At 70.8% G+C, this 56,981-nt stretch carries 48 protein-coding genes and 3 pseudogenes (2 of these 51 only partly in view); 24 read left to right on the top strand and 27 right to left on the bottom strand.

What is annotated here, in order from left to right; translation table 11 throughout:
* On the bottom strand, positions 1 to 92 hold the 5' portion of the coding sequence (locus ACFKCF_RS32250; protein WP_394499027.1) for a LysR family transcriptional regulator. 802 nt of this gene lie to the left of the window's left edge; only the first 92 of its 894 coding nucleotides appear in the window; the start codon lies at positions 90 to 92; the stop codon falls past the left edge of the window.
* A gap of 84 nt (positions 93 to 176) precedes the next feature.
* On the opposite strand from ACFKCF_RS32250, the gene ACFKCF_RS32245 reads away from it, so the two are divergent.
* The 8 genes and pseudogenes from ACFKCF_RS32245 to ACFKCF_RS32210 all read left to right on the top strand — a co-directional run bounded on the left by ACFKCF_RS32245 (position 177) and on the right by ACFKCF_RS32210 (position 8,541).
* Positions 177 to 1,400 (top strand): MFS transporter, encoded by a 1,224-nt coding sequence (locus tag ACFKCF_RS32245; RefSeq protein WP_394499026.1) that lies wholly within the window; start codon positions 177 to 179, stop codon positions 1,398 to 1,400.
* Between the two features lie 335 nt (positions 1,401 to 1,735).
* Positions 1,736 to 2,482 (top strand): class I SAM-dependent methyltransferase, encoded by a 747-nt coding sequence (locus ACFKCF_RS32240; RefSeq protein ID WP_394499101.1) that lies wholly within the window; start codon positions 1,736 to 1,738, stop codon positions 2,480 to 2,482.
* Between the two features lie 337 nt (positions 2,483 to 2,819).
* Positions 2,820 to 3,059, top strand: coding sequence for a hypothetical protein (locus ACFKCF_RS32235; RefSeq protein WP_394499025.1), 240 nt, complete (start codon positions 2,820 to 2,822; stop codon positions 3,057 to 3,059).
* Between the two features lie 487 nt (positions 3,060 to 3,546).
* On the top strand, positions 3,547 to 4,053 hold the full coding sequence (locus ACFKCF_RS32230) for a pyridoxamine 5'-phosphate oxidase family protein (RefSeq protein WP_394499024.1): 507 nt from the start codon (positions 3,547 to 3,549) through the stop codon (positions 4,051 to 4,053).
* A 195-nt stretch (positions 4,054 to 4,248) separates the two neighbouring features.
* Entirely contained in the window at positions 4,249 to 4,833 is a 585-nt protein-coding gene (locus tag ACFKCF_RS32225) for a dihydrofolate reductase family protein (RefSeq protein ID WP_394499023.1), read from the top strand.
* 173 nt (positions 4,834 to 5,006) lie between these two features.
* Positions 5,007 to 5,873, top strand: coding sequence for an SDR family NAD(P)-dependent oxidoreductase (locus ACFKCF_RS32220; protein ID WP_394499022.1), 867 nt, complete (start codon positions 5,007 to 5,009; stop codon positions 5,871 to 5,873).
* Positions 5,874 to 5,995: 122 nt separating this feature from the next.
* Positions 5,996 to 7,054: pseudogene (locus ACFKCF_RS32215) on the top strand (MFS transporter); the annotation flags it as partial.
* 11 nt (positions 7,055 to 7,065) lie between these two features.
* Positions 7,066 to 8,541, top strand: a complete 1,476-nt coding sequence (locus ACFKCF_RS32210) for a PLP-dependent aminotransferase family protein (RefSeq protein ID WP_394499021.1) — start codon at positions 7,066 to 7,068, stop codon at positions 8,539 to 8,541.
* A gap of 33 nt (positions 8,542 to 8,574) precedes the next feature.
* Here ACFKCF_RS32210 and ACFKCF_RS32205 read toward each other — a convergent pair whose 3' ends face one another.
* Positions 8,575 to 9,930 carry an FAD-binding oxidoreductase gene (locus tag ACFKCF_RS32205; protein WP_394499020.1) on the bottom strand — a complete coding sequence of 452 codons (1,356 nt, stop codon included), beginning with the start codon at positions 9,928 to 9,930 and terminating at the stop codon, positions 8,575 to 8,577.
* A gap of 526 nt (positions 9,931 to 10,456) precedes the next feature.
* Between ACFKCF_RS32205 and ACFKCF_RS32200 the strand changes: the two are divergent.
* A pseudogene (locus ACFKCF_RS32200) lies at positions 10,457 to 10,685 on the top strand (recombinase family protein); the annotation flags it as partial.
* A 160-nt stretch (positions 10,686 to 10,845) separates the two neighbouring features.
* Here the strand turns inward: ACFKCF_RS32200 and ACFKCF_RS32195 are convergent.
* Both ACFKCF_RS32195 and ACFKCF_RS32190 read right to left on the bottom strand, forming a co-directional pair.
* Positions 10,846 to 11,541, bottom strand: a complete 696-nt coding sequence (locus ACFKCF_RS32195; RefSeq protein ID WP_394499100.1) for an NAD(P)-dependent oxidoreductase — start codon at positions 11,539 to 11,541, stop codon at positions 10,846 to 10,848.
* Positions 11,542 to 11,835: 294 nt separating this feature from the next.
* Positions 11,836 to 12,381, bottom strand: a complete 546-nt coding sequence (locus ACFKCF_RS32190) for a YceI family protein (RefSeq protein ID WP_394499019.1) — start codon at positions 12,379 to 12,381, stop codon at positions 11,836 to 11,838.
* A gap of 245 nt (positions 12,382 to 12,626) precedes the next feature.
* On the opposite strand from ACFKCF_RS32190, the gene sigJ reads away from it, so the two are divergent.
* From sigJ to ACFKCF_RS32150, 8 genes are all read left to right on the top strand, one after another.
* Positions 12,627 to 13,547, top strand: a complete 921-nt coding sequence (sigJ, locus tag ACFKCF_RS32185; RefSeq protein WP_394499018.1) for an RNA polymerase sigma factor SigJ — start codon at positions 12,627 to 12,629, stop codon at positions 13,545 to 13,547.
* A gap of 105 nt (positions 13,548 to 13,652) precedes the next feature.
* Positions 13,653 to 14,261 (top strand): NAD(P)H:quinone oxidoreductase, encoded by a 609-nt coding sequence (gene wrbA / locus ACFKCF_RS32180; RefSeq protein WP_394499017.1) that lies wholly within the window; start codon positions 13,653 to 13,655, stop codon positions 14,259 to 14,261.
* 29 nt (positions 14,262 to 14,290) lie between these two features.
* Positions 14,291 to 14,719, top strand: coding sequence for a YybH family protein (locus tag ACFKCF_RS32175; RefSeq protein WP_394499016.1), 429 nt, complete (start codon positions 14,291 to 14,293; stop codon positions 14,717 to 14,719).
* A gap of 131 nt (positions 14,720 to 14,850) precedes the next feature.
* Positions 14,851 to 15,630: an SGNH hydrolase domain-containing protein gene (locus tag ACFKCF_RS32170; protein WP_394499015.1), complete on the top strand. Its 780-nt coding sequence runs from the start codon at positions 14,851 to 14,853 to the stop codon at positions 15,628 to 15,630.
* On the top strand, positions 15,630 to 16,829 hold the full coding sequence (locus tag ACFKCF_RS32165; protein WP_394499014.1) for an acyltransferase family protein: 1,200 nt from the start codon (positions 15,630 to 15,632) through the stop codon (positions 16,827 to 16,829). Before ACFKCF_RS32170 ends, ACFKCF_RS32165 begins: the two co-directional genes overlap by 1 nt.
* A gap of 38 nt (positions 16,830 to 16,867) precedes the next feature.
* Positions 16,868 to 17,398, top strand: a complete 531-nt coding sequence (locus tag ACFKCF_RS32160) for a hypothetical protein (RefSeq protein WP_394499013.1) — start codon at positions 16,868 to 16,870, stop codon at positions 17,396 to 17,398.
* Positions 17,395 to 18,078: a response regulator transcription factor gene (locus ACFKCF_RS32155; RefSeq protein ID WP_394499012.1), complete on the top strand. Its 684-nt coding sequence runs from the start codon at positions 17,395 to 17,397 to the stop codon at positions 18,076 to 18,078. Before ACFKCF_RS32160 ends, ACFKCF_RS32155 begins: the two co-directional genes overlap by 4 nt.
* Before the next feature lie 14 nt (positions 18,079 to 18,092).
* Positions 18,093 to 19,511, top strand: coding sequence for an ATP-binding protein (locus ACFKCF_RS32150; RefSeq protein WP_394499011.1), 1,419 nt, complete (start codon positions 18,093 to 18,095; stop codon positions 19,509 to 19,511).
* A gap of 161 nt (positions 19,512 to 19,672) precedes the next feature.
* On the opposite strand, the gene ACFKCF_RS32145 is transcribed toward ACFKCF_RS32150, so the two are convergent.
* Both ACFKCF_RS32145 and ACFKCF_RS32140 read right to left on the bottom strand, forming a co-directional pair.
* Positions 19,673 to 21,223 (bottom strand): hypothetical protein, encoded by a 1,551-nt coding sequence (locus ACFKCF_RS32145; RefSeq protein WP_394499010.1) that lies wholly within the window; start codon positions 21,221 to 21,223, stop codon positions 19,673 to 19,675.
* A gap of 18 nt (positions 21,224 to 21,241) precedes the next feature.
* The gene (locus ACFKCF_RS32140) at positions 21,242 to 32,686 is read right to left on the bottom strand and encodes a hemopexin repeat-containing protein (RefSeq protein WP_394499009.1); all 11,445 of its coding nucleotides are present in this window, start codon (positions 32,684 to 32,686) and stop codon (positions 21,242 to 21,244) included.
* Positions 32,687 to 33,150: 464 nt separating this feature from the next.
* Here ACFKCF_RS32140 and ACFKCF_RS32135 point away from each other — a divergent pair, with 464 nt between their 5' ends.
* Positions 33,151 to 33,693: a helix-turn-helix domain-containing protein gene (locus ACFKCF_RS32135; protein WP_394499008.1), complete on the top strand. Its 543-nt coding sequence runs from the start codon at positions 33,151 to 33,153 to the stop codon at positions 33,691 to 33,693.
* Positions 33,694 to 33,770: 77 nt separating this feature from the next.
* On the opposite strand, the gene ACFKCF_RS32130 is transcribed toward ACFKCF_RS32135, so the two are convergent.
* The 5 genes from ACFKCF_RS32130 to ACFKCF_RS32110 all read right to left on the bottom strand — a co-directional run bounded on the left by ACFKCF_RS32130 (position 33,771) and on the right by ACFKCF_RS32110 (position 38,312).
* Complete coding sequence (locus tag ACFKCF_RS32130; RefSeq protein ID WP_394499007.1) at positions 33,771 to 34,376, bottom strand: DNA-binding response regulator; 606 nt, start codon at positions 34,374 to 34,376, stop codon at positions 33,771 to 33,773.
* Complete coding sequence (locus tag ACFKCF_RS32125; RefSeq protein ID WP_394499006.1) at positions 34,373 to 35,524, bottom strand: sensor histidine kinase; 1,152 nt, start codon at positions 35,522 to 35,524, stop codon at positions 34,373 to 34,375. Before ACFKCF_RS32125 ends, ACFKCF_RS32130 begins: the two co-directional genes overlap by 4 nt.
* Entirely contained in the window at positions 35,521 to 36,534 is a 1,014-nt protein-coding gene (locus tag ACFKCF_RS32120; protein WP_394499005.1) for a hypothetical protein, read from the bottom strand. The genes ACFKCF_RS32125 and ACFKCF_RS32120 overlap by 4 nt, the downstream gene beginning before the upstream one ends.
* Before the next feature lie 187 nt (positions 36,535 to 36,721).
* The gene (locus ACFKCF_RS32115) at positions 36,722 to 37,216 is read right to left on the bottom strand and encodes an SRPBCC domain-containing protein (protein WP_394499004.1); all 495 of its coding nucleotides are present in this window, start codon (positions 37,214 to 37,216) and stop codon (positions 36,722 to 36,724) included.
* 133 nt (positions 37,217 to 37,349) lie between these two features.
* Positions 37,350 to 38,312: a C39 family peptidase gene (locus ACFKCF_RS32110; RefSeq protein WP_394499003.1), complete on the bottom strand. Its 963-nt coding sequence runs from the start codon at positions 38,310 to 38,312 to the stop codon at positions 37,350 to 37,352.
* Positions 38,313 to 38,472: 160 nt separating this feature from the next.
* On the opposite strand from ACFKCF_RS32110, the gene ACFKCF_RS32105 reads away from it, so the two are divergent.
* Positions 38,473 to 38,847 (top strand): hypothetical protein, encoded by a 375-nt coding sequence (locus ACFKCF_RS32105; protein WP_394499002.1) that lies wholly within the window; start codon positions 38,473 to 38,475, stop codon positions 38,845 to 38,847.
* A 33-nt stretch (positions 38,848 to 38,880) separates the two neighbouring features.
* On the opposite strand, the gene ACFKCF_RS32100 is transcribed toward ACFKCF_RS32105, so the two are convergent.
* Positions 38,881 to 39,753 carry an NmrA/HSCARG family protein gene (locus tag ACFKCF_RS32100; RefSeq protein ID WP_394499001.1) on the bottom strand — a complete coding sequence of 291 codons (873 nt, stop codon included), beginning with the start codon at positions 39,751 to 39,753 and terminating at the stop codon, positions 38,881 to 38,883.
* 119 nt (positions 39,754 to 39,872) lie between these two features.
* The gene (locus ACFKCF_RS32095) at positions 39,873 to 40,643 is read right to left on the bottom strand and encodes a helix-turn-helix domain-containing protein (protein ID WP_394499000.1); all 771 of its coding nucleotides are present in this window, start codon (positions 40,641 to 40,643) and stop codon (positions 39,873 to 39,875) included.
* A gap of 20 nt (positions 40,644 to 40,663) precedes the next feature.
* Between ACFKCF_RS32095 and ACFKCF_RS32090 the strand changes: the two genes are divergently transcribed.
* Positions 40,664 to 41,128 (top strand): nuclear transport factor 2 family protein, encoded by a 465-nt coding sequence (locus tag ACFKCF_RS32090; RefSeq protein WP_394498999.1) that lies wholly within the window; start codon positions 40,664 to 40,666, stop codon positions 41,126 to 41,128.
* A gap of 4 nt (positions 41,129 to 41,132) precedes the next feature.
* Here the strand turns inward: ACFKCF_RS32090 and ACFKCF_RS32085 are convergent, their stop codons facing one another.
* Positions 41,133 to 42,155: an aldo/keto reductase gene (locus ACFKCF_RS32085; RefSeq protein ID WP_394498998.1), complete on the bottom strand. Its 1,023-nt coding sequence runs from the start codon at positions 42,153 to 42,155 to the stop codon at positions 41,133 to 41,135.
* A gap of 192 nt (positions 42,156 to 42,347) precedes the next feature.
* Here ACFKCF_RS32085 and ACFKCF_RS32080 point away from each other — a divergent pair, with 192 nt between their 5' ends.
* The gene (locus ACFKCF_RS32080; RefSeq protein ID WP_394498997.1) at positions 42,348 to 43,454 is read left to right on the top strand and encodes a MerR family transcriptional regulator; all 1,107 of its coding nucleotides are present in this window, start codon (positions 42,348 to 42,350) and stop codon (positions 43,452 to 43,454) included.
* Entirely contained in the window at positions 43,451 to 44,695 is a 1,245-nt protein-coding gene (locus ACFKCF_RS32075) for an MFS transporter (RefSeq protein ID WP_394498995.1), read from the top strand. Before ACFKCF_RS32080 ends, ACFKCF_RS32075 begins: the two co-directional genes overlap by 4 nt.
* Here ACFKCF_RS32075 and ACFKCF_RS32070 read toward each other — a convergent pair.
* Both ACFKCF_RS32070 and ACFKCF_RS32065 read right to left on the bottom strand, forming a co-directional pair.
* Entirely contained in the window at positions 44,692 to 45,330 is a 639-nt protein-coding gene (locus tag ACFKCF_RS32070) for an NAD(P)-dependent oxidoreductase (RefSeq protein ID WP_394498994.1), read from the bottom strand. The genes ACFKCF_RS32075 and ACFKCF_RS32070 overlap by 4 nt on opposite strands.
* Positions 45,331 to 45,406: 76 nt before the next feature.
* Positions 45,407 to 46,090: a carboxymuconolactone decarboxylase family protein gene (locus tag ACFKCF_RS32065; protein WP_394498993.1), complete on the bottom strand. Its 684-nt coding sequence runs from the start codon at positions 46,088 to 46,090 to the stop codon at positions 45,407 to 45,409.
* 74 nt (positions 46,091 to 46,164) lie between these two features.
* Between ACFKCF_RS32065 and ACFKCF_RS32060 the strand changes: the two genes are divergently transcribed.
* Complete coding sequence (locus ACFKCF_RS32060) at positions 46,165 to 46,794, top strand: TetR/AcrR family transcriptional regulator (protein WP_394498992.1); 630 nt, start codon at positions 46,165 to 46,167, stop codon at positions 46,792 to 46,794.
* 182 nt (positions 46,795 to 46,976) lie between these two features.
* Positions 46,977 to 48,197, top strand: a complete 1,221-nt coding sequence (locus ACFKCF_RS32055; RefSeq protein ID WP_394498991.1) for a riboflavin synthase — start codon at positions 46,977 to 46,979, stop codon at positions 48,195 to 48,197.
* A gap of 65 nt (positions 48,198 to 48,262) precedes the next feature.
* Here ACFKCF_RS32055 and ACFKCF_RS32050 read toward each other — a convergent pair whose 3' ends face one another.
* From ACFKCF_RS32050 to ACFKCF_RS32000, 11 genes and pseudogenes are all read right to left on the bottom strand, one after another.
* Positions 48,263 to 49,501 (bottom strand): ATP-binding protein, encoded by a 1,239-nt coding sequence (locus tag ACFKCF_RS32050; protein ID WP_394498990.1) that lies wholly within the window; start codon positions 49,499 to 49,501, stop codon positions 48,263 to 48,265.
* A complete protein-coding gene (cseB, locus tag ACFKCF_RS32045) occupies positions 49,498 to 50,163 on the bottom strand; it encodes a two-component system response regulator CseB (protein WP_394498989.1) in 666 nt (221 codons plus the stop codon). Before cseB ends, ACFKCF_RS32050 begins: the two co-directional genes overlap by 4 nt.
* A 15-nt stretch (positions 50,164 to 50,178) precedes the next feature.
* Positions 50,179 to 51,354, bottom strand: a complete 1,176-nt coding sequence (locus ACFKCF_RS32040; RefSeq protein WP_394498988.1) for an ABC transporter permease — start codon at positions 51,352 to 51,354, stop codon at positions 50,179 to 50,181.
* 2 nt (positions 51,355 to 51,356) lie between these two features.
* A complete protein-coding gene (locus ACFKCF_RS32035; RefSeq protein WP_394498987.1) occupies positions 51,357 to 52,031 on the bottom strand; it encodes an ABC transporter ATP-binding protein in 675 nt (224 codons plus the stop codon).
* 1,207 nt (positions 52,032 to 53,238) lie between these two features.
* A pseudogene (locus ACFKCF_RS32030) lies at positions 53,239 to 53,361 on the bottom strand (peptidoglycan-binding protein); the annotation flags it as partial.
* A 359-nt stretch (positions 53,362 to 53,720) separates the two neighbouring features.
* Positions 53,721 to 54,509: a hypothetical protein gene (locus ACFKCF_RS32025; protein WP_394498986.1), complete on the bottom strand. Its 789-nt coding sequence runs from the start codon at positions 54,507 to 54,509 to the stop codon at positions 53,721 to 53,723.
* Between the two features lie 123 nt (positions 54,510 to 54,632).
* Positions 54,633 to 55,253 (bottom strand): SRPBCC family protein, encoded by a 621-nt coding sequence (locus ACFKCF_RS32020; RefSeq protein ID WP_394498985.1) that lies wholly within the window; start codon positions 55,251 to 55,253, stop codon positions 54,633 to 54,635.
* The gene (locus ACFKCF_RS32015; RefSeq protein WP_394498984.1) at positions 55,253 to 55,597 is read right to left on the bottom strand and encodes an ArsR/SmtB family transcription factor; all 345 of its coding nucleotides are present in this window, start codon (positions 55,595 to 55,597) and stop codon (positions 55,253 to 55,255) included. Before ACFKCF_RS32015 ends, ACFKCF_RS32020 begins: the two co-directional genes overlap by 1 nt.
* Before the next feature lie 55 nt (positions 55,598 to 55,652).
* Positions 55,653 to 56,258, bottom strand: coding sequence for an energy-coupling factor transporter transmembrane component T family protein (locus ACFKCF_RS32010; RefSeq protein ID WP_394498983.1), 606 nt, complete (start codon positions 56,256 to 56,258; stop codon positions 55,653 to 55,655).
* Positions 56,255 to 56,929, bottom strand: a complete 675-nt coding sequence (locus ACFKCF_RS32005; protein ID WP_394498982.1) for an energy-coupling factor ABC transporter ATP-binding protein — start codon at positions 56,927 to 56,929, stop codon at positions 56,255 to 56,257. Before ACFKCF_RS32005 ends, ACFKCF_RS32010 begins: the two co-directional genes overlap by 4 nt.
* Positions 56,926 to 56,981, bottom strand: the 3' portion of a protein-coding gene (locus tag ACFKCF_RS32000; RefSeq protein WP_394498981.1) for a thiolase family protein. It continues 1,111 nt past the right edge of the window; the window shows 56 of its 1,167 coding nt (coding positions 1,112-1,167); its start codon lies off the right edge, out of view; the stop codon is at positions 56,926 to 56,928. The genes ACFKCF_RS32005 and ACFKCF_RS32000 overlap by 4 nt, the downstream gene beginning before the upstream one ends.

The following is a 56,981-nucleotide window of genomic DNA, read 5'->3' as shown; positions in this document are numbered from 1 at the left end:
GTGTAGCCGAGGCGAACCGCCGCTCGGCCGAACGTTCCCTCCTCGGCGATGGCGGCCATCGTCCTCAGGTGGCGCAGCTCAACGTCAGCCATGACGTCAGAGTATCGCCAATCGCGATTGATTTGATCGTAAATGATCGCTTTTCTTGATGTCTTGGTGATCCTAGTGTCATCGGCATGACCACCTACGACGCACCCGCTCCCACCGCGATGCCGCTCGGCCGCCGGCTGTCCCGCCTGCGCTTGGACCTGCCCAGTCTGGTCTGGTCCCTGGCGGCGACTCATTTCGTGAGCCGCGCCGGCGGAGTCGCGCAGTCGTTCCTCGTGCTCTACCTGACGCAGGAGCAGGGGCTGACGCCGACGACCGCGGGCGCGGTGGTGGCGGCGACGGGAGCCGGAGGCATCGGATCCCAGGTGCTCGGCGGCTGGCTGGGCGACCGGATCGGACGACGCCACACCATGCTGGTGGGGTTCCTGGGAACCGCCGTGACACTTGTCGCGCTCGGCTCGGCCGACACGGTGCCGGTGATCTGGGCGGCGGCACTCGGTGTCGGGCTGATGGCGGACCTGTTCCGCCCGGTCGGGTCGGCTGTGGTGGCCGACCTCCATCCGAGCCAGCGGGTCCGGGCCTTCGGGGTGCTGTTCTGGGCGGCCAACCTCGGCTTCTCCATCGCCACGATCGCCGCGGGGGTCCTGGCCCAGTACGGGTATGGACTCTTGTTCTGGATCAATGCCACGGCCTCGATCATCGCGGCGCTGATCGTCTGGCGCCGGATTCCCGAGACCCGGCCGGCGACACCGAACCAGACCCGCCGAGCGCTGCTGCCGGTGCTCCTGCGCGACCGGCTGATGATCGTCATGGTGTTGATCTACGTCGCCTATTTCACCCTGTTCCTGCAGACGTTCGCGACGCTACCGCTCCTCATGACAGCAGATGGTCACGGCCCCGCGACCTACGGCGCGGTGCTGGCTCTGAACGGGATCGTCATCGTGGTGGGCCAACCACTGGCGGTACGGCTGCTTGCCGGTCGCGACCCCGGCTCGGTGCTGGCCGTGTCCATGCTCCTGGCCGGTGCCGGCGTCGGTTTGGGCACCCTCGTAGAGAGCGGTGTCGGCTACGCGGGATCGGTCCTGGTCTGGACCCTCGGCCAGGTCGGCATCGCCGTGATGTTCGGCGCCACCTTCGCCGGCCTCGCACCGGCGGACCTGCGCGGCAGGTACATGGGCATCGCCTCCGCCACCTGGAGTGTCGGCGCCGTGTTCGGCCCGCTGGCAGGCACCGTACTGCTCGATCATGCCGGACGAACGGCTCTGGCGGCGGCATGCGCGATCACCGGGCTCGCCCTCTTCGCCGCCCAGCAGTCGCTCGGCCCGGCGCTCCGCCGCCGAAGCGGAAGCTGACCCACGCCCGTCTGGCCGGTCACATCACATCCAGTGACGGTCGGACGCAGCGTCCAGCCTGAGCATGGGACGGCGCAGGCGGGGGCCGCGGCGAATCCCGGGTTCACTGCGGAGCGGGTCCATCAGCTCGGCGCGGGCGGGGAACAGCACGTGGGTCATCTGGCGGATATGCACTTGAGCTGGCGAGCTCCGTGCGCGGTTGAGAAGCGGGCGAGTCTGATCCGAGGGGCTTGATCTACTGCGTCTGCACTGGTGAGGGCGACATTGGGCTGTCTGCATGCGTGATCCATACCCGTGTCGCCTCACACTGGGCCACAATGGCCCGCATGCCTACCATGCCCGGAAATCACGTTGAGACCGCACCTCCCTCCCAGTCCAACGCCTACGACAGGATCGCCGAGGGGTACGCGGCCGAGAACGAGACCAGCCTCGTGAACGCGTACTACGAGCGGCCCGCGATGCTGGAGCTCGCCGGGGACGTGACCGGCCGGCGGATCCTCGACGCCGGCTGCGGCTCGGGTCCCCTGTTCTCCGCGCTGCGCGATCGAGGCGCCAACGTGACCGGCATCGACGCGAGTGCCGGGATGCTGGAGCTGGCCCGACGGCGGCTGGGCGACGACGCGGATCTGCGGGTCGCCGACCTGGCCGGCGCGCTGCCCTTTCCGGACGGCGCGTTCGACGACGTCATCGCGTCCCTGGTGCTGCACTACCTGGAAGACTGGGGACCGACACTGGCCGAGCTGCGACGCGTGCTGAAGCCTGGCGGCCGGCTCCTCGTCTCGGTCGACCATCCTTTCGTGATCCCCCTCATGCGCCACAGGGCCGGGGAAAAGCTCAGCTATTTCGGAACCCGTAACCGGATCGAAGAATGGACCATGGGTGGGCAGACCTCCCAGATGAGCTTCTGGGACCGGCCGCTGCACGCGATGACCGAGGCCTTCACCGCGGCCGGCTTTCGCATCAGCGTCATCAGCGAACCGCCGTTTGTGCCGGAAGCCCGCGAACTGTTCCCCGAGGAGTTCCGCGAGATCACTGGCACGAGGTTCCTGGGCTTCCTGTTCTTCGTTCTAGAAGCCGGCTGACGGCGCTGGTGGCTGAGCGTTTCAGGGGGCGATTCCCGCCGGCTGAAGCGCTCAGCCACAGATGTTGACGACTCACTGGACGGCCCATGTAGGTGATGGATTCAGCTGGTGTGAGGTCGAAGCGAGACGAATGGCGCGGTCGCGGGCGAGCCGGCGGACCTCCACGGCGCGCAGGAAGCGCCGCTGCTCGCGGGCGTCGACAGCCTTGGGGGGCGAGTTTGGGCGTGGTGTCGCGGCGGGCCTGGGCCGGGGCCAGGCCGCGGTGGGTGAAGAAGTGGTCCAGGGCGGCCAGGTGGGCGTTGACGGTGTTGGCCTTCCGCTTGGCCACCGTTTTCAGGTGCGTCTTGTAGTCGCGCACGGCGAAGTCGCGGCCGTGCGCGTCGGTCAGCGGATCGGCACCGTCGACGCCCAGTGGATCCCGTACGCGCCGGTCACCAGACTGGACGACGCAGTACGACGCGAGACGGAGCTCGGTGCCACCGTCGTACGACCGCGCGTGGACTTCGCCGCCGGATCCGTGATCGTCATCCAGGATCCGAACGGCGCCACCCTCGCCCTGTGGGAATCCCACGCCTGATGACCACTCCTCCCCACTACTCCTGCGCGCTCGCGCCGACCGCCGACGTCGTCGACACGGCCAGGCTCGCCGAACAGCCCGGTTCGACGAAGCAGGTGCCGCCGGGGTCACCGAGGTCGTGTACGTCCCGGCCGGACCCGACATCACCGGCGAACTGCGAGCGTTCGCCCAGGCTGCCCGGTCGTGATCCCCTCGGTGGCCCTTTCTGCCGATTCACCCGGACTATCGGGGCGTGAGGTGGCGATCTGCGCGTTCGACAGGTACCCGCCCACGGCGGCGAGCATCGGCCTCCCGTGTCGAGTTCTTCGTCGGATCCACTCCTCCCAGGATGGCGTACGTCAGTGACCGTTCCGTAGTGGCTCAGTAGTGGCGTAGTGCTCGGCGCGGATGTCCAGATGCGTGCCGCCCGCCAGACTGGCCGTACACCGTCGAACAAGGAGGTCCCGATGCCCAACCCGACCGTGTTCCCGGATCCGGAGGCGGCGTCATGACCGACGTCGATCTGGACGCTCACGCCCGTGGTCTGATGGACGCCAACCTGTACGTGGTCCTCGGCACCGTCGACGCCGACGGCATCCCGTGGACGTCGCCGGTCTACTTCGCGACCGCCGACTACGCCGAGATCTTCTGGGTGTCCAGCCCCGACACACAGCACTCCCGTAACCTCGCCGCGCGCCCCCGGCTGAGCATGGTGATCTTCGACTCGACGGTGCCGGCCTACCACGGCCGGGCCGTGTACCTGTCCGGCACCGCCGCCGAGCTGACCGGCCGCGACCTGGACCGCGGTATCGAAATCTTCCCCGGAGACCCCAGCCGGGGTGGGTCCACGGTGTCGATCGAGGACGTCACCGCACCGGCGGCGTGGCGCCTGTATCGCGCGACGGTCAGCGAGGCGTTCGTACTGTGCCCCCGCGAGCCGCGCCAACCGTGCCCGCTGCACGGCCTCGCCGGTGACCACCGCGCGCCCGTGATGCCCTGGCGCCATCCGGCCTAGTGCTCGACGGCGACAGGCGTACCGGCGCGCGCGTGGACGACAGCCTCGGCGCGCCCCAGACCCACCTGTCGCGGGAGTGACGGCCCCGGCAGGCCTCGAACAAGCAGATTTCTCACCCGCGCCGTTACCTCACGTCCCCGTGATGGTACGGGCAGGCCAGGTGCGCTCGCCCTGCGCTGGTAAGGAAGGAAACCAATGGCGAAGTCCGTGCTGTACATGTCGATGTCGCTCGATGGATTCATCACCGGTCCGGGCGACGGCCCGGGCAACGGGCTCGGGATCGGCGGCCTTCGGCTGCACGAGTGGCTCGGCGAGCCCGTCTCCGAGCCGCCGTACTTCGACCCGCCGGGGCTGAGCGGGCAGGTGTTCGGCGAGTCGATGGCCACGGGTGCGGTCGTGGTGGGCCGCAAGACGTTCGACTACGCCGGCCACTGGCACGGTGACCACCACGGTGTGCCGATCTTCGTACCCACGCGTGGCGTCCCGCCGGCGCCGCAGAGCGGCTGGGTTCATTACGTGCCCGACGTCGCAACGGCGATGCGCGAGGCCAAGGCGGCCGCCGGCGAGAAGGATGTGATGGTGCACGGTGCCGGACTCGCCCAGTCGTTGCTGCGCGAGGGCCTGCTCGACGAGCTGGAGATCCACCTGATCCCTGTCGTACTCGGTGACGGGCGGCGGCTGTTCGGCGCCGACCGCATCGAGCTCGAGTTGACCCGGGTGCTCGACGCGCCCGGTGTCACGCACCTGCGCTACCGGGTGAACTCAGGTGCCAGCCGGTGACCAGCGCCGTCACCTCACACCGGATCCATATCAGCCCTGTCCACCACGCTGCCCGTCCTTGGACCATGAACGCGATCAGGAGCATCACCGGTATCGATGCCGAGCACAAGTGTGGGCCTGTCCACCGGAGTACCGGGCTTGTCATGCGAGTCGATCAATAGCTAGGAGTATCCATGTCCAAGGTGTGGTTCGTGACAGGAAGCTCGCGCGGTCTGGGTCGCGCGTTCGTCGAGGTCGCACTCGAAGCGGGTGATCGCGTGGCGGCGACGGCGCGTGACCCGGAGCGGTTGCATGATCTTCTTGAGACCTACGGCGATAGGGTCCTTGCGCTGCGGCTGGACGTGAGCGATCATGCCGCGGCCGTGCGCGCGGTCGCTCAGGCTGTGGAGAGGTTCGGTCGCATCGATGTCGCCGTCAACAGCGCCGGCTACAGCGACCTGGGCTCGTTCGAGGACACGACGATCGACTCGTTCCGGGCGCAGGTCGAGACCACCTTCTACGGCGTCGTCAACGTTTCCAAGGCGGTCGTGCCGATCCTGCGCGAGCAGGGCCATGGTCATCTCATCCAGGTCTCGTCGCTCAGTGCCCGCTTCTCCGCCCCCGGTCTGACCGCCTACCAGGCGGCGAAGTGGGCCGTAACGGGATTCTCCAGCAGCCTTGCCCATGAGCTTGCCCCGTTCGGAGTGAAGGTCACTGTTCTGGAGCCGGGCGGCATGCGTACCGACTGGGCGGGCTCGTCGATGACGATTCCGCAGCCCAGCGCGCCGTACCGGCCGACCATCGGGGTGTTCGCCGAGCAGGTGCGCGCCGCGTCCGGTCACGAGGCGACCAGCGCGCGCCGTGTCGCCCAGGTGGTCCGGGACATCGCCGGCCGCGATGATGCCCCGCTGCGCCTGCTGCTCGGGACCGATGCGGTGCCGTTGGCGCGGCAGGCGGCACAGGAACTCGCCGCCGGCGACGAGGCCTGGCGAGAAGTCAGTCTCAGCGTCTCCGACGAGACGCCCCTTACCGCCGATACGCCCCAAGAGACTCGGTTCTAGCAGGAATACACACCAACCTTCCACCGGACCTCACACGTCTGCCTGGATCAGTGGTGGCGCCGCGAGTCGCGGACGCGCTCAAACGTATGTGCCCGCATCCGGCCGGGTGAGGACGCCGCAAGAAACTCCAGCTCATCGGCGGCGCCGTGTTCGGCATCGCCTCGGTGGCCGCCGCGTTCCCCACCAGTGCGCAGATGCTCATCGCCAGCCGTGCACTGCTCGGCGTGGCCGGTGCCGCGGTGATGCCGTCGGTGCTGGCCCTGGTCACCGGCATGTTCAGCGACCAGAGGCAACGCAGCCGCGCCCTGGCCATCTACCTGACCTGCTTCATGGGCGGGCTGACGCTCGGCCCGCTGGTGGGTGGCCTGCTGCTGGAGTACTTCTGGTGGGGTTCGGTGTTCCTGGTGGCCGTGCCGGGGATGGTGCTGCTGCTGGTGTCCGGCCCGTTCCTGCTTCCCGGTCGGCGCGCGGCGCGGGCCGGCAAGCTCGACCCGGTCAGTGTCGTGCTGTGCCTCGCGGCGATCCTGCCGTTCGTCTACAGGCTCAAGGAATTGGTTCGCAGCGGCTGGCAGTGGCTGCCGGCCGTGGCGCTGGCGTTCGGCATCGCCGTACACGAGGCGCTCGCAGCCGTGGTGGACGGGGACCGGAGGGCCTGGCATCTCGCCGCAGCCGCCGCGGCGCCCGACGAGAGCATCGCGATCGAGTTGGAGCGCGCCGCCGAGAACGCGCGAGAGCGCGGGGCGCCCGCAGTGGCCATCCCCGCCTATGAGCAGGCCGCCCGACTCAGCCCCGGCCGTACCGAGCGGGCCCGGCGGATGACGCTCGCCGCGCAATCGGCGATCACGGCAGGCCAGATCGAGCAGGCGGCCGCACTGGTAAGTACTCGGCTCGCCGCATCGCCCTCGAGGCGTCCAACTGGGCGAGCCGTTTTGATGACCGCCTTGCCGCACTGCCACGAAGCCGTCCAGGGACATCGTGAGGTACCAAAGCACCTTCCCGCCTGCGGTCTGCGGCTCAACGTCGTTCATTCGTCGCCTCCTACGATCTGCTCGCGGTTGGTGACTCGTCGAAGAGAGATGGCCCCAGTCCCCGTGCCCCCGGCCAGGAGCTCATCTGGATGGTTCGCCACCGAGAGACTCGGCAGGTCGCTCAGCTTGGCAGGAATTGGTACACGTCGGTAAGGTCCGCTCCTGTGGGGCGATTGAGGACCAATTCCGGGCTGGCCGAGGACTTGCTCATCGAACTGGACCGCGACGCCGGGGTGTCACTGCACCGGCAGATCGAGGCGTCCATCCGCGCGAGCATCCGGGCCGGTCGGTTGCGAGCGGGTGCGTCGCTGCCGCCCACCCGTACCCTCGCGGCCGGGCTCGGGGTTTCCCGCGGGGTGGTCGTGGAGGCCTACCAGCAGCTCGTGGCCGAGGGCTACCTTGCCAGCCGATCGGGCGGTTACACCCAGGTCGCCGCGTCGATGCCGCCGGCCGCCGCCGGCGCGGGCTCCGCGGCTTCGATGGCGGCTTCGATGGCGGCTTCGACGGCGCAGTCGGCCGCCCGCAGCGTCGGCTCCAGCGTCGGTTTCGGGGTCGACTTCGGATACGGGCGCACCGACGTGTCGCAGTTCCCGCGGGCCGCCTGGCTGCGCTCGGTTCGTACCGTGCTCACTACCACACCCAACGACCGGTTCGCCTACCTCGACGGGCGCGGCGTGCCGGAACTGCGCCAGGCCCTGTGCGACTACCTCAACCGGGTACGCGGCACGCTGGCCGTCCCCGGCAACGTGGTCATCTGCAACGGCTACGGGCAGGGCATCTCGCTGCTGATCCAGGTGCTCGCGCGGCGCGGCGCCAGGCGGATTGCCCTGGAGGACCCGTCGTCCGACGACGATGCCCGGGTGCTGGCCGGGGCCGCGGGACTGGACGTGGTCGGCATCCCGGTGGGTCCGGACGGCGTTCAGGTCGACGCCCTCGACCTGGCCGACGCCGACGCGCTGGTCCTCACGCCGTCGCACCAGTGGCCGACCGGCGGGGTGCTGTCGGCGGCGGCCAGGGCCGAGGTGATCCGCTGGGCGAGGCGCCGCGGCGCGATCGTGGTCGAGGACGACTACGACGCGGAGTACCGCTACGACCGGTCTCCGGTGGGCGCCATGCAGGGCCTGGCGCCCGATCACGTCGTCTACTGCGGTACGGCCAGCAAGACGCTCGCGCCGGGGTTGCGGCTCGGCTGGATGGTCGTGCCTGCCCAGTTGGTCGACGGCGTCGCCGCGGCAAAGCTGCTCGCCGACCGCGGTTCGTCGGTCATCGACCAGCTGACGTTCGCCGACTTTCTCGGCCGCGGCGAGTTCGACCGTCACCTGCGCCGGATGCGTCCGGTGTACCGGCGCCGCCGCGACGCGCTGCTGGACGCGCTGCGCACCCATCTGCCGGATCTGCGACCGGCCGGGATCGCCGCCGGGCAGCACGTGGTCGCCTGGCTCCCGCCCGACCTTGAGGAGGCGGCGGTGGTGGCGGCAGCCGCCCGGCACGGGCTCGGCATCCAGGGCGTCGGGCCGTTCCGGATCGCCGGCGCCGGGCCCGGTGGCCTGATCTTCGGCTACGCCATCCTCAGCGAGAGCGCCATCGCCGAGGGGGTCGCGCTGCTGGCGACGGCCATCCAGGAGGTACGGGGATCCTGACGTGGCCCGTCACCGTACCTGTCGCCGTGCCTGTCACTGGGCCGGACGGATGTTCTGGTTCAGGTGGAACACGTTCGCCGGGTCGTAGGCGGTCTTCACCGCGGTCAGCCGGGCCAGCTTCGCGGCCGAGTACGCCCGCCGCACGCCGCGCTGCCCATCCGCCAGTTCGTCGGCCGTCAACGAGTTGACGTAGATCCCGCTGGCGTACGGCTCAAGCGAGGCACCGGCCGCGCGGGCGGCACCCATCCTGGCATCGTCCTCGGCCGGGTCGCTCCAGCGGGCACCGGCACCGAACTCGAACATCGTGCCGCGATGGCTGAACGCCGCGTCCGCCTCCGGGACATCGGCGATCGCGCCGCCGTGCGCCTGCAGGCCGACGCCCGGCAGGTCCGGGCTCGCGCTCAGGTCGGAGCCGCCGCGCAGCAATAACGCCTCGATCGCCGCGGTGGGAAAGCTCCGCAGGTAGTGCCCCTTGGCGTAGCGGCGGTATGCGTGGCCGCCGGTGGAGTCCTCGCGTTGCTGAAGTTCGAGGTACGACGGTGTGGTGACGCGGGAGGCAACAGGACGCCCGAGCGCCCGCAGCGCGGGCAGCAGCCGGCGGCCCTCGGCCGGGTCGCCGACCCACACGAACCCCAGCGTGGCGATCGGGCCGGAGGGAGCGCTGGCGACACTGGCGGTGAACGTCGCCTGCCGGGGCGCGACGGCGTTCAGGTCGCGCCAGCCCTCGATGACCGGGACGGCGTCCTCGGCGCGGAAGTCGAACTCGGCGACCAGCGTCCGCGTGCCGGTGTGATGCAACCGGAACTCGAACTCGGTGACGATGCCGAAGTTGCCACCACCGCCGCGCAGGCCCCAGAACAGGTCGGGGTTTTCGGTACGGCTCGCGGTCACCACGTCCCCCTCGGCGGTGACCACCGTGTAGGAGACGACGTTGTCGCAGGCCAGGCCGTGCTGGCGGGCCAGCCAGCCCATGCCGCCGCCGAGCGTGAGCCCGCCGACCCCGGTGTGTGAGACGTTGCCGGCGGTGGTGGCCAGGCCGTACACCTGGGACGCCCGGTCCAGCGCGCCGAGCAGCGCCCCGCCCTGCACCCGGGCCCGGCGACGGACCGGGTCGACCCGCACGCCGCCCATGGGCGTCAGATCGATCATGAGACCATCGTCAGGCACGGCGAACCCGGCGGCGTTGTGGCCACCGCAGCGCACGCCGATCTCGAGGTCCAGTTCGCGGGCCATCCGCACGGCGGCGACCACGTCGGCAACGCCCGCCGCGCGGACGATCATGCGTGGACGCCGGTCGATCATGGCGTTCCAGACGGTACGGGCGGTGTCGTAGCCGGCGTCGCCAGGCGTGAGTACCTGGCCGTCGAAGCGGGCTGCTGTCGTTGTCATGCCACTCAGCCTGGCAGGAATCGGTACACTCGATAAGGTCCGATCCTGCAAGCCAATTGAGGACCAATTCAGGGCCCGATCGAGGATCTGCTCATCGACTTCGCACCCGGCGTCTGCAGGGTCTCCGTGCTTAGCGCGCTGGGCACGGAGGTGACCGTGGCCGCGCGAACTCCAGGCCCTGGTGTCCAAGCGCCGCGGCCAACGCCGCCGCTCGCAAGGGCAACCACGGCGGTCGCTCCGCCGTCATCACCGACGACATGCTCCACGCCCTCCTACGCCGCCGCGCAGCCGGAGAACGCGTCGAAGACATCCGCAAGGATCTGATCATCCCCACCGGCAAACGCCACGGCCGCACCCCTCGCTCGCCAGCGCCTACCGGGCCCTGGCCGAGCACGACAAGACCCAGGCCCACCCAGACGCAGTGGAACAGGCTCACGCCGAGTACGCAGAACCGCACTCGCCGACACACGACCAAGACCGTTCTCAGCGATAACCACTGTTCCGGATTCCAGTCAGTATCAACCCGGACACCGTGATCGTGCACTCCAGGGACCGGCTCGCCAGAAACCTCGATGACCTGTTACGCCCAGTGCGGATACTGACCGGCAAAGGGCGTTCGGGTGAGGTGTGCGAAGGGGAACCCCGCGTTCACCGGCGAAGACTCCCCGACGGCCACCTTGCTGCTGTCGGTGATGGGCGCATCCGCCGAGCTCGAGCGGGCCCTGATCCTGGAGCGCCAGCGTGAGGGCATCGCCTGCCGGGCAGCGAGTCCAAGATCGGGTTGTTGCCCTTTCTGACGTATCAGCTTTCCCCCGCATGGCAATACGCCCCGGCCGTGGGCCAGGTGGCACATTTCGCTCGTATTCCGGTGCCACCCCTCGTAGACGACCGACGCGTCCTCCCCGTGGGTCACGATCAAGCGCTGCCGTTGCCGATGCGGAGTGCTTCCTTCAGGAAGACGCGGTAGACGCTCGGCGTGCCCTCGGTGGTGATGACCTCGACGATGGAGCGGACGTTGCGGTCCTCGACGGCCTCGCGGATGAGCGCGTCGGCCAGGTCGCGGCGTGAGGTGAACCGGCCGACCATCTGCGGCGGGCCGACGGTGTAGCCGGTGACCGCGTCGCCGTCGAACAGGCCGGAGGGGCGGACGACGGTCCAGTCGAGGTCGGTTCGGGCCACGAGCTCTTCCATACGGGCGGCGTCCTCGTACAGGGGGCGCCCCATTCTGAGGAGCATGGGCACGATCACCTTGCGGTAGACGAGGGTCTCGCCGGGCGGGGGTTTCATCGGCACGCCGGTCGAGGTCACGCAGACCAGGCGCCGGACGCCGTGCGCGGCCATGGCCGCGACGATGTTCCTGGCGGACCGGGAGAACGGGGTGGGGACCTCGGAGCCGTACGGGACGCCGAGCGTCGAGATCACCGCCTCCTGCCCGGCCACCACCAGGTCCACCGCCTCTGGGTCCAAGGCGTCCGCCTTGGCGACGTCCAGCGCGGGATCACTGAGCGGGAACGCCTCCGGATGCCGGGTGACCGCGGTGACGATGTGGCCCTCGGCGAGCGCCTGGGCGGTGGCGAGCCGCCCTGTCGGGCCATTGGCCCCGAAGATCACAAGCCTCAAGGCGTTCCTCCTATAGTCGTTTTACGCATAATATATTCATTATATGTAGCGTAAAGCATGGTGGTGCGCCGGGCTGCCGTCCGGGGTGGCGCCATCACGCCGGCGTTGTTGCCAAGCACGTCCAGCCGCGCGCAGTCGGAGAGCAACCCGTCGGCGAAGGCGCGGACGGAGTCCAAGGCACTGAGTGTCGGGCGCGACTCACGCCCGCCACATCTCCGCTGTCCTCGATCTGCTGAAGCAGGAGCCGCTGGAGACGTGCCTCGGTCTCGGCTCGCACGACAGGCACTACCTGACGCTGTGCGCCCAGCGGATCGCGGTGACGTCGAGCTCCAGCGTCACCGTCGGGCTGACCATGATCGTGGTCGCGGCGTTCCAGTTGACGCCCCAGTCGTTGCGGTTGACCGTGAGGCCGCCCTTGAAGCGAACCCCATGGTCGTCCTCGACGCCGGCCAGCTCCACGTCCACGGTCACGAGCTTGCTCACGCCTCGGATGGTCAGGGCACCGGTGACCTCGAAGCTGGTGCCACCGGTCTGCTTCACCCCGGTCGAGGTGAAGGTCAGGGCCGGGTGGTCGTCCACGTGCAAGAACGTGCGGCGCAGGTAGTCGTCACGCTGCGCATTGCGGGTCCGGATGCTCCCGGCCTGGATGGTGAGCCGGACGCGGGACTTCGACGGGTCGTCGCCGTCGAGGTACGCGCCGCCCTCGAACTCGCCGAACTCCCCGCGCACTCTGGTGGCCATCGTGTGCCGGGCGACGAACCCGATTCGCGTGCGGTCGGTGTCGAGGACGTAATCGCCGGTCAGCTCGCTGAGCCTGGTGGTGGTTGACATGCTTCGGTTACTCCTGGAGGGAAAGGGGTGGCCGGCCCTTCGGTGGCTCCGGGCGCCCGGTGAGGAGCAGAGCCGGATGCCGGTCGTGGGGGCGCTGGAGCGTTCCTGTTGGCTGGTTGGTGTTCGCCTTCAGCACTACGACGACAACGCGCCGTGGAATGTCAGGCGAGGCGCCGGCCTGACATTCCACGGCGGTGTCTCGTCGTAGTGGTGAGAGCGGTTGAGACAAGGAAAGACGGCACATCATGACCACCCGATCCGAGCCAGGAGACGACCGGCTCGATCCGAGCCTGAACGCGATCATGAGCGAGCGGCGTCAGCTGATCAATCTCGCCTACCGGCTGCTCGGCTCCCTGGCCGACGCCGAGGACGTCGTGCAGGAGACCTACACCCGCTGGTACGCCATGACCCGGCAACAGCAGCAGGACATCGAGAGCCCCGGCGCCTGGCTGACCAAGGTCGCCGGCCGCATCTGCCTGGACCTGCTCGGCTCGGCCCGGGTCCGCCGGGAAAGCTATGTGGGCGAATGGGTTCCGGAGCCGCTGCCCGACCGTACGGAGTGGATCAGCGCGCGCCCGGGCGACCCAGCGGACCGGATCACCCTCGACGAGTCCGTCACCATGGCGTTCCTCGTCGTGCTCGAAGCGATGACCCCGGCCGAGCGCGTCGCGTTCGTCCTGCACGACGTCTTCCGCTACTCCTTCGCGGAAGTGGCCGAGGTCGTCGGCCGTACCCCGGCGGCCTGCCGCCAGCTCGCCTCCTCGGCCCGCCGCCGCATCCGCGAGTCGCATACGTCCGTGACGCCGGAGGCCCGGCAGGCCGACATCGTCAGGGATTTCAAGCGGGCCTGGGAAACCAAGGACATCGACGCCCTCGTGGGCCTGCTCGCCCCCGACGCCAGGGGGATCGCCGACGGCGGCGGCCTGGCCAGCGCCATGCTCCGCCCGATGGAGGGCGGCGAGCCGATCGCGCGCTACCTGGTCGAGATCGCCAACCTGGCACCCGGCCTCGTGATCCTGGAGCGTACGGTCAACGGCCAGCCCGGCCTGGTGGCCCAGCAGGACGGCGAGACGGTGGCGGTCATGGCGTTCGACGTCACAGGCGATCGGATCAAGCACCTGTGGGCCGTGCGCAATCCCAACAAACTCCGGCCGTGGACGGCCTGACGCGCGGTTCCCCGAGACTCGGCACCGGCCCATTTCGGCCGCCTGACATTTCGTACGGCTCTGTCGTCGTACTGCTGAGACAGCATGTGTGAAAGGAAACCGACCATGGAACCCGTCAATGTCGCGATCATTTACTACAGCGCCACAGGCACCGTGCACGCCCTGGCGCGAGCCGCCGCCGAGGGTGCGGAAAAGGCCGGCGCTCACGTGCGGCTGCGAAAAGTCGCCGAAACGGCTCCGCCGGCGGCGATCAGCGCCAATCCGGCCTGGGGCCGGCACCTTCAGGACACCGCCGACGTGGCCGAGGCCGGCCTCGACGACCTGGCCTGGGCCGACGCGGTGCTGTTCGGCACTCCCACCCGCTTCGGCAACCCGGCCAGCCAGCTGAGGGCGTTCATCGACACCACCGGGAGCCTGTGGTTCCAGGGCAAGCTCGCCAACAAGGTGTACTCGGCTTTCACCGCCTCCAACACCGCCCACGGCGGGCAGGAATCCACCATCCTGGCGCTGGGGAACACGTTCTACCACTGGGGCGGCATCATCGTGCCCCCCGGCTACACCGACCCCATCCAGTTCCAGTCGGGCAACCCGTACGGCACCTCCCACGTGACCGGCGACGGCGCGCCCGGTGACGTGTCGCTGGACGCCGCCCGTTACCAGGCCCGCCGGGTCGTCGACACCGCCGCCTCGCTCAAGGCCGGCCGCGCCGCCTGACACCACGAATTCCTCGAACGGAGAATGCGATGACCACGAATGATTCCGAGTTTCTGGCCTTTTTGGACAGTCGAGTCGATGCTTGCCGGCTGAAGGACATCGATCGACTTATGTCGCACTATTCTCCCGACATCGTTTATTACGATGTCGTTCCCCCGCTCCAGTTCGCGGGGGCCGACGAAGTGCGCCGCAACTTTGTGCGGTGGTTCGACGGATATGACGGCCCCATCGGCCTGGAAACGCGCGATCTCGCCATCGTGACGAGCGGAGAAGTCGCGTTCGCGCACATGCTCCACCTGGACACCGGAACGACGAAGAACGGGGTCGATCGCGCGATCTGGGTACGATCGACGGTCTGTTGCCGCCGCTCACGTGGCAAGTGGCTGATCACGCACGAACACATCTCGGTGCCGATCGACCCGGAGACCCTCCAACCCTGGGTTCCACCGGCGGTATGAGCAACCGGGTGAGGCCGTCGGCCTCGCCGACCGCTTGACGACGCCGGCATTCGTGACGGCCCATCCCGCATTGTGTGATGAAACGATGACAACGCGGCTGAGCTCCGAACTCATCTGATTCGCTGCTGGCCATGCGATCGACGAACCTCTCTCGCCGGTTCCACCACGGGTCCACCGGCCCGATCCTGGCCGTCGCGGCCGGGCTCGCACTCGCGGGCTGCGGCGCGTTCACCACCTCCTCCGGCCCGGCGACCCAGCAGGCCGCGACCGGCGTCAGGGTGCTCTGGATGGGTGACTCCATCGCGGGCGCGCAGGCCCCGGCGCTGGAAGCGGCGCTGAAGGCCGCCGGCGTGGCGTTCAAGAACGCCACGTCCGACGGCGGCGGCAACGTCGTCGCCGGTGACCACGAGGTGACGGCCATGGGAGCCAGGGACACCTGGAAGACCCTGAAGGAGAATCTCGCCTCCTTCCGGCCGACGGTGATCGCCTACCAGATCACCACCTACGACTGGGGCACCGCCCGCCAGCAGCTGTCGGCCTACCAGAAGCTCTCCCGAACGGCCGAGGACGCCGGTGCCGAGCTCGTGCTGGTGTCCGCCCCGCCGTTCAAGATCGACGAGTTCTACAAGCCCCATGAGAAGGCGATCAGGAGCGCTCCGGCGATGGCCGCCAAGGCCGCGCACGTTCGCTACCTGGATGCCTCCGCGCTCTGGGGCAGCGACTACGCCGCCGCCAAGGCCCAGCGTGCCAAGGACGGTGTCCACTCCTGCCAGCAGGGATCGGCGGCCTTCGCCACCTGGTTCGCCAAGCGGCTCGGCGAGCTGGCCGGCTTCAGCCCGGCCGCCCCCGGAGTGTGGGCCACCGGGCCGTGGACCGGCGACGAGCGCTTCGCCAAACTCGGCTGCGGCTGATGGGGCCGACCACGTCAGCCCCGCGCCGCGCGCATGTCGGCGCGCTCGACGGGCTGCGCGGGTTCGCTGTCGCCGCGGTCCTGCTGTTTCACGCCGGGCACCTGCGCGGCGGGTTCCTGGGCGTCGACCTGTTCTTCGTCCTGTCCGGCTTTCTGATCACCGGCCTGCTGCTGGAGGAGCTCGGCAGGAGCGGCCGTCTCCACCTGCCGGCCTTCTGGGAGCGCAGGGCCCGCCGGCTGCTGCCCGCGCTGACCGTCATGGTCACCTCGACACTGCTGCTGGCCTGGGCGTTCGCCAGGCCGGACCTGCTGAGGTACGCCCTTCAGGACGCGCCGTGGGTGGCCGCCCAGAGCGTGAACTGGCACTTCATCGGCGAGCAGATCGGCTACTGGAACGCCTCCGGCACCCGCCTGTTCGCCCACCTGTGGAGCATCGGCGTCGAATGGCAGTTCTACCTGGTCTGGCCCCTGACGGTGGCGCTGGCGGGGAGAGGCCCCGGCGGGCACCGGCGGGTGGCGCTCGTCGCGGTGGCCGGTGCGCTCGTCTCGCTCCTGCTCATGATCAAGCTCGGCGCGGCCGTCGACACCACCCGCGCCTACGAGGGCACCGACACCCGGGCCTTCTCCCTGCTCCTCGGCTCGGCCGCCGCCACGTCACCCGTCCGGGACGCGGTGGCCGGCCTGTCACGCACCGCCGTGGACGTGAGCTGCGCCGTGCTGCTGTGCGGGCTGTCCGCCTCATGGCTGCTGACCGGCGGGGAAAAGGCCCCCGGCCTGTTCCAGGGCGGGATGTTCGCGCACTCCCTGGGCAGCGCCGTGCTGATCGCGCTCCTGGCCCACGCGCCGGACGGCCTGGCGGGCCGGCTGATCGGCGGCGCCGTGCCGCGCCGGCTGGGCGAGCTGTCCTACAGCCTGTACCTGTGGCACTGGCCGGTCTACCTGCTGCTGCCCCGGCCGGTGGCCGGGCTGGACGGCTGGGGATGGACGATCGTCGCGGCCGGGCTGTCACTGGTGGCTGCGGTAGTCTCGAAGGCCACCGTCGAAGATCCGGTACGGCTGCGCACCGGCTGGGCCACCGGGCGGCGCGGATGGGCGGCGGTGGCCGCCGCGGTGGTGATGGCAGCGGGGCTGTGGGCAGCGATACCGAGGCCCCAGCCCGGCGCCGGGACGGTCGACGTGAGCAGGCTCAGCCAGTCATGACCGGACAGATCGCGCCAGGAAACGGGGGGAACGGACACATGCCGAGGGTCTTACGCCACGTGGTGGCCGGCCTGGTCGCGGCGGCGACGCTGGCGGGTTGTGGAATCGGCGACACCGATGTGCGCCCCGCGGGAGCCTCGGTGCAAGGCGGCCTGACCGAAGAGCTCGGCAGTTCGCTGCGGGTGTACTTCGTCACGCCCCAGGGCACCTGGCCGGTCTCCCGGCCGGCACCGGCCGGGGCACGGTTGCAGCAGGCCATGGACGCGCTGCTCGACGGCCCCACGGCGGCCGAGCGGGCACGGGGACTGATCACGCAACTGCCCTCGGCGCCACAACCGGTCCGGGCCAGGACGGCCAAGGGCCGCGTGCAGCTGCGTCTGCCGTGGCTGGTGCGTGACCTGCGCCCGGCGGCGGTGAGCCAGCTGGTCTGCACGGCCGCCGAGGCGCCGGACGTCGGCGACGACCCCGTGATCGAGGTGTTCGAGCCCGGCATGGGAGACCGTCCCTGGCCGGTCACGTGCGACGAGAACGGGTCGGCGGTCCCGGCTGAACGGGGAGCCTCCTCGTGACCCGCGTCCTGCTGATAGAGGACGATCCGGCCGTACGCCGCGGCGTGAGCCTCGGCCTGCGCCACAGAGGCCACGAAACCCTGCTCGTCTCGACCGGCGAGGAGGGACTGGCCGAGCTCGTCGCGAGCGCGCCCGACATCGTCCTGCTCGACCTCATGCTGCCCGGCATGAGCGGCCTGGAGACCTGCCGCCGCATCCGCGCCTTCAGCCAGGTGCCGATCGTGATCCTGTCCGCGCGCGACGATGACGTGGACGTCGTCGTGGGCCTGGAAGCCGGCGCCGACGACTACGTGATCAAGCCGGCCAGCAGCGAGGTCATCGAAGCCCGCATGCGCGCGGTGCTGCGCCGTACCACCCAGCCCGACTCCTCCGACCAGGCCCGCACCACCCACGGCAACCTGTTCGTCGACCGGGTCGCCCTGCGCGTGCTCAAGCACGGCGAGCAACTCGCGCTGGCGCCGACGGAGCTGAAGCTGCTGCTGTTCCTGACGGCCGCGCCCGAACAGACCTTCAGCCGCCAGCAACTCCTGGAGCAGGTCTGGGAACACACCTTCCACGGCGACTACCGGCTGGTCGACGCGTGCGTGATGCGGCTGCGAGCCAAGGTCGAGGACGATCCCCGCGCCCCCCGCTACATCCAGACCGTGCGCGGCTTCGGCTACCGGTTCGGGCCGCTGTGATCCGCGTCGCCCGCGTGCGCGGCCTGAGGGCCCAGCTGGTCCTGGTGTTCCTCCTGGTCTCCGCCATCAGCGCGCTGACCGCCGCCGCGATCACCTACCGCCAGGGCCACACCGCGATCGTGGAGCGCGCCCAGGCCGACGTCCTGAAGGAGCTGCGCGCCCACCTCACCTCCCGCACGCCCGACCTGCCCGCCGAGCCCGCCGAGGCGGACCTGCGCAAGCTGGCCCGGCAACTGGACCTGGCGGCGGGCACGCGGGGCTGGCACACCGCCCTGTCCTATCGCGGCGGCCCGCTCGTCGCCGCCGGGGAGCAGGCGCCGCCGCTGCCCCCGCGACTGCGCGGCCAGGCAGCCACGGCGCGCACGGCGCTGGCCCAGCGCTTCCACCATGCCGGGACGCCCTGGCTGGCCGTGGCCCTTCCGGTCACCGCCGCCGCACGCCCGCACGGCCCCCCGCCGCTCGTCGTCTACGCCTCCCTCTCCCTGGCCTCCCAGCAGCAGGACGTCGACAGCCTGGCAGCCGCCGCCCGCGCCGGAGCCCTCCCCGTCGTCCTGGCCTCCATCGTTCCCGCGCTGCTGGCCGCGCGCAGACTGCTGCGACCGGTACGGCGGCTGCGTGCAGCCGCCGAGTGGGTGGCGGGAGGCAGCCTGGACACCCGCGTGAGCGTCACCGGCGACGACGAACTCGCCGACCTCGGCCGCACCTTCAACACCATGGCGGCCACGCTCCAGGCCGACGCGGCCGCGCTGCGCGACATGGAGGCGCGGGCCCGCCGGTTCGCCGCCGATGTCTCCCACGAGTTGCGTACGCCGCTGGCGGCCATGGCGGCCGTGACCGAAGTCCTCGACGCCGACGCCGCCTCGGGCCGCCTCGCACCGCTGACCGCCGAGGCGCTACAGCTGGTCTCCGACGAGACCCGCAAGCTCACCCGCCTGGTCGAGGACCTGATCGAGGTGTCCCGCTTCGACGCCGGCGCCGCCGTACTGAATCTCGACGAGGTCGACCTGGGCGAGTTCATCGCCAAGACGCTCGATCTGCGGCACTGGCACGGCCGGGTGCGCACCGACGCTCCCCCGGGCCTGCGCGCCCGCCTCGACCCGCGCCGCGTCGACGTCATCCTCGCCAACCTCGTCGGCAACGCGCTGCGCCACGGCGGCCCGGCGGTGTCGGTGCTCATCCAGGTCCGCGCCGGTGTCGACCAGATCGCCATCACCGTCTCCGACGACGGGCCCGGCATCCCCGCCGACCTTCTGCCTCATGTCTTCGACCGGTTCACCAAAGGCGACGCCGCCCGTACCCGCACCGAGGGCAGCGGCCTGGGCCTGGCCATCGCCGCCGAGAACGCGCGCCTGCACGGCGGCACCCTCACCGCCGCCAACGCCCCCCGAGGCGGGGCGATCCTGACCCTCACCCTGCCTCGGACCTCACCCTGACACCGATCCCGGCGAAGCCCCGGCAGCCGGGCACGCCACCGGACACGCGCTCTGCCTCGGCGCCGCCGCCCACGCCCGGGCCGAGGCGGTGGGCGGCGGCGGAGTCGTGCACGGTGCTGTCACCCGTCACCGCCTTGGGAACGCGCCGACGCGCTGTCAGGTCACGAGTGCTCGGACCCGACGTTCGACGTGCTGCTAGGCCGCCCGCTCGGCGGGGGCGTGGTTGCCGGGGTGTGCACCTTGGTGAGCGAGAGAAACTGGTTCAGGTTGCCCTGCCCGGCTATTTCTTGCTGCTGCTTCTTCTTCTTGGGGGTTTTCTTTTTGACGCGAGCGGTAGGTGTCGACTTGGTCTTCTTCAAGGGCCGAACGGCTGGGGTACTGGTGACGATGGTGGTGTCGTCGGGAGTGGTCGTGGTCACCGGCCCGGGTGCGTCATCCGTAAGCGTGCTGGTCGGCTTCGTCGATCTGGTGAAGAGCTCCCGCTCTTTTCCGACGATCCTGGTGCTGGATCCCTCTGTGAGGTACACCCTTTTCCCTACGGCCGCCAGTTGCTCCGCGGCGGCGCGGAGCTTGGTGAAGACCCAGTCGGGTGGCTGGCCCGGGAAGACGTACCGCAGGTGGGAGGGCTGGTCCGGCTGGGAAAGCTTGCTGACGTAGTCATCGAGCTGTTTCTGGAAGCTCTCGGTGAGGTCCTTGCTGGGATCCTGGTCCGTGCCGTACGCCTTGTACTCGCAGAAGCAAAGTGCCGGCTCCGGCTCCCCCCTGCTGAACACCAGCTCGACGCTGTCCACGGATCTCCCCTTGTTGGAGACCGGGATGACGATCGGTAATTCGACGTCCCTGAGGAGATATCTGCTGCGTGCCGCCAGGGTCTGGTTGATCTGGAATATGTAGCCGCGCAGCTCCGCCCATTCGGAGTCTGCCGTCCCCCGGTCGATCGCTGTCAGCAGACTGTCGATGTTCCGTCGCATCCACTGCAGTCTGTCGCCTTCATCGAAGCCGTCCCTTTGGAGAATGGGCAGCACCGTGTCAAGCCAGGCGGATGTGTCGGTGACCTGCTGTTTCGTCGGGACGTTCTGCTTGTTCTTTTTCTTATTGCCCGGCAGTACGTAAGGGGCGCTCGGCGGGCGGGAGGCGACGAGATATTCGCGGACCGTGTCGGTGAGCGTCTCGATCCTCGGGTCGGCGTCCTCGATGGCGTGCGTCGGCCGTTTGAGAAGAATCTTCGCCATCAGGGTCAGCTGCTTGATCGAGAATTTCTTCATCTCCCGGAGGCCGGCCGTCGTGACGAGCTCATCCAGCAGTTGCGCGTATTCGTGGGTCTCCGACCCCTTGTCGGAGACGGACCTGATTTCCTCGGCGAGGAGCTGGGCGTCCCGGGCCAGGGTGCCCTGCGTCCTTTTCTGCTTTTTGACGGGCTTGGGCTGCGGCGTGTCCAGGTCCGGCGTCGGCCCTGGAGTCGTCATGAACGACGACGCCTGCTTGGGCTTGGTGATCGGCCGGTTGTCGATGATCATCGTATCGTCCGAGGAATCGGGGACACCGCTCGGTGACGGAGAGGTCAGCGAGATCGTGGGCGGCGTGTCGCTGTCTGATCTGCCCGTATCGGTCTGGTGGGTGATCACGCGGTTCACGGGCTGGAAATTGAGCTGGGCTTGCTTCTGCTTCTTCTGCTGCGGCCCGGTGGGCGCCGACTTGCGGTTTCTCTTCATCGTCGTGGTCCGTCCTGGTCAGCGGGCGCGGTAGAGGAGGGCGAGTCTCAGACCGCGCAGGGTGGTGCGGTCACCGGTGAAGGTGAGCGCCAGCGGAGCGGTCGCCGGGAGCCCGGGGGTGGGGAGGAGCCGGCCGTCGACCAGGGGGTTTCCGTGTACGGCGAACTGGGCGGCGCCGGGCGTGTCCAGGTCGTACGCCATATAGATGCCGGTGATCTGCGGGCTGTACAGGTCGGGCAGCAGGGCGGCAGACAGCGGGATGGTGAGGGTGTCGGTGAAGGACTCCCACTCCTCGGGGAACTCCACGGCCACGTCGATGAACCGCGCCGCGTCGTACGGCTGCAGCAGCCCCTTCACGCCGGCCGCGAACGTCTCGCCGCCGTGGTCCGCCTCGTACCGCAGCGTGATCCTGGCGTCGTACAGGTCGGCGGGATGGTCGGCGGAGCGCAGGCCGGGCAGCGTGAGGCGCCAGGTGGAGACCGCGCCCGTGCCCTCGAACGGCAGGTAGCGGTCTTCGTCGTAGCGCAGCTCGAACAGGCCGTTGTTCTCCCAGCCCTCGGGCGGCTGCGACAGCGCGATCTGCCGGCCCGCCCGCCAGTCGGTACGCACGCTGCCCGGCGGCGTCCCGGTCGGGGCGAGCAGGTACTGCACGCCCTTCGGGTCAGGGGTGAGCACGGTATGGTGCGTGACCTGGCCGAGCATGGCGTTGAGCGGCAGCGTCGCCCCGTCCGCGCCGACGAACGCGACGGCGATGGTGCGGATCTGGCGCCGGTAGTGGCCGGGGAAGTCGCGGTCGAAGAAGTCCTCGGTGAGCGCGAACTCGCAACTGCCCGTCGTACGCAGCGTGAGCAGCGCCACCGGATCCAGCTCCAGCAGCGAGACCTGCCGCGTGATCTCTAGGCGGCGCCACTCCCCGGCCGCGTACGCCTGTCCCAGCCGGTCCAGGTCGTGCGCGAGGAGTTGCCCGGCGAGCAGCCCCTTGCGCCTGCTGTCCCAGTGCGCGGAGGTGATCACGCTGCCGGTGGCGCCGCGCTCGTACTGGTAGGCGCGTTCCGCGGCGCGGGCCAGGTCGGCCGCCATCCCGTACGTCTGGAAGTACAGCCCGGCCAGCCGGCCCGACATCCACTGGTACAGGTCGGCACCGGTGAACTTCTCCCGCAGGAACGCCGTCACCGCCTCCTGGTTGGCGATCTGCCGGCGGAGGATGTCCAGTTCGCGTCGCGCGCCGGCCAGCCGCGCCTCGGCGCTCGCGACCTGGTGTTCGATCTGGGCGGCCTCATTGGTGGCGATGGCGAGCTGCAGCTGGTTGTCCTGCATGGACCGCTCCTGCTCCGCGCGCACGCCGAGCAGCTCGCCCAGGACCGACAGCCCTTCGCCCAGCGACTCGGCGACCCCGGCGACGCTGTCCAGGGCGTCGCCGATCTCGTCGCCGCCCTCCATCGTGCCCAAGATGAACGGGCCGATGAGGATCTGCGGCGCGCCGTGCGCGATGGAGGCGCCGATCCGCAGCCCGCTGGAGGTCAGATGGGCGGTGGACGCGGCGGCCATCATGGCGAGCTGGGCGGCCTGCAGCGGCGTGACGCCGGCGTCGATCACCTGCTGGAAGTGGGTCATGCGTCCCCGCGCCCCCGCCAGCCCGGTCTGCAGCGCGGCGAGGGTCTCCTCGGCGTCGGCGATCTGCGCCTCCTTGACGGCGCGGGTGAGCTCGAGGATGCCCGCCTCCTGGGTGGACTGCAGCATGCTGAGCGCCTCGGCGTCGCTGCGCTCCAGCACGTCCAGCAGGCCGGCGCCGAACTGGCAGACGCGATCGGTGAGCTCCTGCGCCCTGCGGTACAGGTAGGCGAAGCGGTGCTGCGGCACCTCGGCGGCCGGCGTGGCGGACACGCCGTCCAGCTCGCCCGCGTACGCGCCCGCGACCAGCGTCATCGGGTCGATGGGCGGTTCGAACAGCGGCAGCGGCCGGCTGATGCCCATGATGTCCAGCGATGCCCTGATCTTGGTGAGCCGGTCGGCGACCAGGTCCCAGTAACCGAGCAGCATGGCGTTGACCGGCGCGAAGAAGTAGGGGTGCCCGATGCTGGCGTGCACCCGGGCCAGTTCCCCGAACAGCTCGTCCTCGGCCGAGACCTTCTCCAGCTCGGCGAAGCTCATGGTCGCGTCCAGAGGCATCGGTCCCAGCTCCTGCGGACGCCGCCCGAGCAGGTCGTAGGCGAAGATGTACAGCATCCGCGCCTCGTCCACGCTCTCCGGGGTGTAGCGCCGGTAGAGCTGGTCGCCCCAGTCGAGCAGGTTGTCGATGTACCCGGTGACCACCGCCCGCCGGTACGCCACCGGCCGCAGCGCCGCGATCGCGTGGGGATCGAATGGATCATCCCGGTACGCCTCCCGCAGGCTGTCCACGTCACCTGTCACGTCGTACACGCGGGGCAGCTCCATGGCGATCGCGAGCTCCTCGCTGGACGGCAGCGCGGACAGCGCGGCCAGATCCTTGCGCTGCACATCGGTGAGCGCCGCGCCGCCCCGGAAGACCGGCACCAGCGAGTCGAGCAGCGCGATCGCGCCGGCGAGTCCCGGATCCCCGTACGCCCGCAGCGCGTCGGCCAGCGCGGCCGGGTCGGCGCCGAGGAAGGGCAGGAACCGCCACGGCTGACCCGGCTGCGTGGGGTCGAAGATGTACTCGTACCAGGTCCGCGCCTCGTCGAAGCGCTGCGCGGCGTTGAGCGCCTGCGCGATCAGCAGGGGGGCGTGGAAGAAGATCTCCCAGTAGTAGATGCCGTTCGCGCTGGTGAAGTCCAGGTGGGACCGGCCGGGCAGCCACGCCGCCTTCACCCGTTCCTTGCGGACCTTGATGGTGACGGCGTCGGACTTCTCGGTGTCGAAGGCGGGCAGCTCGTCGGTCTCCTGGGTGTAGGGGTCCAGCAGCGCGGGCACGCCGCCGGCCAGCAGGCGCTGGTTCAGCTTGTACGCGGTGCTGGTGGTGAGCCGGACGATGTCGTGCGGCACCTCGGTGTACTCGTACGGGCGCGGGACGGCTCCGCCCTTGGCGTACACGGCGTACTGGTCGCCGATGAAGAAGTACACGTCGGTGCCGGTCTCCAGGGCGCCGGTGACCCCGGCGGGCAGCTCGCCCCAGTTGCCGGCGAGGGGCCGCCACGACCACTCGCCGACTCTGGCGTACTCGGTGCCGCTGATCGCGTAGCCGCGGAAGACGGCGTCGATCGTGTGGGTGAGCGTCTGCGGGTATCCCCTGTCCATCACCTCGGGAATGCTGTATCCCGGGCCAAGGGTGTAGCGGGCGACCTGGGTGCCGCTGGTGATGAACAGGTACGTGTCGTCGACGACCCACGCCGCGTTCACCGAGGTCCAGCCGGGCCCGTCGGACGAGACGGGCTTGCCCGGAGGAACATGCCCGGGAGGGCCGTGCCGATCGGGAGCGTCGGATCGTGACCCGCCCTGCCCCGACGGGGACGGCGCCGCCGAGGCCACGATGTCCGGCTCGGCGTCCGGGTCCGGGTCCGGCTCGACCCTCGACGGGCGCGACGGATCCGACGGCCGGAGCGGCTCGGTGAGACCCCAGTGCCAGGAGATGTACTTACTGCTCTCCGCCGTGTTCGACCCCGGCGCCATCCGGGTGAACCGGCCGCCCCGGTTGTTGTTGAAGAAGTAGCGCGTGCCGTCGGGCAGCGTGAACGCGGCGTCCACGCGGACCCAGTTGGGCAGGCCGGTGGCCCCCTTGATCGGCGCCAGTGCGGCCGGCTCTTCCTCCGCGGGCATGATCGGCCGGCACAGGAAGCTGCCGCCCTTGTGGTCCACGCTGAACCAGGACCCCTCGCCGATCCCGAAGCCCGCGGGCCGGTTGAACCAGATCACCGACGCGGGGTCGATTTCGCCCGGCTCGTCGAAGATCGTCGTCACGTCTCCCGTGGGCGGCTGCACGGCGATCCCGGGCACGGGCACGGTGTACAGCTCGGGGGTGAGCGCGTACGACGTGCCCATCGGGCCGCCCGTGGTCGTGGCCACGTACGAGACGGTGATCGCCTGGTGGTCGCCGCCGGCCAGCGAACCGGGCCGCACCGCGAGGGTGACGCCGAGGATCGGGTTGTTCGTCGACGCCCCGGTGGCCAGCAGCTGCGCGGGCATCCACTCCTGGTTGAGGTTCACGTACGAGAAGTAGATCTTGACCGCGTGCCGCGTCGGCGCGGTCACCTGCTGGGTGTTCCCGGACTCGACGACCGCGATGCTCGTGGTGCCGGTCCGCTCGGGCGGCAGGTCCTCGACGGTGGCCCAGAACACGAAGGTCCGGTCGAAGGCCCGCACGGGCTGGACGCGGTCGGCGTCGATGCGCACGTCCACCTTCTGCCAGGGACGCCAGGTGGCCGACAGCTTGTCGCCGTCCCGGAAGGTGGCCGTACGGTAGTAGTAGCGCCGCGGATCGCTGCGCGTGCGGCCGAACAGGACCAGGTCACGCGCCCCCGCGTCGGCGGCGTCCACGTACCCGCCGGCGATCTCCAGCCGGGACACCTCGGTGTACTCGTCCAGGTAGCGCTTGTACGCGCGCTGCGCGGTGGCGGAGGTGACGCCGCTCTGCAGCAGGTCGCTCTCCAGGTCGGCGTAGCCCGGCGTCTTGGTGTCGCGCAGCTCGGGGCGCAGGTAGTTCTCGGGGTAAAGGTAGACCTTCCGGTTGGCCTCCCACACCCGGTAGTTCTTCATCCACGACCACCAGCGGCGCAGCCGCGCCCGCGTCTTCGGGTCGGCCAGGCCGGGGGCCTGCTCCAGGTCCAGCTGGCAGCGGTGCAGGTAGAGCTGCACGGCCGCGATCGCCTCGCGGATGCGCGAGGTGACGCCCTGGCCGCCCATGTCGACGTCGATGAGCTGCCGGTCGAACAGGTCGGTGGAGTCCGCCAGGTCCGGGTCGGCCGCCAGCACCACCGACAGCAGCGCGTCCCTCCGCAGGCCGCTGTCCCGCTCGCCGGTCAGGCCCGGCAGCCTGGACGGCGGCACGCCGGCCTTCCGCGCGAGCGCGAACAGCTCGCGCGCCGCCAGCACGAAGCTCATGTTCGACTCCGACGGCATGGTGCGCTGCGCCCACATCAGCTCGGCCACGTCCCAGCCGAACAGGGCCGCCATCGTCTTGTACGGGTCCTCGTCCGCGGCGGTCAGGGCGTCGGCCGGGGCCGGGCCGAGCGCGGCGAAGCGGATGATCGTGAACAGGTCGGCGAGCCGGTGGTCGGCGGTGTCGGCGAAGCCCTCGGCGATCGCGCGCACCAGGCCGGCCCCGCTGACGTACTCGCCGCCGCGCACCAGGTACAGCCGTCCGGCCAGGGTGAACGCCGCGTCCACGCCGGCCTCGAAGGCGGTCGGCACGGCTCCCCAGTCGTCCTTGATCGTACGCGGGAAGCCGGGGTCGGCCAGATCCAGGACGCCCGCCCGCACGACGGGCAGCGCGTCGTCCGCCGGGGTGTCCGGCTCGATCGTGTAGCGGACGTACTGGTCGCCGCGGAAGGCGTAGATTTCGTCCCCGATGGCCACCACCGCGTCCACCGCGCGGTCGAACGCGTTGCGCACCCGCCCCCACGCCGGTCGTGGCGTGTCCGGGGCGTCGGCCCGCAGGTAGCTCGTACCGGCGAACAGATGGATGCCGTTCCCCGCGAAACCCGCGTCCACCCCGTCGCGGAACTCCTCGGGCAGGGGCGGCACGCCGAGGTCGTCCGCGAGCCAGGTGAAGATCGCCCGCGGGTAGCCCTCGTCCGGCCGGGTGTACTCGTTGCCGGTGTAGCGGCTGTAGCGTCCGCCGGACAGCAGGTAGGTGCGCTCGCCGACGATCAGCGCGGCGTCCAGCGGGCCGCCCAGCGGCCGGGTCCGTCCGGCGAGGTCCTCGTACTCGGCCTCGTACCCGGCTTCGTGGCCGGACGCGAAGGCGGTGTCCAGGACCGCCTCCTGGCCGGCCGAGACCACGTGGCAGCGTCCGCCCATGAACAGGTACAGGCTGCGCCGCCCGGTCACCGCCGCGTCGATCCTGGCGTCCGCGGCGGTGAGGGCGTCCTCGAAGGACTCGGCCAGCCCCGGAAACTCTTTCCTGAAATTTCGGGACATGGGTTTGGGGTAGCCGGGGTCGGCGTAGGCGTACTCCTCCGTGGAGTAGCGCGCGTACCGGTCGCCGCTGATCAGGTACGTGCGCCCCGCCCAGGTGAACGCCGCGTCCACCCGCCCGAACGACTCCCCCGCCGGGCTGGTGAGCGGCCCGAAGGCGCCGTCGGCGTAGCGCCGGTACTGCTCGCCGAAGCAGAAGTAGGTCGCTCCGTCGCCCCCGACGTACGCGCTGGTCAGCGTGCCCTCGAAGCCGCGCCACAGCCGGCCGATGGGCCGCGGCGCCGACCCGTCGGGCAGCGTGTACGTCAGCCCGGCCAGCAGCACCAGCGTGTCACCCACCGGCAGCACCGCCCGCGGCACCTCGTCGGCGTTCCAGTACGACGCGTCGGCGACCTGCGGATACCCGGGATCGGGCGCGGCGTAGTCGTCGCCCGAGTAGACCACGTACCGCATGAACCCATCTTCGTCGGGCTTCTCGAACAGATAGGTCGACTCCTGCCACACGTAGGCGATCGCGACACTGGTCAGACCGCCCCACGCGGCGGCGGTGTCGTGCGGCCGCCCGCCGTCCACCGTGTACTGATCGCCGCTGAACAGGTAGGTCCGCCGGTCGCGCCCGGTGAACCCGGCGTCGACGGCGCCGAGCCGGCGCGGCCTGCCCCACGCCTCGGCGATCGGATACTCGCGATCGACGAGCGTGTCGTAGCAGGCGTCGCCCTTGAACACGTAGGTGACGCCGTCGGTGCCGTACAGGACCGCGTCCAGGCCGGTCCGGAACCGCTCGGGCAGCTCGCGCAGCAGCCTGGGCCGGGCCGGCCCGGTCACCGTGCCCAGCCCTTCCACCGACCCCTGCCGGCGCCAGCCGCCCGCCCCCTCGACGATCAGCTGCCCGTCCGCCACGAAGGCGCACGACACATCGGGCACGTCGTACGTCCGGTGCAGCGCGTCGGACACCACGTGACAGGTGTGCTCGCGGAACAGGTAGACGTTGCCCCGATCGGCGAAGGCCGCGTCCACCGCGTCCAGCTCCACCGTCAGCCGGCCCAGCCGCGGCTCCTCCTTGAGGTCTGCCAGCGCGCGCGGATACCCGAGGTCGGGCGTGGTGCCGGTGTAGCGGATGAACTGGTCCCCGGAGAACAGATAGGTGTGCCCGTCCAGCTGCAACGCCGCGTCCACCCGCCCGGTGCGCGCCAGGTTGTTGCGCGTGCGCCCCCAGAAGGCGGCCACCGGCGCGGGATAGCTGTCGTCGGCCCGGCTGTAGTCACCGTTGGAGTAGCGCACGTACTGCCCGTCCCAGAACATGTAGGTGCGCCCGTCGCGCCCCACGAACGCGGCGTCCACCGAGGCGAACGGCACGCTGTCCCACTGCTCGGCCAGTTTCCGCGGCGCCGACCACCAGCGCCGCCTCGCGTCGAACTCGACATACCGGTCGCCGCGGAACAGATAGGTCCGCCCCTCGGCCGAGGTGAAGACCGCGTCGACCTCCGGCCCGAACGTGTCCGGCAGGTTCCACCAGTTGCCCGGCAGCGGCTGCGGATAGCCCTCGTCCGGTTTGGTGTAGTCCCCGGTGGAGTAGCGCACGAACCGCCCACCGCCGAACAGGTAGGTCTCGCCGTCCAGCACGAAGCCGGCGTTCACGCTGGTCAGGCCGCCCCAGTCGGGGGCGATCCGGCGTGGGTAGCCGAGGTCCACGCGCGAGTAGTCCGTGCCGGAGTAGCGGAGGTAGGTGTCGCCGCTGAACAGGTACGTCCGCCCGTCCAGGCCGACGAACGCGGCGTCGACCCGGCCACTGGGGAACGCGGCCGGCATGTTCCCCCAGCGCTGCACGGTCGGCACGATCCGCGCGTCCCCGGTCAGCGCGACGGTACGGCCGTCCTTGAACAGGTGCACCACGCGGCCGGCGTCGGCGAAGGCCGCCTCGATGTCCCTCTCGAACTCCGCCGGCACGCCCGGGAACCGCGTCTCGATCTTCACCGGGTAGCCGTCGTCGGCCTGCGCGCCCTCGTTCTCCAAGGACGCGGTGTGCAGGACGACGCGGTCGCCGCGGAAGACGTACACGCCGGTGGGGTCGGCATACGCGGCGTCCACCAGCCCGTCGAAGCCCTGCCCGTCGAACCCGGGCCCCTCCTCGTCGGCGGCCGGCCCGCGCCAGAACTCCGCCGCGTCGCCGAACGCGTGGAACTCCCCGTCCCGTCCGAAGAACCCGGGTTCGCCGAACTCCTCCGCGGGCCGCGGGAACCCCTCGTCCACCACGCTGAAGTTCCCGGTGGAGTAGCGCACGTACTGGTCCCCGCAGAACAGGTAGGTCCGCCCGTCGCCGTCCACCAGCGCGGCCGTGATCTTCCCGCCGCCCGCGAACTCGTCCCGGAACCGCCCCCAGATCTGCTCGTGGGCCACCCACCGCGTGCTGCCAGGCTCGCGTACGTACGCCCGCGAGCCGCTCACCAGCCAGTCGGCCCCCGACGGGTGCCGGAACGCGGCATCCACCCGGGTCAGCCCGGCCGCGAGCGCGGTCAGCGGCGCGCTGCCGGTCGGTCTCCCCTCGTGGAAGCGCCAGTACCGTTCGCCGCGGAACACGTACACGTCGCCGTCCGCGCTCTCCAGCACCGCGTCGATGCCGTCGGCCTGGGCCGGCAGCGCCAGCGGCTCGGGATAGCGAGCAGCCAGCCGCAGGTCGCCGAAGGCCAGCGCGACCCGCCGCTCGTCCATGCCCAGCTTCGCGGCCAGCCGCGCGAACGCCCTGATGCGCCGGTATGCCGTCGTCGGCGGCTCCAGCAGATCGGTCAGCTCGGCGCCGACGCCGGCGCAGATCGCGGTGACGACGGGGACGGGCACGCCCAGCGCGTCCTGCGCGACCGCCAGCAGCGCCGCCGCCTGCGCCTCCTCCTGCGCGGCGAGCACCGCCTCGATCTCCTCGACCCCGTCCTGAGTCGCCACGGCAATCTCGTTGAGCAGGCCGAAGACCTGCGCGCTGTAGTCCGCGATGGCCGGCAGGTAGAACTCCACCACGCTGTTCGGCTCGGCGAAGAACGGCAGCCGGTCCTCGGGCAAGGCCAGCCCCTTGTCCAGGTCCCCGCCCTGGATCAGCGTGTCCAGCACGGCCTGCGCCCCGGCGTCCCCCAGCCCGAGCGCGATCAGTGCCTCGCGGTCGAGCCGGTAGGGCCGCTGCTCCTCCGCGATGGTCCGCAGCCGCTCCTCGACGACCGGATCGTAGCGGTCCAGCCCACCGGCGTCGATGATCCGCCGCGCGACGGCCAGCTCGGCGATCTCGACGAAGGCCTCCGGCGGGAAGACGCAGACCTGCGCCCACAGCTCGGCGACCTGCTCCTGCATGATCGCCAGAATGTCCGCCTTGTATGGCTCGAACTCGGCGGCGAGGGCGAAGTCCTCCGCCGCGAGCTCGGTCACCGCCTCCTTGTCGCGGTAGTTGCCGTCGCCGTCGATGAACCCGTTGTACTTCAGGTTCTCCAGCAGCCCGTCCGGCGCCGCGCCCAGCTCGATCTTCAGCGGCTCCTTCAGGTAGGCGTCGCCGCCGGCCCTGATCAGCTCGATCACGCTGTCGGCGACGTCGCCGAGGTCGGCGTTGAGCTCGCCGATGGCGGCGTTCAGCACCACGCCCTCGGCGTCGATGTAGTCGTTGTAGATCAGGTTGTCGTACAGCTCGGCGCGCTGCGCGATCGACAGCCCGGTCAGCTCCTCCAGGTGCGACGGGTAGCACATGTCGCCCAGGTCGCCGAACAGCTCCGCCACCTTGTCCCGGTACGGGGAGAAGTCCGTGGCCAGCTCCGACGGGACCTCGACCAGCTCGCCGTCCGCCGTGAGGTTGCCGCGCAGGACCAGGTTGGTGAAGATCTTCACAGCCAGCCGGTCGCCCAGCCCCAGCCCGGTGAAGTCGGACGGCGTGATCTGCGCCATCCCGATCAGCGCCCCGTACGGCTCCCCTTCGGCCAGCCCGTCCCAGATGGCCCGGGAGGCGCGCTCGCTGAACCGGTCCGACACGAACATCCGCGGCCCCGGCGCCACCTGCGCCAACGCCTGGCCCAGCGCGGCGGCGAACTCCTCCTCGCCCTCGGCCGGTTCGCCGGGCTCGGCGCCCGGCCTCGGCCCGCCCGCGAACTCGGCCAGGTCCTGGGCCGACAGCCCGCCGTCGCGCATCCACCGCACCACCAGCGGCAACGCCTGGGCCAGCCACAGCCCCGACCCCGCGTCCGGCGCGGCCAGAATCCGCCGGCAGTCGCTTGTCGTGCGCCGCGTCGCGAACGGCACCGCGATCGACCCGTCCAGCAGCCGCAGCAGATCGAACAGCTCGTCCGCGGCGAGTCCCAGCGCGGCCATCAGCCGCGCCGCCCGGTGCAGCGCCGATAATCCGGTCTCGCCCGGGGCGACCTCGCCGAAGCGCGCCCGCAGCCGCTCCAGCTCCGCGGCCCCGATCCTGAGGCCCTCGGCGACCGTGACCCCGGCGAACGTACGAACCTCCAGCTCGGCCGGCATCGGCGCGGCCAGGCTCACCGTGACGTCCATCGGCAGGCCGAGCGAGCGGCTGACGTGCACGGCCGCTGCCAGCACGCCCAGCGCCGCCGCGTCCAGCCGGTTCTCGCAGCAGCCGCTCAGCACGAGGTCCAGATCCTCGAACGACAGCCCGGTCCGCCGGGCGAGGCGGACGAACCGGTTGAACCGGTCCAGCCAGGCGAGCAGCTCGGCTCCCCCGGGCAGGTTCAGCCGCCCGTCCACCGACCTGACGGCCGAGCCGCCCTGCCCGACGAACTTCGCGCCGAGGACCTGCGTCAGCTCGACCTCCGACAGCCCCGCCGTCCGGCACAGCCGCGCCGCGTCCGCCAGCACGCCGAGCTGCTCGTCCTTGCCGATCTGGAACGACGCCCGCAGCTCGGCCTCCCGCGGCCGCGCGGTCGTCACCATGCCGACCACCTCGGGCGACAGGCCCAGGAACTGCGCCGCCAGCTCTGCCGCCTGCGCCCCGAACAGCCGCGGGACCTCCTCGCGCCCGACACGGTGCCTCTTCAGGAACGTTCCAAGCTCCTCGTAGGCGAGGTTGAAGGGCTTGTCGAACGGGAAGGGCATGGTCTTCATGCGCTCGTACGGGTCCGGCCCCGCCAGCCGTTCGAGGATCTCGACCACGATGTCGATGTACGGAAGCTCGGTGGTGGTGTGCGCCGCGTCCAGCGGGATCTCCCGGATGTCGGGCCGCCGCTCGTGCAGCCGCGCCCCGCCGGCGTCGACCTCCTCGTCCAGCAGTCGCAGGAGATCGGCCAGGTACGCCGCCGGCGAGTTCACCGTCCGCGCCTCGTCACCCGGCCGGAAATCCATTCCCCCGAACAGCAGCTGATAGTTGGGCAGGCTGTCGCCGACGCGCATATGAAAAACCTCCGAATCGGGGGCGCGCGCCATTTACGGCAAGCGGGCAGCGCGCCGCATCGCGTACAGGTGAAACCGTCCGGTCCCAGGTAGGGAAAATGATTTCGACAGCAGGGAAGAACCGCGGTGATGCAAATCCCCGTCGTCCCGGTAGCCGCCCCCCTTGGCGCGACCGTCAACGGCCAGGCCCCCCAGAAGCACCCGGCTCAGCGCCGCCCGGCCCTCGCCACGGCAACGCACCGCACTGGGACAGGCAGTAGCCAGAATGCATCGAGTTCAAAGTCACGTCAATGCGTTACGGCAACGTAAATTCCGCGAACTTCCGCGCGTATGCGAGCGATCTCCCCGGAGGGCGATCAGGTCCTTTTCGGATTATGTTCGCCGCGGAATCGGGGCGACCCTTGGCCGGCCCTCTCGCCGGCCGCGGGTCACCCGCTGCCCCATGGACGTGAGACGGTTGCCAGGTGGACACCTTGGAACTGCTGGCGCACCCGGTGCGGCTGCGGATCGTGCATGCGATGCGCGGCGGGCGCGAACTCACCACCGCTCAACTGTGCGCCCGCATCCCCGACACCTCGAAGGCCATGATCTACCGGCACGTCGACCTGCTCGCCACCAACGGGATTCTGGAGGTGGCCGACGAGCGGCGCGTGCGCGGCGCGGTGGAGCGCCGCTACCGGCTCCGCCTTGATCGGGTCGTCGTCGACGCCGACGCGGCCGCGGCACTGTCCCCCGACGACCATCGGCGCGTGTTCGCCACGTCGATGGCCGTGCTGGTCGCCGAGTTCAACGCCTACCTCGACCGCGGCAACGCCGACCCGGCGGCTGACCTCGTCGGCTACCGGCAGCACGCCGTCTGGCTCAGCCGCGACGAACTGGAGAAGATGATCGTCGAGCTGCGGCGCGTGCTCTTGCCCCTGCTGTCCAACCAGCCGACGCCGGACCGCGCGCGATATCTGCTCAGCCCGATCTTCTTCCCGGTCGAACCGGCGCCCGCGGCCGAGTGACGTGTCCACCGGGAAGGACCCCCGCCGCGCGCGATCCTTCCCGGACCGCTGACGGCTCGGGAAGGATCGCGGCAGGCCTAGAGCCAGCCGGCGTCGCGAGATATGCGGATGGCGTCGATGCGGTTGCGCCCGCCGACCTTGCTGATCGCGTTCGACAGGTAGTTGCGCACCGTGGCCTGTGACAGCGAGAGCTGGGTGGCGATCTGGGCGACGCGGATGCCGCTCGCCGCGGCGCGCAGCACCTCGGTCTCGCGGACCGTCAGCGGGCTGCTGCCCGTCTCGAGAGCGGCCGCGACGAGCTCGGGGTCGATCACGCGCTCCCCCGCCGCGATGCGCCTGATCCCGTCCGTGAGGGTCTGCGCCGGGGCGTCCTTCACGATGAAGCCCTTCACGTGCACCTTCAGCGCGCGCAGCAGGTTGCCCGGCTGGCTGAGCCCCGTGAGCACGAGAGTGCGGCAGTCGGGAAGCCGCGCGGACAGTTGCTCGGCCGCCGACAGCCCGTCCAGGCCCGGCATGTCGATGTCCAGCACCGCGACGTCGGGGCGCACCCGCAGCGCGGCGTCCAGCACCTCGTCCCCGCGCTCGATCTCGGCGACCACCTCCATGTCGTCCTCCAGCGACAGCAACGCGACCAGCGCGGACCTGATCATGTGCATGTCCTCGGCGATCAGCACACGGATCACGCGACCTCCTCGGGAACCTCTACCGACAGCCGGAACCGGCCGTCCTGGACACCGGCCTCGAACGAGCCGGACACGGCTTCGGCCCGCTCGGCCACTCCGGCGAGCCCGGAGCCGTTCCCGAGGCCCTGGCCGGCGGCGCCGCGGACGCCGTCGTTGACGATCTCCAGCCGTATTCGTCCGTACTGCCGGGAAAGCGTGATGGTGCAGGAGCCGGCCTCGCTGTGGCGCAGCAGGTTCGTGGTGCCCTCTCTGACGGCCCAGGCCAGGGCGCTCTGCGCGGACGCGGTCAGCGACCGCAGGTCGGCCACGTCGAGCCGGGTGTCCACGCCTGCGGCGCCGAGCAGGGCCGCGGCCCCGTCGATCTCCGTACGCAGCGACACGGCGTGCTGGTCTCGGGTGATCGCCCGTACGTCGTGCAGCGCGTCGCGGGCCACGCCGGTCAGGCTCTCGATCTCGGCGCGGGCGGCGACGGCGTCCCTCGTGAGCAGCCGCAGCGCCAGGTCGCCCTTGAGGGCGATCGCCGACAGGCTCTGGCCGAGCAGGTCGTGCAGGTCGCGCGAGACCCGGATGCGCTCCTCGCCGACGGCGGTCGCGGCCAGCTCGGTACGGGCGGCGTCCAGCTCGTTCAGCAGGCGGACGAGCCGGGCGCCGCCGACCAGGGCCGCGGCGTACAGGCCGGTGGCGACCACCGCGTACATGCCGAGGAGGACGGCCTGCGGGACCGTGCTCTGATTCTGCAGCATCGTCAGCACCTCCCTCGTCGCGTTGGCCGTCAACTGCAGCGTGGCGGCCGCCGCCAGCACCCACCCGCGACGGAACAAGGTCAGCATCGAGGCGAGCGCGAAGATCCCGAGGGCTTCCCAGTTCGAGCCGAGCCACCAGATCGGCACGTCCGCGAGCAGCACCAGCGCCGCGAAACTCCAGGGCCAGCCCGCGGGACGCCCGCCCCGGGCCGCGGCGAGGCTGTGCCGCAGCTGTATCGCGCCGGCCGCGGCGGCCCCCAGGATCGCGGCGACCGGGTTGCCGGGCGGGCCGTCCATGCCGAGGATCGTGTAGACCGGCACCTGCAGGGTCAGCGGCACGTGCAGTGCGATCAGCGGCCAGTGCGGGTGCCGCAGCACCCAGCGGGGCGGGATGGAGGCGGTCATGCCGGTATCTCGATCGTCTCGGCGGTCTCGCCGGTGCGCAGCTCCAGCCGTAGGCGGCCGTCCGCGGAGGTCACCGTGATCGTGCAGGAGGGTACGGCGTCGGCGCGGAGCAGCCGGGTGACCGTCGCGCGCAGCGCGGCCCGGGACTGCGGGGCGATGGCGTCGGGCACGCCGCCGCGAGGAAGCTCCAGGCGGGTCTCGATGCCGGCCGCGGCCAGCAGGGTCGCGGCGGTCTCCAGCTCGGTGCGCAACGACGGCTGACGGTAGCCGCGTACGCGCTGCCTCGCGTCGGCGAGCGTACGTCTGGAGTCGTCGGCGAGCGCGGCCAGCTCGTCCGCCAGGTCCTCGGGAGTGGCTCCCCCGAGCCTGCGCCCGGCCTGTTCGCCGCGCGCCGCGATCGACTCCAGCGCGCGGCCGAGGCTCCGGCGCAGATCGCCGTCGAGGCGGCGGCGTTCCTGTGCCACCGCCTGCTGGGCGAGCAGCTCCCTGGCAGCCCGCAGCCGCGTCAGCGCGGCGGGGAGCCAGACCAGCAGGAGAATCGCCGCGCTGCCGCCCAGCACCGAGAACAGCAGCCACGGCGCCGACGTCCACGGCAGCCCCAGCGCGTAGGCGACCGGCGCCGCCGCGGCTGCCACCGTCACGTACACGATGTACGACCACGGCGCCGGCAGCACCAGCAGCGCCGACACCACCAGGGCCGCGTATGCCCGCGGCCACATGTTCCCGGCCAAGGGAGTGGCGCCGAGGATGACGGCGGCCATCACGGCGAAGGTCCAGACGCCGGCCGGTGGCCGCCGCGCGTGTGCCGCGTACCAGACATGGCGCAGGTGCAGCGGCAGGTACGTCACCATCGCCGCGAGGCTCCACAGCCCCGTGCGGGTGTCGTTTCCTGTGTAGCTGAACGCCAGCAGAACCTGCGTCACCGGCAGCAGGGCACTGCAGGCGACCGCCCCGACCGGCGCGAGCCGGACGAGGCGGTCGGATCGCCACAGCTCCGCCAATCCTCTCACCGCCCGTCCTCGCATCCTGGCTGACCAGAGTAGAGGTCGCGGCCGGGTGCCGGATCCGGCGCGGATCGGAGCCTTGGACGGACGGCTCGGATCCGCTCCGATCGTCCGTCCGCGGAGGCCGGGGGCGAGAGTGGCGGCGTCGTGGCCGTTCAAGGGCGAGATGGTGGACACCACGAGCGTGCGGGGATCAGGCTTCTCCCGCGCCGATGACGCGGCCGAGGTTGTCCAGCTCGTTGCCGCGGCCGGCCGTCAGGCGCTGGGTCCACTCCTCGTCGTGCATCGCGTCCATGGTCATGATGACGTGGACGCCGTCGCCGGAGGGCCGGATCTCGACCACGGTGAGGAAGTCGTACGGCTCCACCCCCGGGATGAAGTCGGCCAGCGAGGTGTAGGAGAGCCGCGTGGGCTCGTCCACCTCGACGAAGGTCTTGCGCGACTCGGTGCTCAGCGGCAGCCCGGCGCCCTCCATGAACGCGATCTGCTCGGGCGCGGTCGCGGTCATCGTGTAGATCAGCTCGCCGCCGGGCACCAGGTCCAGCTTCCCGACGTTCACGGTGAAGCCGTCGGGCGACCACCAGGACTCGATACCGGCACCGGTGGTCCACAGCCGCCACACGTGCTCGGGCGTGGTCGCGTAGGTGCGCTCGATCCGTACGGTCTTGGCCACGGGTGAGACGGTCATGAATGCTCCCTTTGAGGTGGGGTTACGCGAACCGATCCTCCACGTGAGGGCCCAGAGCAAACAGATGTAAATGTCATGAGACAGGTGCTGAGTTTCGACGCCGGCCGGGCGGCGCGCCCGGCCGGCCGGGGTCTCATGACGAGATCGCCCAGATGCTGTCGCTGAGCTCCGCGCCCAGAGCCGCGTGGAAGAGCTCGTCGACGGTGAGATTCTCTTCTCGTCCCGAACCCGGGTCCCACACCTTGAAGTTGTCGGGCACCCAGGGCCAGAAGCCCGGCTCGGACCACTCGTGGCCGCCGAACCCGTGGATGACGAGGTAGTGCCGGATGCCGCCGGGGGCGTTGGGCGACCAGGGCAGCTGGCCGGGCTTGACCAGCACCGCCACGGGCCGCCCCCGCGACAGCGACTTCACGATCACCTCCAGCCCTCGGATCCTGGGCAGTCCGCCGGCGGCGACCTCATAGTCCTTGTAGGGGAAGTCCAGGGGCACGTACGCGTTGAGGCCGTCCTTCATCTTCCACGGCATCGTGCCGAGCCCGGTGGTCCCCATCCAGTCCGCCAGCCAGGACTGTGTCGGCGCGGAGATGCCCATCGTGCCGATGATCGTCTGGGCGGCCGCGGGGCCGCACCAGTTCGCGTTCTCCTGCTGCTTGCCCGACAGTTGCATGTCCAGGGCGCGGATGGGCGTCATCCACGAGCCGGCGATGCCGACGTCCGCATCGGCCACCACGTACGTCCGCCTCAGAGCGGTGAACCCGGTGTAGCAGGCCCGGCTGGCGTTCGTGGTCATCGTAGGACACGAGTCGGTGATGGTCGGGCCGCCGCCGCCGAACGCGAGCCGCAGGTTGACCTGGAAGTTCGTGTAGGCCCCCGGATTGATGAAGGCGATGGCGCGTACCTCTGTGCGCCTGCCGTTGAACTCCAGGCACACCTGGTAGGCGGTTCCGTTGTACGTCCGGGTGTCGCTGCAGGTCCGGTTGGCCCAGCCCGGATACTCGTGCCAGATCCCGGCCTGAGCAGGAAGTGCCGGCACGGCGACAAGTGCGAGGGTCGCTCCGGCGAGGAGCGAGAGTAATGCCGACAGCAGTCTTTTCACAGGCTCACACCCTTGACGTCATGGGATCGGCGGCCCGCGGGTGGTACCTGGGACGCTCAATCCTGATCACTTTCGGCCATGACCGTAACCTTACGCGCGAGAGTGGTCAATAGCGTATGACGACCATTGCCCTCGGCGATCAAGCACGGCGCTGATCGGGGTGAGAGGCAGCCCGATTTACGGTCTGACCCGTTATCTCTCAGGACGCGGCCGCGCTGAGGCGCGGGATCGGACCGAGCGGGCCCGGGAAGCGCTCGCCCAGATCGTCGGGGCGGCGCTGCCGGACATGCGGCGGCGACTGCACACCCAGCTGACCGGCTTGCGATGGATCGTCGACGCCTACGTGCTGCTGGTCGCCATGCTGTTGCTGTCCGGGGGCGTCTTCGCCGGCCGCTTCGGCCGCAAGCGGGTGTTCCTGGCCGGCGCCGTCACCCTGGCCGGCGCCGTGTTCACCGGCCTGGGGCTGGTGAGGTCCAGGCCCGTGGCGCGGGGAGCACGATCCACCGACTCCCCCGGGGTCACGACGCCGTCCTGAAAGGGCTGTCAGCCGTGCGCGCGGGCAGGGGATCTAGCTCGCGAGGACCCTGTCCCAGTCGACCGTCTTGGCCCACTCGGCATAGCTGTGCCAGCGTACGGCGGGGTACCTGGCGTGCAGGGTCTCGATGTCGAGGAAGTCGGTGTTGTTCTCGAAGCTCTCGAACATCGTGGCCACCTCCTCGCCGGCCCACTGCCGCACCATGTCCAGCGGCAGCTGCTGGTACGGAATCTCCCGGCCGAGCACCTCGCTCAGAATCCGGGCCGCCTCCTGCCCGGTGACGCGATCGGAGGCGATGTCGATCCGCTCGCCGACGAGCTCATCGGGGTTCTCGACGGCGTGTACGGCCATGCCGGCAATGTCCAGGACACTCACCTGGTCGAGCGGCTTGCCGGGAGTCAGCGGGTTGGCGAGCATGCCGTCGCCGAGCCGGCTGAAGCCGAGGTTGAGCGCGTTCTCCATGAAGTACACCGGCCCGAGCACCGTCGCGCGCACCGACTGCTCGCGCACATACGCCTCGATGAGCTGCTTGCTGTCGGCGTGGTCGATGTTGGTGGCCTCCAGCCGGTCGCCGCCCCGTACGGAGGAGTACACCAGGTGGGCGTCGAGGCGGGCGACGGTGTCGACGAGCAGGCGTCCCTGCGCGACCTCCTCGTCCTTGCCGCCCTCGCCGAACGGCACCGAGAGGCCGAAGACCGCGTCGGCGCCCGTACAGGCTCGCCGGAGCGCGTCGGGATCGGCTAGGTCGCCGACGGCGAGCCGCGCCCCCTGAGCCGAAAGCGCCTTCGCGGCCGGGGACTCCCCCGAACGCACGTACGCCACCACCTCGTGACCGCGCTGCAGAAGCAGGTCGGCGACCGCGCCGCCCTGCTTGCCGGTGGCGCCGATGACGACGACTTTGGTCATGACAAACGTCTCCATGGTTGGGATGGAATTGGATTAAGGACATGCGGGCGCGTATCAGCCGGCCTTTCCGGCCGCGCCGCCCGTGATCAACGATTGTGGGATCTCAACCACGGTTGAGGTCAAGCGCCGGCGAGGTTCCTGAAGTAGGCGGCGCTCTCCGCGTCCTCCGGGTAGTACGACTCGATCGCGATCTCGTCCAGCGTGATGTCCATCGGGGTGCCGAACGTCGTGGTGGTCGAGAACATCCGCAGTTCCCGGCCGCCGAACCGGAAGATCATCGGGATCACGACCTCGGACTCGATCGGGTGGCTCGCGTCCTCGGAGTCGGCCGCCAGCAACTCCTCGTAGAGCGCGGCGAGCTCGGGATCGGGAGCGGTGGCGAGCTGACGCGCGATCCGGGTGCGGAGCACCACGCGCATCTCGGCCAGATTGACGATCCGAGGGGCGAGCCCGCGCGGGTCCAGTCCCAGGCGCAGCATGTTGATCGGCGGCCGCAGCAGGTCGGGGGCGACGTCGGCGAGGAACGGGCCGACGGCGCGATTGGTCATCACGATGTCCCACCGGCGATCGATGACCAGCGCCGGGTACGGCTCGTGCGCGCGCAGCACCCTCTCGACCGCGCCCCAGGCCGCCGGCAGCGCGCCCCCGTCGAGCGGCCGCTCGGCGTAGCGGGGCGCGAAGCCGGCGGCCAGCAACAGCCGGTTGCGCTCACGCAACGGCACATCGAGCTGCTCCGCGAGCCGGAGGATCATGTCGGCGCTCGGGTTGGACCTGCCGGTCTCCACCAGGCTGACGTGACGAGCCGACACGTCGGCGGCGATCGCGAGATCCAGCTGGCTGAGTCGCCGGCGGTGCCGCCATCGCCGCAACAGCTCCCCGACCGTGTGCATGAGCGTCGATGCTACTCGTCGTGGCGCCGGGCGCCATGAAATGGGATTTCATCGACAACCGTCGCAACGGTCGGAACACTGCCTCCATGACTACGGAGAACCTGACCACGGACAACAAGAGCATCGTCCAGAGGGCGCTGACGGCACTGGTCGCGACGGGCGACGTCGACGCGCTCGCGCCGTTGCTGAGCGAGGACTTCGTCCATCACCGGCCGGGTCCGACCTCGTCGACCAAGGCGGAATGGCTCGCCGCCGTACGTGCCGCGCTCGTCCCGCTCGCCGGCATGCAGGTCGAGATCCATCACGTGCTGGCCGACGGCGATCACGTCGTGATGTACTCGCGGCGCCGGCTTCCCGGTGCCGAGCCGGGCATCGCGGTCGTCGACATCTGGCGGTTGGACGACGGGCTGATCGCCGAGGCTTGGGAGATCATCGAGCCGGTGTCCCAGGTGGCCGCCAACCTGGTGTGGTGGGAATCCGCCTGAGCGATCAGCGGCGGCGGCGCAGCGACGGGTCGAGCAGCGCGGGAGGGGTGTCGTACTTCTCGTCCGGGGCCAGGTCGACGCCGGGCGCGACGATCGCGTCGATGGCGTCGAGCACGTCGGCGGAGAGCACCGTGTCGGCGGCGGCCAGGTGCGAGCGCAGGTGGTCCAGCGTGCGGGGGCCGATGATCGCGCTGGTCACGGCCGGGTGCGCGGTCACGAAGCCGAGCGCGAGCTGGATCATCGTCAGACCGGCCTCGTCGGCGACCTTCGCCAGCCGCTCGACCGCGTCGAGCCTGGCGCGGTTGGACGGGATGGAGGTGTCGAAGCGCTGCGGCATGAATCCCGAGCGGTTGGTGGCGATCTCCCGGCCCTCCCGGATCGCGCCCGACAGCCAGCCCGAGGCCAACGGGCTCCACACCAGCACGCCGAGCCCGTACTGCTCGGTCACGGGCAGCACGTGGCTCTCGATCCCGCGCTGCAGGATCGAATAACTGGGTTGTTCGGTGACGTAACGGCCCAGATGGTGGTCCCGGGCAGTCCACTGGGCCTGAACGATGCGGTAGGCGGGGAAGGTCGAGGAGCCGAAGTAACGGATCTTCCCCGCGCGCCGCAGGTCGGTCAGGGCCGACAGCGTCTCCTCGTCGCTCGTCGCAGGGTCCCAGCGGTGGATCTGGTAGAGATCGACGTGGTCGACACCGAGGCGGCGCAGGCTGTTGTCCAGCTCGGTGACCAGCCAGCGGCGCGAGCTGCCCTGGTGGTTGGGCTCGTCGCCCATCGGCATGTTCGCCTTCGTGGCCAGCACGATGTCGTCGCGGCGGCCGGCGATGGCTTTGCCGACCATCTCCTCGGACTCGCCGCCGCTGTACATGTCGGCGGTGTCGATGAGGTTGATCCCGGCCTCGAGGGCGGCGTCGACGATGGCGGTGGCCTCGTCCTGGGTGGTGCGTCCGATCGCGCCGAAGTTCATGGCGCCGAGCGCGAGGGAGCTGACCTGCACACCGGTACGGCCCAAGGTGCGGTACTGCATGGCTGTGTTCCTCCAGCAAGAGGGTCAAACGGAACCGTGTTCCGATAACAATAGGGAACGCGATTCCGTTTTGGCAAACCGCTCGCGCTGCGCATGCGGAACTGGTTTCCGGAAAGGGCGGTGTTGACCTTCCCCTTGGGTGAAGCCGCAGTATCGTCGCACCGGCCACGGTGGCCGGGACGAGGAGGGAATGTGCGGCTGCTGACGATCGGGGCGTTCGCTCGGGCCGCGCGATTGTCGCCGAAGGCCCTGCGGCTCTACGACCAGCTCGGACTGCTGCGACCGGCCGCGGTGGACGGCGAGTCCGGATACCGGTTCTACGATCCGGAGCAGCTGGAGCGGGCTCGGTTGATCGCCTGGCTGCGGCGGCTGGGCATGCCGTTGGCCCGCATCCGGCGGGTGTGCGACCTGCCGGCGGGCGCGGCGGCCGAGGAGATCGCCGGCTACTGGGAGCAGGTGCTGGCCGAGACCGCCGCCCGTGGGCAGTTGGCCACGTTCCTCGTCGACTATCTGTCGGGGAGAGGAAGCACCGTGGAAGAGACGGCGACCATACTGGGGCTCCGTTACGCCGCCCGGTCGGAGTTGGGACTGGTGCGCACGAGCAACGAGGACACCGCCTACGCCGGCCCCCGGTTGCTCGCGGTGGCCGACGGGGCAGGCGGCTGGAGCGGGGACCTGGCGAGCGCGGCGGCCGTGGACGCGCTCAAACCGCTGGAGACCATGGCCGTCCCGGCCGAGGACCTGCTCGGCGCGCTCGCCGACGCCGTCGGTGAAGCCGATCGGACCATCGGGGAGATCGCCGCGTCAACGCCGTCCGGTGAGGCGGTCACCACGCTGACCGCACTGCTGTGGTCCGGTTCCCGGCTGGCGCTGGTGCACATCGGTGACACCCGGGCGTACCTCGTACGTGACGGGGAGCTGTTCCAGATCACCCATGACCACACCTATGTGCAGGGGCTGGTCGACGAGGGCCGGTTGACCGCGGAGGAGGCGGCCTCGCATCCGCAACGCGCGCTGCTCGCACGAGCGCTGACCGGTACGGGCGGAGCTCGGCCGCAACTTTCGCTGCACGCCGCCGCGGCCGGCGACCGGTACCTGCTGTGCTCCGACGGGCTGTCCGCCGTCGTACCGGCCGGATCACTGCGCGAGGTGCTGACCGGATCCGGTGCTCCCCAGCACGCGCTCGACGAGCTCGTGGCGCTGGCGTACGCCGCCGGCGCCCCCGACAACATCGCCTGCGTCGTCGCCGACGTGGTGAGCCTCGAGACACCGGCCGGCGCCGACGGGGCCGGCCAGTGATCACCTCAACCGTCCGGTCGCTCGGCGCCTACACCGTCGACCGCCGCCCGCTGGCCGTCGCGGCCTACCGGCGATTGTGGGTGTCGTCGGCGGTCTGCGCGGTGGGTGGCTCGTTCGGCGTGGTCGCCGTGCCGGCGCAGCTGTTCACGCTGACCGGCTCCTCGGCGGCCGTGGGCGTGGCGGGCGCGGTGTCGTTCGTCGCGCTGGTCGTGGCGGCGTTGGGCGCCGGCGCGCTCGCCGATGTCATGGACCGGCGAAAAGTGCTGCTGGCGGCCCACTGCGGTCTGGCGTTCACGTACGTGGCCTTCTGGACGCTGGCCGTGCTGGACGGATCTCTCGTCCCCGTCCTGATGGTGCTGGTCGCCTGCCAGGGACTGTCCTTGGGAGCGATCATGACCACGATGGGCGCCGTGGTGCCCCGCCTCGTCCCGGTCGAGCTCCTGCCGGCAGCCAACAGCCTCAGCTCGCTGACCCGCTATGCCGGGTCGATCCTCGGGCCGGTGCTGGCCGGGGCCCTGATACCGGCGGTCGGGCTCGGCACGCTGTACCTCTTCGACGCGATCGCGCTGCTGGCCGTCGTGTGGGCGGTGGTCAAGCTGCCACCGCTGCCGCCCCAACCGCATCCGGCCGCGCGGCGCGGGTCGGCGGCCGGTCTCCGGTACGTGGTGGCCAGCCGGCTGCTGGTGGCGGTGCTCCTGGTGGACCTCGCGGCGATGGTCTTCGGCATGCCGACCGCCCTCTTCCCGGAGCTTGCCCAGCACACCTACGGCGGGCCTGCGGGAGGCGGTCTGGAGCTGGGATTGCTGTACGCCGCCTACCCGGCCGGGGTTGTCGCGGCCGGCCTGCTGTCGGGCACGTTCACCCGTGCTCGACGCCACGGCGCACTCATGGCGGCGGCCGCCGCGGCGTGGGGCGGCGCCGTGGTGCTCCTCGGGCTGGCCGCGCAGCTGTGGGTCGCACTGGTGGCGCTCGTCCTCGGCGGTGCGGTCAACTTCGTGCTGAGCACCTTCCGCAATGCCATCACCCAGGCGCACACCCACGACTCCATGCGCGGCCGGATCCAGGGCTCGCTCACCGTCGTCCTCTTCGGCGGGCCGCACATCGCGAACCTGCTGCACGGGGCCGCCACCTCGATCCTCGATCACCGGCTGGTGATCTGCGCCGGTGGGCTGCTCACCGTGGCGACCGTGGCCGCGGTCGCATGGGCGCTGCCGGAGCTGCGGAACTACACCCCCGCCTAAGAGGCGACCGAGATGACGTGGCGGATCGACGACGGGTCGTCGATGTGGTTGAGCATGCAGTGGGCCACGTCGGCCCGGGTGGTGCTGAGCCCGCCCCTGAGGTTGAGGTCCCGGGCGGTGCGGTAGTCGCCGGGGCGCTCGGCGTCCAGGAGGCGGGAGGGGCGGACGATCGTCCAGTCCAGGTCGGAAGCCCGCAGCAGCTCCTCGGCTCGGGCCAGGTCGGCGTAGGAGTGGCGGAGCAGGCGTTGCACGATGAGCGGCTTGAGTACGTACCGGGTGAAAACGCCGTCGCCCGCGTCCGCGACCAGGCCGCTGGCGCTGACCAGCAGCATGCGGCGGGTCTGCGCCTGGGTCATGGCCTGGATGATCGAGGTGGTGCTGGCGCTGTGGACGGTGGTGGGGCCGCGCTCGCGCGCGCCCAGCGCGGACAGCACGGCCCCACATCCCTTGACCGCCGGGAATATGGCGTCGGGGTTTATCACGTCGGCCTCGACGACGTCCAGCCGCCCGCGCAGCTCGGCGGGCAGCCGGGACGCGTCGCGTACGACGGCGGTGACCTCGTGGCCGAGGCCGAGGGCCTGGCGCAGGAGCTGCAGGCCGATGCCGCCGGTCGCGCCGAAGACCGCGAGTCTCATCAGTGTCGCCCCTTTCGGTGTGGTTCGTGAGTATTCACTCACCCTACCTCGCGGGGCGACCGCTCGCCGGGGCGGGTCAGGCGAAGACCGTGCCCGCCTCCGTGAACAGGGCGTTGAGCGCCCGCATGCCGCGCCACGCCTTCGTCAGGCCGAACTGGGCGGAGAAGCGCACCACCGCACGCGCCTCCTCCGGGGTGGCGCCCGCCCTCAGCGCGCGCGTCACGTGGACGCGGAAGCTCTCCTCCAGCGTCTGGAAGAGCACGTCGACGGTCATGGTCGCGAACGCGCGCTCGCGAACGGTCAGCCGCCCCATCCCCGCGCGCATGCGCGACTGCAGGTCCATGTAGTCGGCGAAGGCGGGATCGAGATTGCGAACGGCCTGCCGGGTCGGCGCGGGGATCGGGCTGGTCTGCCCGTCGGCGTCGATCGGGTGCCCGTCGCCCGTGGGGCCGGGCAGGCCCTGCTCGCGTTCGATGTCGACCAGGCGGGCCAGCGCCGACAGGGCCGCCGGGTAGCCGCTGTCGTAGGCGATGAAGCGCAGCAGCTCGCGCAGGTCGTCGGCGGACAACCCGTTCTCGTACGCCATCGCCACGTGGGCCTCGAAGGGCAGCCCGAGGGTCTGCTGGCAGACGTCGCCGACCAGGGACAGCAGGACCTTCTCCCGCATGGAGAGCTCGGTGATCCCCTCCCAGAGCTTGCGGTCGGTGGCCTCGCTCATCTCGGCGAACACCGGGTCGAGCGTCTTGGCGTGGACATTCATGGATGCTCCTCAATAACTGGACAGTTGTAGCGCTACGACTGTAGTGCAACGACTGTCTCGTTACAATGGCTCCCATGAACGCGACCACGAACCCCCGCTCACGGGGCCGCAACCCCCGAGGCCAGGGCGAGCGCCTGCGCGAGGACATCGTCACGGCCGCCATGCGACTGCTGGACGAGCTCGCCGACGACCAGGCCCTGTCGATGCGCGCGGTCGCGCGGGAGGTCGGCATCGCCGCCACCTCCGTCTACATCCACTTCGCCGACCGCGACGCCCTCGTCCTCGCCGCCCTGGAGCAGTGCCACCGCGACCTCGTACGCGCCCTCGACGAGGCCGAGACCGCCGCCGACCCGGTGGCGCGGCTGCGCGCCCGGCTGCTCTACCTGGGCGACTGGGTACGCCGGCACCCGGGCCTGTACAAGGTCCTTCACGAGAGCACGCTCAACCAGCGGGCCGGCATGGAGTTCAAGCAGGAGCTGGGCGAGCGCACCACGGCCGCCGTGCGGCGCTGCATGGACGCCGGGCTCGCCGCTCCCGACGACGCCGCCGAGGTCTCGCTCGACCTGCGGGCGGCGGTGCACGGGGCCGTGTCGATGCGGGTCAACCAGCCCGACCTGCCCTGGCCGCCGCTGGAGGCGCAGATCGACCGGTTCCTGATCAAGCTGGCCGGGATCGCGCCCGCATCCCTGAGCCAGGGGTTTTGATCTCCGGGGCAGTCGGGTGATAGAAGGTTGATTGGTGCGATTCCAAGGTGCGGCGGTGACAGCCCGCCGGTTCTGCCGGTTCCGGCAGGACGACTCGGTGCGATTCCGGGCCACGCGGTGACACCCCGCCACCTCTCGGGCCTGTCCGGCCCCTGGTTCCTGCTGTCGAGAGGTGATGTCGCATGTTCACCGGGAACATCCAGGAAATCGGCACGGTGGCGGCCGTCGATGGGGCGCGCATCGCGATCAGCGCCCCCAGGGCCGCCGCCGGCGCGCCAAGTTCGATCTGCCTGAACGGCGTGGGCCTGACCGTCCTTCGGACCGCGCACGAGACGCAACTGCTGGAAGCCGGGCTGTCGGCGGAGACCCGGCGCAGATCGACCCTCGACCAGATGAGGCCGGGCACGCGGGTCAACGTGGAGGCCCCGTTGACGCTGGGCGATCCGCTCGCCGGCCACCTGGTCCAGGGCAACGTGGACGCCGTGGGCAAGATCGTGCGGATCGATGACGAGGGCGTCGCACGGCGCTTGTGGATCAAGCCGCCCGAGCGTTTCCTCTCGCTGATCGTCGCGAAGGGGCAGATCGCGGTCGACGGAGTCAGCCTGACCGTCGCCGAGGTGGCCCGGGACCGGTTCTCGGTGGCGCTGATCCCGCTGACGCTGCAGGCCACCACGCTGTCGGAGCTGTCCGTCGGCGATCGGGTGAACCTGGAACCCGACCTGGTCGTCCGTCTGGTACGGCGCCGCCTGCCCGACCTGGCGCGGTCGGTGACCGAGGTGGTCGCGGCGCTCCCCTGGGCCGGACGGCTCTCGGGCGGTCGCGGTGTGCAGCAGGCGCTCACGCAGCTCGCCGCCGGAGGAGCCGTGGTGATCTGGGACCCCGAGCGGGAGGGCGAAGGCGACGTGGTGTTCGCCGGTGCCAGGCTGCGTCCGGAGGCGTTCACTTTCCTGCTCACCCAGGTGTGCGGCCATCCGACCGTGCCCTGCGCTCCCGAGATCCTCGACCGGCTGGAGATCGGTCCCGTACCCGGGCCCGGCGACCGGCACGGCACCCGCCCGCACATCCCCGTGGACCTGGCCTCCGGGACCGGCACCGGGGTGTCGGCCGCCGAACGCGCCGCGACCGTGCGCCGCCTGGCCCATCCGGACGCCAGGCCGGCCGACTTCCTGCGGCCGGGACACGTCTTCCCGCTCGCCGCCCGCCCCGGCGGGCTGTCCGAACGCGCCGGGCACACCGAGGCCACCGTGGCCATGTGCGTGGCGGCCGGGCTCTCGCCCGTCGGGGTGTGCTGCGAGGTCATGAATCCCGACGGCTCCATGGCCGACGCCGCCGACCTGGAGATCGCCGCCCTGCGCTGGGGCCTGCCCCTGCTGGACGTGGCCGACCTCGGGAAGCACCTGTGACCGCCGATCCGTAGGAGACGATCGGGCTCGGCTACCGCCTGGTAGGCGAGCCCGGTCGCCACCGGTCAGGGGAGGTGGAGGGTGGCGACGGCGCCGCCGTCGGGGGCGTTGGCCAGGGTCAGGTCGGCGCCTATGACCTGAGCCTGCCCCAGCGCGATCGTCAGCCCGAGGCCGTGGCCGCGGCCCCGTTCGGCGGCTCCCGTGCGGAAGCGGCCGGGGCCGTCGGCGAGGAGCTCGGCGGGGAAGCCCGGTCCCCGGTCGCGGACCTCGATCAGGCGGTCCCGGACCGCGATCTCCACCGGGGGCGCACCGTGGCGGTGGGCGTTGAGTACGAGGTTGGCGAGGATCCGGTCCAGGCGGCGGGGGTCGGTCTCCGCCACCGGATCCCCCGAAGCCAGCACCCGTACCTCGGCCCCCACCCGGGCCGCGGACTCCTCGGCCAGCTCGGCGAGCGGCACCCGTACGCGCTCGGCGACCTCGGCGCCCGTGTCCAATCTGGAGATCTCCAGCAGGTCCTCCACCAGTAAGCGCAGCACCCGGACCCGGTCGCGTACCAGATCGGTGGCCTGGCCCTCCTCCAGCAGTTCGACGGCGGCGACCAGGCCCATCAGGGGGGTCCGCAGGTCATGGGCGACATCGGCGGTGAAGCGCTGCTCGGCCAGCAGCCGGTGCTGCAGGCTCGCCGCCATGGAGTCCACGGCGGCGGAGATGTCGGCGATCTCGTCCCGTCCGCCCCACCGTGCCGAGCCGCGGTGGACGCGGGCGTCCAGGTCGCCCGCCGCGATCCGGCGGGCGGTGGCGGCGACCCGGCGCAGGCGCCGGTTGGCCAGCTCGGCCAGGCCCATCGAGACCGGCACCACCACGGCGAGCGCGGTCAGCGCGGACCGGACCATGGCCCGGTCGAGGGCACGCAGCCCGCGCATGTCAGAGGTCATGTCGATCTTCGGGGCGGCCACGAGCCCGTCGCCCACCGGCTGTGCCGCCCACATCCACAGCTGTTCGGGCTGCAGGTCGTCGTACCAGGTGGCGGGCGACTCGACGGCCAGCCGCTCGCGCAGGGCCGAGGGCAGCTGATCCAGACCCATGATCGAATCGGTGTACGGGACAACCCCCTCCTCGGCAGGGGCGTTCACGCGGTGTTTCTGCGCAACGACCGCGGCCGACTCCAGCGCCCGCTCCTCACCCAGCCGCATCGTGCGCTCAAGAGTCGTGCGGTGGACCAGGATCCCGACCACGGTCACGATCGCGCAGCAGGCCAGCGTGATCAGTGCCGCCACCTTCCACCGCAGCGAGCCCGGCATCATGACCTGCGCAGCTTGTAGCCGAACCCGCGCACCGTCTCGATCCGGTCCGTGCCGATCTTCCTGCGCAGCCGCTGCACGCAGAGGTCGACGACGCGGCTGTCGCCGTCCCAGCCGTAGTCCCACACGTTACGCAGCAGCGTGGCGCGCTCCAGCACGATCCCCGGATTGGCGGCGAACTCCAGCAGCAGGCGCAGCTCGCTCGGCGCCAGCTCGACCAGCCGCCCGCCGAGCCGTACCTCCAGCGCGGCCGGGTCCACCGTCAGCTCGCCGAACGTCAGCAGGCCCGAGGAAGGGGCAGAAGGGGTGGTACGGCGCAGCAGCGACCTGATCCGGGCCACCAGCACCGGGAGGTCCACCGGTTTGACGACGTAGTCGTCGGCACCGGCCTCCAGGCCCGACACCACGTCGAGCGAGTCACCGCGCGCCGACATCATCAGGATCGGGACCTGGCTGGTCTCCCTGACCCTGCGGCACAGGCCGATGCCGTCCAGGCCGGGCAGCATCACATCGAGCAGCAGCAGGTCGTGACCGCCCGCCCGGGCCGCCTCCAGGCCGCCCAGCCCGTCGGCGACGGTGGTCATCCGGTAGCCGTAGCGCGCCAGGGCCAGGCCGAGGGACTCACGGATCACCGTGTCATCTTCGACGAGCAGCAGGGATGTCATGAAAGTGCACCATATCTACCGAAGTGCGTTGACCGGTTCCATACGGGCGGCACGCAGGGCCGGGTAGAGGCCCGCGAGCAGCCCGACGGCGGCACCGGCCACGGGCGCCATGAGAGCCAGCCGTACGTCCATGACCGGCGTCCACTGCTTGACGGCACAGACCGCGACGATCACGACGATCCCGCCGGAAGCGCCGATGACGCCGCCGGTCAGCCCGGTGAGGGTGGACTCCAGCAGGAACTGCGCGGCGATGTGGCGGCGGGCGGCGCCGAGGGCGCGGCGCAGGCCGATCTCGGCGACGCGCTCCATCACGGTCACCAGCGTGACGTTGGCGATGCCGACCGCGCCGACGACCAGGGAGACCAGCCCGAGGATCAGGAAGAGGGCGTTGACGTCGCCTTCCACCGCGTCGCGTGCCCTGGTGGGGCTGGGCGGCGAGCTGACCTGGAGGAGGGCCTCGTTGCCGGGGCTGAGGGCGACCGGCGCCTGCCTGGCGATCAGTTCCGCGGCGCCGAGGCCGGTGTTGATCAGGACCCGGGTCACGACGCTCAGGCCGTAGCGCTTGCCGACGGCCGGTGGCAACATGACCGCGCTCGCGAGGCTCTTCTCGCGTCGCAGGTCGCCGAGCACGCCGATGACGGTGTACGCCTGCGTACCGATGAAGACGGCCGGAGCCCGGGTCAGCCGGGTGATGCCCAGCAGCTTGGCCGCGTGCTGGCCCAGCACGACGACCTTGTCCCCGCGGGCGATGTGCCCGGCGTCGAAGTAGCGGCCCTCGATCATCCTGCCTTTGACCGCGGCGGGCAGACCGGGGCCGCTGGAGACCACGGTCAGCGTCTGGTCGGTGACCCGGGCCGGGTCCACGATGTCGTTGGAGCGGACGCTGAGGTTGGCGCTCTGCCTCGACTCGGCGAGCGCGGCGGCGGAGACCACCCCGCGCAGCCGGGCCACCCGGCCGACGTCGGCCCAATCGACCAGGGGGAACGGGTTGTCCGGGACGTCGACCGTGACGGAGGTGGCGGTGAGCTCGTCGAAGCGGCCGACGATCTGGTTGCCCGCCGTCGCGGCGACGCCCAGGGTGACCACGAGCGTGGTGATGCCCAGCACGGTGCCCAGCGTGGTCAGCGCCGAGCGCACCGGGCGGGCCAGCAGCCCCGCCACGGCCTCGTTCAGCAGGTCGCGAGGGTGCACGTCTACTCCTCCGTGAGGACGCCGTCAGTGATGCGCACCCGGCGCGCGGCCCGGTCGCTCACGTCGCTCTCGTGGGTGATGACCACGATGGTCATCCCCTGGGCGCGCAGGTCGTCGAACAGGTCGAGCACGGCGTCGGTGTTCTTGCTGTCGAGGTTGCCGGTGGGTTCGTCGCACAGCAGCAGCGACGGTTCGCCCATGAGGGCGCGGGCGATGGCGGCGCGCTGCCGCTCGCCGCCGGACAGTCTGCCGGGCAGGAAGTCCACCCGGTGCGACAGCCGTACCCGCTCCAGGGCCCGCGTCGCCCGTCGCCGCCGCCCCGCGCGCGGCGCCGCGCCGTAGATCTCGGCCAGCATGACGTTCTCCAGCACGCTGCGGTGCGGCAACAGGTGGAAGGACTGGAAGACGAAGCCGATCCGGCTGCCGCGGATGGCGGTCCGCGCGCCGTCCTTCAGGGTGGTGGTCTCGATGCCGTCGAGCCGGTAGCTGCCGCTGGTGGGCCGGTCGAGCAGCCCGAGCGTGTTGAGCAGGGTGGACTTCCCTGACCCTGAAGGGCCAACTATGGCGACATAATCCGATTTTTCAACTCTTAGGTTGACGGCGGAGAGCGCTCTGACGGGAGGATCGGCCGGGAACTCCTTCGTCAGGCCGTCGAGCACGATGACCGGCTCAGGCACTGTTGACCACCACCAGGTCGCCCGGCTTGAGCTCGCCGGTCACCTCCACGGCTCCGCCGGCGGACAGGCCGGTGCGGACCTCGACCTCCTGAGTCCGGTCGGGCGCGATCTCCACCTGCACCCGGGCCCTGCCGTCCGCGGCGGTGACGACCGCCGCGGCGGGGACCACGAGCACCTCCCGGTCGGTGGCGCCGATGGTCACGCGAACCGTGACGGGCGCGCCGGCGAGCTTCCTGAGGCTCTTCATCGATGCGGGGGTGATCGTCACCGGTACGGCGCCCTTGGCGTCGCGTCCGCCGAGGGAGGTCACCGTGCCGGGGACGGTCTTGCCGGCCTCTGTCTCGATGCTCGCGTCCAGACCGGGTTTCACCCGCTCGGCCTCGGCCACGTCCACCGAGCCCGAGACCACGAAGGAGGAGCTGGTCACCGTGGCGATCGACTTGTCCACCGGCTCGCCCGCCTTGACGGCCGGCTTGTGCAGGCGGGCGGGCAGCCTGGGCAGGAAGACGACCTCTCCCGGCGGGACGGTGACGCCGTAGGTGCGGGAGAACTCGGCCAGCAGCGCCCGCGCCGCGGCCAGGTCACGCTGGGCGTTGGCCACCTTCAGCTTGACGGGCGAGAGCTGCCTGGCCCGCCTGAGCGCCTGCTCGGCGGTGGCGACCGCCTCGCGCGCCAGCCGGACGTTCTTCCCCAGCTCGGTCAGCCGCTCGGCCCGCGTGATCCCGGCCTCCTTCAGTACGCGCTCCAGCGCCGACCTGGCGGCGGCCAGATCCGCTGTGGCGTTGGCGACCCGGAGTTCGAGCAGGCGGGTGTCGGCGGGCGGCCCGGCCGTGGCGCCCCCAGTAGGGCTGGACGTGGGGGTGGGCGTCGCGGTGGCCTGGGCGAGCTCCTGCCGGGCCGCCAGCAGCTTCTCCTCGGCCGCCCGTACGGCGCTCTCGGCGGCCTCGACCTCGGCCTCGTCCTCGGTGGTGCGCTCCTGTGCCCGCGCGCTCTTGAGCGCCTGTTCGGCCTCCTTGAGATCCTGGCGGGCGTTGGCGAGCCTGACCTTCAGCGGGAGCACGTCCTTGCCCTGATCAAGGGCCATACGCTCGGTCGCGAGCGCTTCCTGCGCGGTCCGTACGGCCCGGCGCAGGTCGTCGCGCTTCTGCCGGAGCTCCAAGGTCGGCTGCTGCGCCTCATAGCCCTTCTTGGCGTAGAAGCGCGACACCGCGGCGATGGTCGCCCGGTCGAACACACCGGTCGCGGGCGCGCGGTGGCCGAGCCTGCGCAGCGCCTTCTGCAGCTGCTCGACATCGGCCCCCTTGGCGCCGGAGACGATGCTGCGGTGCATCGGCACCGTGCCGGAGAAGACGAACACCGGGCGCCCGTTCACCTCCATGATCACCGCACCCTCCGCCAGGGTGCCCCGCCGGGGAGCGCGGGTCGCGCGCTGGGTGGTCTCGCCGCCGCCCACCACCCCGGCCAGCGACACCGGATAGGGCGAGCCGTACTCCAATGTCCCGCTGACCACGACGGTGGCGACCAGCTTGCGCCGTTCGACCGCGACGGTGACCAGCGACGGTTCGGGCGGTTTGCGCGCCGCCGCCTCGTCGGCCGGGGAGCGCAGCAGGGCGGCCACGCCCCAGCCGGTCCCCGCGACCGCCAGGACCACGGCCAGTACGAGCAGCAGCTTTCCGCGAGGGGTGCGCATCACCGCTCTTGGAACCCGTACTTCACCCTGGCCTCGTTGGTGATCCGCTTCTGCAGGGGGATGAAGGCGGCGTAGAAGTCCTTGCCGCACTCCAGGTCGACCAGCGCCGACCTGATCTCCCTGGCGAGGTACGGCCTGGCCGCCTCCGCCGTGACGGTGCCCGCCTTGCCGAGCCGGTCGGCCTGCTCGCTCCACAGCACCACGCCGCGGCCGCTCAGCGCGACCGGCTTCTCGGAGGTCACCCGCTCGCCCTTGGACTTCAGGCACTCGGCGAACGGCGCGGCGAGCTCCAGCAGCTTGGGGTCGCCGTCGAGCGTCTTGTCGATGTTCTCGATCTCCGTGGCCATCTGGTCCTGATAGTCGGCGACCGAGGTGACTTTGAGGCCGTTCACCTGCCGGAGGGCGGTGACCCGGCACTCGTTCAGGGTCTTGAGGTAGGCGTCCCGCTCGGCGCCGGAGAGGCCGTCGATCGTCGCCTGGTTGGGGTCCGGGGCCTGCGTTTCCGGCGGCTTCGGATAGACGACGGCGGAGAAGACGCCGAAGCCGTTCTTGCCGCGCTCGGCCTTCATCGCCGCGTAATCAGCGGGGTTCGCCTCGGACTTCCTGGGCGGGCTGACCGAGGGGGTGTAGGCGAAGCCCTTCTGCTTCATGCAGGTGGCGATGACGGTCTCACGCTCGCGGGCCTTGTCCACCGTGGCACCCCCGCCGCCGTCGGCCGCGGGGGCCGGATCTCCCCCGCAGCCGGTCAGCACCGCCAGACCGAGCAGACCGCACATCAGCACACGCATCGAGGACTCCTTCTCGGTGACTCGCGCCGCCCTTCACGACGCCGTGGCCACTTTGGAGCCCCCTTCCGGCCGATCCGTATTGACCGGGTATCCGCGCGTGCTCAGCCGTGTATCCGCCGCGTATCAATGCTCCTGTTCGGGGGCGTAGAAAGCGGTGGTGGCGGCGACGGAGGCGGCGACCTGGTCGGGCGCGCCGCCCGCGGCCAGGTGGGCCTCGCCCCACGCCCGGCTGCTCCCGGTGATGTAGCGCCGCCCCTCGCTGGTCTCGTGGAAGGTGGCCTCGTCGACCCCCGTGTCGCCACCGGTCTCCAGGTGCAGGGCAAGGCCCAGCAGCGCCAGGTCCCAGCCCACGCCGGTCGCGCCGGGCCCGAACCGCCCCCAGAACTCGGACGGCACCTCTGCGCTGTGGCGCAGCTCGAACAGGGTGCCGCCGTCCTGGGCGGACAGGTGTACCTCCACCTCGGAGAAGCCGGGGTTCTCGCCGAAGAGCCAGCTGACCTTCAGCAGGTTGGGCGGCTCGCAGCGCAGGATCTCCCCGCCCGCGTTGCCCTGAAGCTGGTACGTCCCCCCGACCCGGAGGTCCCCGCTCACGGGCAGGAACCAGCGGGACAGGCGCTCGCCGTCGGTGCAGGCGTCCCAGACGTCCTCGACCTCGGCGTCGTAGTGCCGTCGCAGCACCACGGTCTTGACATCGCCGTCCTTCAGCTCACGCTGAGCCTTGAGCAGCTCGTCCACGATATCCATCAGGTGTCCTTTTCGTTCATGCGGCGCTCGCGCTTGCCGCGGGCCAGCTCCGTCGCCAGCGCGTCCAGTCGTTGGGTCCAGAAGCCGCGAAATCGCTCCAGCCAGAGGTCGACCTCCTGCAGCGGCCCTGGCTCGACGGCGTAGAGCCGCCGGGTGCCCTGGGCTCGTACGCTGGCGAAGCCGTGGTCGCGCAGCACCCGCAGGTGCTGGGAGACGGCCGGCTGGGAGATGCCGAACTCGCGCTGGATGACGCCGGTGAGCTCTCCCGAGCTCTGCTCGCCGGCGGCGAGCAGCTCCAGGATCCGCCGCCGGACCGGATCGCCGAGGACGTCGAATGCGTGCACGACCAGATTGTTTCAGTATCGACTTATATAAGTCAAACCTGGGATAAGGCTGCGATCAGTCGTCCAGGCCGCGAGCGCTCAGGGCCTCGCCGAGGGCGTCGGCGTGCCTGAGGGAGCCGACCACCAGCGGCACGGCGAAGGCGCGGAAGCTGCGTTCGACGCCCCTGGCCCGCTGGGCCTCCCGGACGCGGGTGGCCAGCGCGGCCACGACGGGCACGCTGCGCACCGTCAGCGACAGCAGCAACGACAGCCGGAACGGGTCCAGGCCCACGAACCTGGCCGGCGACAGGCAGCGCTCCAGCGCCGACATCATGGCCGAGGTGCGGGTGGTGAGCGTGACCAGCCCGGCCAGCGCGACCGCGAGCACCACGCGCAGTGTCGTGGACACCGCCCCCGGCAGGTCCACGAGCACCCACTGCATCCCGAACAGCCCCACCGCGAACCACCGCACCGGCCTGACCTGCGCCCAGGCGGCCGCCGCGCCGACCCCCGAGAGCGCGTAGAGACCGGCCGCCACGACCGCCGCGCCGGCCAGCGCGAGCGGCGAACTCAGCAGCACCAGCGCCGTGCACGCCAGCGCCAGCCCGGCCAGCTTGGCCCCGGCCGGGAGCCGGTGCAGCGGCGAGGAGCCGGGGACGAAGGCGCCGGTGAGGCCGTTCACGACATGATCTTCCGGTAGTGGGCGACGGCCTCGTCCGGGGTGCCGTCGGCGACGACGCGGCCCTCGTCGAGCACCAGCACGCGGTCGAAGTCGGCCAGCAGCGGCAGGTCGTGGCTGACCACCAGCACCTGTTGCGGCAGCTCGCGCAGCAGGTCGGCGACCTGGCGGGAGTGACGCAGGTCCAGCAGTGTGGTCGGCTCGTCCATGACGAGAACGTCCGGTTGGAGCACCATGACCGAGCACAGGGCGAGCAGCTGCTTCTGGCCCCCCGACAGGTGGTGCGCGGGGTGGTCGGCGTGCCCGGCCAGGCCGTACCGGCTGAGCACGTCGTGCACGCGCCGCTCGACCTCCTCGCGTGCCAGGCCCTTGCGGCGCAGGGAGAAGGCCACGTCCTCGGCCACGGTGGGCATCACGATCTGCGCGTCCGGGTCGGTGAACAGGAACCCGACGCCCCGCCGGATCTTGGCGGCGTGGCGGCGGGTGTCGAGGCCGAGCACGGTGACGCTGCCCGAGGTCGGCAGGGCCAGGCCGTTGATCAGGCGGGCGAAGGTGCTCTTGCCCGAGCCGTTGGCGCCGACCACGCCGATCCGCCGCTCGGGCAGGGCGGCGGTGACGCCGTTGAGGACATCGCGGGCGCCGAGGCGGACGTGCACGTCGGCGAACTCGATCACGTCCCTGCCCCGTCCCGGCCGGGACCGACCACCTCGAAAAGGGCGCCCACGC

This window comes from Nonomuraea sp. JJY05 (assembly GCF_043496855.1).
Classification (GTDB): Bacteria; Actinomycetota; Actinomycetes; order Streptosporangiales; family Streptosporangiaceae; genus Nonomuraea.
The sequence above is the reverse complement of the archived record's forward strand: the minus strand, read 5'-3'. Positions and strand labels throughout refer to the sequence as shown.

What these genes read in the sequence shown, in the direction of transcription:
- ACFKCF_RS32245 (WP_394499026.1), top strand. Translation starts at nt 177, where the DNA reads ATGACCACCTACGACGCACCCGCTCCCACCGCGATGCCGCTCGGCCGC.
- ACFKCF_RS32160 (WP_394499013.1), top strand. Translation starts at nt 16,868, where the DNA reads ATGCCGAGGGTCTTACGCCACGTGGTGGCCGGCCTGGTCGCGGCGGCG.
- ACFKCF_RS32095 (WP_394499000.1), bottom strand. Translation starts at nt 40,643, where the DNA reads ATGCACACGGTCGGGGAGCTGTTGCGGCGATGGCGGCACCGCCGGCGA.
- sigJ (WP_394499018.1), top strand. Translation starts at nt 12,627, where the DNA reads ATGACCACCCGATCCGAGCCAGGAGACGACCGGCTCGATCCGAGCCTG.
- ACFKCF_RS32170 (WP_394499015.1), top strand. Translation starts at nt 14,851, where the DNA reads ATGCGATCGACGAACCTCTCTCGCCGGTTCCACCACGGGTCCACCGGC.
- ACFKCF_RS32225 (WP_394499023.1), top strand. Translation starts at nt 4,249, where the DNA reads ATGGCGAAGTCCGTGCTGTACATGTCGATGTCGCTCGATGGATTCATC.
- ACFKCF_RS32070 (WP_394498994.1), bottom strand. Translation starts at nt 45,330, where the DNA reads ATGAGACTCGCGGTCTTCGGCGCGACCGGCGGCATCGGCCTGCAGCTC.
- ACFKCF_RS32115 (WP_394499004.1), bottom strand. Translation starts at nt 37,216, where the DNA reads ATGACCGTCTCACCCGTGGCCAAGACCGTACGGATCGAGCGCACCTAC.
- ACFKCF_RS32085 (WP_394498998.1), bottom strand. Translation starts at nt 42,155, where the DNA reads ATGCAGTACCGCACCTTGGGCCGTACCGGTGTGCAGGTCAGCTCCCTC.
- ACFKCF_RS32175 (WP_394499016.1), top strand. Translation starts at nt 14,291, where the DNA reads ATGACCACGAATGATTCCGAGTTTCTGGCCTTTTTGGACAGTCGAGTC.
- ACFKCF_RS32060 (WP_394498992.1), top strand. Translation starts at nt 46,165, where the DNA reads ATGAACGCGACCACGAACCCCCGCTCACGGGGCCGCAACCCCCGAGGC.
- ACFKCF_RS32240 (WP_394499101.1), top strand. Translation starts at nt 1,736, where the DNA reads ATGCCCGGAAATCACGTTGAGACCGCACCTCCCTCCCAGTCCAACGCC.
- ACFKCF_RS32100 (WP_394499001.1), bottom strand. Translation starts at nt 39,753, where the DNA reads ATGACCAAAGTCGTCGTCATCGGCGCCACCGGCAAGCAGGGCGGCGCG.
- wrbA (WP_394499017.1), top strand. Translation starts at nt 13,653, where the DNA reads ATGGAACCCGTCAATGTCGCGATCATTTACTACAGCGCCACAGGCACC.
- ACFKCF_RS32205 (WP_394499020.1), bottom strand. Translation starts at nt 9,930, where the DNA reads ATGACAACGACAGCAGCCCGCTTCGACGGCCAGGTACTCACGCCTGGC.
- ACFKCF_RS32230 (WP_394499024.1), top strand. Translation starts at nt 3,547, where the DNA reads ATGACCGACGTCGATCTGGACGCTCACGCCCGTGGTCTGATGGACGCC.
- ACFKCF_RS32140 (WP_394499009.1), bottom strand. Translation starts at nt 32,686, where the DNA reads ATGCGCGTCGGCGACAGCCTGCCCAACTATCAGCTGCTGTTCGGGGGA.
- ACFKCF_RS32020 (WP_394498985.1), bottom strand. Translation starts at nt 55,253, where the DNA reads ATGGATATCGTGGACGAGCTGCTCAAGGCTCAGCGTGAGCTGAAGGAC.
- ACFKCF_RS32050 (WP_394498990.1), bottom strand. Translation starts at nt 49,501, where the DNA reads ATGATGCCGGGCTCGCTGCGGTGGAAGGTGGCGGCACTGATCACGCTG.
- ACFKCF_RS32065 (WP_394498993.1), bottom strand. Translation starts at nt 46,090, where the DNA reads ATGAATGTCCACGCCAAGACGCTCGACCCGGTGTTCGCCGAGATGAGC.
- ACFKCF_RS32190 (WP_394499019.1), bottom strand. Translation starts at nt 12,381, where the DNA reads ATGTCAACCACCACCAGGCTCAGCGAGCTGACCGGCGATTACGTCCTC.
- ACFKCF_RS32220 (WP_394499022.1), top strand. Translation starts at nt 5,007, where the DNA reads ATGTCCAAGGTGTGGTTCGTGACAGGAAGCTCGCGCGGTCTGGGTCGC.
- cseB (WP_394498989.1), bottom strand. Translation starts at nt 50,163, where the DNA reads ATGACATCCCTGCTGCTCGTCGAAGATGACACGGTGATCCGTGAGTCC.
- ACFKCF_RS32125 (WP_394499006.1), bottom strand. Translation starts at nt 35,524, where the DNA reads ATGACCGCCTCCATCCCGCCCCGCTGGGTGCTGCGGCACCCGCACTGG.
- ACFKCF_RS32165 (WP_394499014.1), top strand. Translation starts at nt 15,630, where the DNA reads ATGGGGCCGACCACGTCAGCCCCGCGCCGCGCGCATGTCGGCGCGCTC.
- ACFKCF_RS32145 (WP_394499010.1), bottom strand. Translation starts at nt 21,223, where the DNA reads ATGAAGAGAAACCGCAAGTCGGCGCCCACCGGGCCGCAGCAGAAGAAG.
- ACFKCF_RS32025 (WP_394498986.1), bottom strand. Translation starts at nt 54,509, where the DNA reads ATGCGTGTGCTGATGTGCGGTCTGCTCGGTCTGGCGGTGCTGACCGGC.
- ACFKCF_RS32055 (WP_394498991.1), top strand. Translation starts at nt 46,977, where the DNA reads ATGTTCACCGGGAACATCCAGGAAATCGGCACGGTGGCGGCCGTCGAT.